We start from the raw sequence: 57671 nt of genomic DNA, 5'->3' as shown, positions 1-57671 counted from the left end.
CCTCGGCGCCGTCCACCAGATCCATCTTGTTGATGGCCAGAATGACGTGGCGGATGCCCATCAGGGAGGTGACGATGGTGTGGCGCCGCGTCTGCGGCAGCAGACCCTTGCGCGCATCCACCAGCAGCACGGCGAGCGACGCGCCCGACGCGGCGGTGGCCATGTTGCGGGTGTACTGCTCGTGCCCCGGCGCGTCGGCGACGATGAAGCTGCGGCGCGCGGTGGCGAAGTAGCGGTGCGCCACATCGATCGTTATGCCCTGCTCGCGCTCGGCCTCCAGCCCGTCCACCAGCAGGGAGAAGTCGATCCCTCCCTCCTGGTCCGGCCGGCCGCGGCTGTCGCGCCGAACCTGTTCCATCTGGTCGTCGGGGATAAGGCCGGCATCGTGCAGGAGCCGCCCGATCAGCGTGGATTTGCCGTCATCCACCGACCCGCAGGTGAGGAAGCGCAGCAGGCCCTGCCCGGAGCCGGCCGTCGGAGAGCCCGCCATCAGAAATATCCCTCCCGTTTCTTGCGCTCCATCGAGGCCGGCTCGTCGCCGTCGATCAGGCGGCCCTGCCGTTCGGAGGTCCGGGAGGCCCGCATCTCCGCGATGATGTCCTCCACAGTTGTGGCATCGGAGTCGATGGCCCCGCTCAGCGGGTAGCAGCCGAGCGTCCGGAAACGTACCCGGCGCATCTCCGGAACCTCGCCGGGATGCAGCGGCAGCCGCCCGTCGTCCACCATGATGAGCGCACCCGAGCGGCGGACCACCGGGCGCTCCGCCGCGAAATAGAGCGGCACCACGGGGATGGCCTCCGCGGCCACGTAGCGCCAGACGTCCATTTCGGTCCAGTTCGACAGCGGGAAGACGCGGACGGACTCTCCCGGCCGGATGCGGGTGTTCCACAGGCGCCACAACTCGGGCCGTTGATCCCTCGGGTCCCATGCGTGGGCAGCGTTGCGGATGGAGAAGACGCGCTCCTTGGCGCGGCTCTTCTCCTCGTCGCGCCGGGCGCCGCCTATGGCCGCGTCGAAGCCGTGCCGGTCGAGCGCCTGGCGCAGCGCCTCGGTCTTCATGACACGGGTGTGGACGGAGGAACCGGACCGGATCGGGTCGATGCCCCGGGCCAGCCCGTCCTGGTTCGTGTGGACGAGCAGGTTCAGTCTTAACCGCCGCGCCGTCTCGTCCCGGAAGGCGATCATGTCGCGGAACTTCCAGCCGGTGTCCACATGCAGCAGCGGGAAGGGTACCGGCGAGGGGTGGAACGCCTTGCGCGCCAGATGCAGCAGCACGCCGCTGTCCTTGCCGATCGAATAGAGGAGCACCGGCTTGCTGAAGCTGGCCGCGGTCTCGCGCAGGATGGCGATGGATTCCGCTTCGAGGAGCCTGAGATCGTCGGGCAGGGTTGGCATCGGTTCTCCGGTTGCGCGGCTTCGCCTTGTGAAGTGTATGCACTTTATCAACGGGCCGTTTGGGCTCCGCCGGCGGGATGGGGCGGTTCAGCCGGTGTAAGCCGGCCGGCCCTACTCAGCCCGCCGTGTCGGGAAACCCAGCAGGGACCGCCACAGAAGGACGCTGCCGCGCAGCACCGCGCGGGCGTCCGCCGGGGAGCGGGCGGCGAGCGCGTGGGCCAGCCGGGTCAGCGGCTCCACCATCAGGGTCGCCGCCGCCACCAAGGCGGCGGCGGGGGCGGAAAAATGCTTGGCGGCGAACTGCATCCGGCTGCGCAGGGCGTAGAACAGCCGTCGGTCGCGCACTTGCTCGGTGGTGCCGCCGCCGCGGTGGTAGGCTTCCGCCCCGGCGAAATGCACCACCTCCCAGCCGGCGCGGCGGGCGCGCAGGCACAAATCCACGTCGTCGAAATAGACGAAGAAGCGCTCGTCGAAGCCGCCCAGTCCTTCGAACAGGGAACGGCGGATCAGCAGGAAGGCGCCCATCACCTGATCGACGGGGCGGCTGTCCAAATGGTCCCACTCCGTCATGAAATGCGGCGGGAACAGGCTGGGCGCCAGCCGGTCCAGCCCCATCGCCTGGGCGAGGATGCGGCCCGGCGTCGGTGCCCGCGCACAGGACCGCTGGGTCCGTCCCGCCTCGTCCACAAGCCGGATGCCGAGGATCCCGGTGCGCGCTTGCGCCGGCTCCGCCAGGAAGGCGAGCGCCGGGGCGAGCGACCGGTCCGACAGCCGGGTGTCCGGGTTCAGGAACAGCAGCCAGTCGGCGTGCGACCCGGCGGCGCCCTGGTTGCAGGCGGCGGCGAAGCCGCGGTTTTCCGGGTTGCGCAGGACGGTCAGCGGCCCGCCACCTGCAACCAGGGCGCCGGTCTCCAGCCCGTCCGCCGACCCGTCGGTGGAGGCGTTGTCCACCACCACCATGGCTTCCAGCGTCATGCCTTTCAGTGGGGCGGCGCCGGTCAATGCCAACGGCACCGAGGCGGCGCAGGCGCGCAGCAGGTCCCCGGCATTCCAGTTCACGGTGATGATGCGGACGCTTGGGATCATGGCCGGTGGGGGGCGATTCGGCGTTCCAGCCGCCAGGGGAATGTGGTCTGTTACCGCGCTCCCCCCATCCTGGGCAACGCCTGTCCGGCGTGAAGGAAGAAAAAAGAGAGGATGCCCGGCCGCATGCGCACGATCTCCCGGCATGAGCCGACCCGCTCCGGTCCATCGCTGGCCGCCGCACTTCTCTACGCCGCCGCGGCGCTCTTCTACGTGCTGTTCAGCGCGCAGCTTCTGGTGAAGACCCCGCCCTACGCCGGGCTGGACGAGCCGTTCCACTGGCAGCGGGTGCTGCAGATCGCCCAAGGGCACTTCCTGGCGGAGGAGCTCGGCCCCAACTCCTGGGGCGGGCCGATCGATCGGGCCAGCTACCTCCACATGCTCCATTACATCGAGCTGATCCAGAAGCACGCCCCGGTCGACGCCGCGCAGGCCCGCGCGCTGTCCGACCATCTCGCCACCCTGCCGCCGCGGGACGAGGTGGTGCCCTTTCCCAGCTCGGCCAGCTTCGCGCCGCTCGCCTACCTGCCGCAGGCGGCCTTCACCGCCGCCGCGCGCGCCTGGGGGCTGGGTCCGCTCGACCAGATGCACGCGGGGCGGGTCGGCAACGCCGTGGCCTACGGGCTGATGGTGCTGGCGGTCCTGTGGGCGTTGCCCGGCGGCCGGCTGGTCTTCACGGCGCTCGCCCTGTCGCCCTTCGCCCTGCAAAGCGCCTGTTCGCTCAGCGCCGATCCCCTGAACCTGACGATTCCCGCCCTGCTGCTGGCTCTGGTCTGGCGGTTCCGCGCCCGCGGCGCACCGCTCGGGGCTTGGGAGGTGGCGGGGCTTCTGGCCCTGTCGGCGGCGCTCGGTTTCCTCAAGCTGACCATGGCGCCCTTCGCCGCCGCGGTGTTCTATCTGCCGGGCGCGGTGGCGGGCGGGACGCGGTGGCGGATCGCGTTGACCGCGTTGTGCCTCGGGCTCGCGTTGGGCATCGCGCTGTCGTGGAACATGGCCTATCCCTTCGTCCCCGGCCCCTATTGGGGCACCGCCGCCGACCCGGCAGCGCAGATCGCGGCCATGCGCGCCGACCCGCTGGAGGCGCTGCGGATCTTCGGCACCACCACGTGGGACTGGGCGATCATGTGGTGGCGCGACAGCTACGGGCGCTACGGCGGCCACCCGCCGCCCTGGAGCGGCTACGCCGACGACCGGCTGATCCTGGCTGCCTTGTGGGTCCTGCCGGCCCTGGCCCTGTGCGATGGCGCCCGCCGCCGCGATCCGGTGATCGGGGTGGGCTATCTGCTGCCGGCCCCGGCCTATGTGCTGCTCGTCATGGCAGCCTTCTGGGTCGGCTTCACCCCGGTCGGGTCGGACATGGTGCTGGGACTTCAGGGCCGCTACTTCCTGCCGGCGCAGGTTCTGGTCGTCCTGGCGCTCGCAGCGGCGGCGGGTCCCTGGACCCCGGCGCGCCTGCGCCACGGGCTGCGGCTCGGGCTGTTCGCCCTTTTCATGACGCTGAACGGCGCGGTTCTGCTGGACGTGCTGGCGGCCTGGAACAGGCTGTGGGTTCCGGTAGCCGGCGTGAATTGACAGCGGTCGCGCGCAACGCCTATCTGTTGCGGCCCGTTTCTCCTTCCCGCGCCGGTGGCGGTGCCGCCTGCGGAGCCTTCCAGGACAGTCGCATGGAACAGCGCCCTTCCGCCCTCCGCCTCGCCGCCAGGACTCTCCGCGCCGCCCTGACGAGGAGCGGCCTGTCCGCGCCGCCACCGCAGCGCAAGCCCTTCGTCTATGCCATCGAGGTCTTCTGGTGCGACCGCGACGGCGCCTATCTGGAAGGCTGGATCCACGCCTATGAGCGCAGGATCCTCACCTTGCGCGTGGTCGCGGGGGACGATGCCTATGAGATCGTCAGCTTTGCGCCCCGCCCGGACGTGCTGCCCCATTACGCGGAGTTTCCCAACAGCGCGGAGAGCGGCTTCAAGCTGTACCTTCCCTGGCGGGCCGGGACGCCGGTGACCTTCGAGGTCGTCACCGCCGACGACCGTTTCGTCGAGACGGTGGAGCTTCCCCGTTCTCCGGAGGCCAGCCGCAAGCCCTACTGCCTGACCGACGGCAGCGTCTGGCAGGACCCCAAGCCGGAGCACGGCGCGGCGGAGCGGGCGTTCGAGGATTTCCAGCGCGCGGTGAACGAGCGCAAGCTGGTCGTCGCCGAGGTCGGCGCCCGCGTGGTCAGTTCGCAGATGAGCCCGCTGCGCGCCGCCTTCGCCGGGGCGGAACGCTACATCGGCATGGATATCCACGCCGCTCCCAACGTCGATGTGGTCGGCGATGCCCATTATATCCACGAGCTGATCGGGAAGGGGGCCGCCGGGGCGGTCTTCTCACTGTCGGTGATGGAGCATCTGGCCCAGCCCTGGCTGTTCGCCTACGGCGTGAACCGGGCCTTGGAGGTGGGCGGCCTGACCTATCACCTGACGCATCAGTCCTGGCCCCTGCACGAGGAGCCGAACGATTTCTGGCGCTTCAGCGACGAAGGGCTGAAGGTGCTGTTCGGACCGGCGATGGGGTTCGAGGTGATCGCCGCGGGGCTGAGCAGCCGTGTGCGCATCTATCCGGACCAGCGCCAGCCGGCGCAGGCGCTGATGCCGTTGGTGTCCTCCTTCGGCGGCGCCTTCGTGCTGGCGCGCAAGGTGCGGGACCTGCCGGACGGCGCGGTGTCCTGGCCGACCGACCGCGACACGTCGGAAAGCCGCGCCAAGCATTATCCGCAGCGCGGCTGAACTCGGCATCAAGGGCGCGGCATCAAAGGCATTGCGCTTTGCCGAGTGTTTCCCTTAGGTCATCCCGCAGCGTTGCGGGCGGAGACCGCATGTCGAGGCACCGTTTTTCGAGGGCAGGGGACTGATGGATACGATCTCTTGGGATTCCGTGTCGTGGGAAGACGGCGGCGAGACGATGCCGGCGGTCTGTCCGGCCTGCGGCGACGCGGCGGCCAAGCCGGTACGCCTGAAGGTCCGTTCGCCCTGGCCGCCGAACCCGGTCCAGTCGCTGGTGGTGTGCAGCGCCTGCGGCACCGCCGCCTACCCGACTCTGACCCAGCCGCCCTACGAGGCCGTGTTCGACCCGCTGGTCGCCTGCTACCTGGAACAGAACGCCGGAATCGACAGCATGGCCCGCGTGCTGTCCTCGGTCGAGCCGTCGCAGGTGAAGCGCTATCTGGAACTGGGCTGCGGCTACGGGCTCCTGCTCGACTACGCGCGCACGGTGTTCGGCTGGCAGGTCCGCGGCTTCGACCCCGGCTTCAGCGCCCAGGAGGGCCGCGAGACGCTGGGCGTGGACATCGCGCACAGCTATCTGGAGAAGCCGGAGGACGCCGGGGAACCCCATGACCTCGTCTTCTGCTCCGAGGTCATCGAGCATGTCTTCGACCCGATCAGCCTGCTGGCGCTGCTGCGCGGCGTGCTGACCCCTGGCGGCACTCTGATGCTGACCACGCCGAGCGCCGGGGCGATCCACGCCGGCACCCGGCCCGGCACGCTGCTGTCGCTGCTCAGCCCCGGCTATCATTTCGTGCTGTTCAGCAAGGAGGGGATGGAGACGATCCTGCGCCGGGCCGGCTTCGCCGATGTGCGCGTGGTCGACCAGGGCCATTCGCTGCTGGCCGCCGCCTCGCCGGGGACGCTGTCGGTCGATTTAGACCGGCCCTATGACCGCCGCCTCTACCGCTCCTACCTGGAGACGCGCATCCCGACGCTGGACGCGGCGTCGCCGCTCGGCCTGGGCTACCGCTACCGCCTGCTGAAGGAGCTGACCCACGCCGGCGACTACGCGGCAGCCCGCGGTGCGGCCGATCAGGTCGCGGAGGCGCTGCGCCTGCGCTGGGACCATCTCGACCTGTCCGATCCCGCCGCCCTGCTGGCCCATTTGAAGGCCGCCCCGGTGCCGCAGGGGGTCGAGCCCTACCACGCGACGGCGCCCTTCAACCTGTGCGGCATCCTCTATTTCCACGGGATGCTGGCTTGGCAGCTCGACGGGCGCCGCGATCTGGCCGCCCTATGGTTCGAGGCGTCGGCGCTCGCCGGGGAGCGGATGCGCGCGGCCCTGCACGTCATCGGCGCCGACGACGGCGAGACGGAGGAGCTGTCCTGGCGCGCCTGCGCCAACATCCCGCATGTGCTGGCCTGGGACGCCCCGGACCGGGCGGCGGACGGCGCCGCCGCGCTCGGCACTCTCGAAAGCCCGCTGCTGCGCGAGCGCATTCCCGGCGACATCTTGGAGGACGCGCAGCGCAAGATCTTCGTGGATCTGGTCAATCTCGGCCAGTACAAGGCGGCGGACCGGCTGGCCGCGGCGGTGGAAGCCGCCCTGCCGGAAAGCGGCGCCGTTCTGGCCTCCACCGCCTTCGCGCTCGGTATCCTGACGCTGAACCACCGCAAGGCCCCGCGGAGCGCCGCGGCCTTGTTCGGGCGCGCCCACCGGGCCTGCCTGGACCTGCCCGACCGCGCCACCGCGCCGATCGTCCAGGCCCTGCTGTGGCCGTCGCTGTTCCACCAGGGGCAGGCTCTGGTCAACGCCGGAAGGAAGGATGAGGCGGGCGAGGCCCTGCGCGGCCTGCTGAAGCCCGAGGCCGGCCTGCCGTCCGTGCCGCTCGACCTGCGGGCGCGGACGGAGCTTCTGGTCCGCACCCAGCGCCTGCCGGTCTGACCACGCGTCCGAGGACGGAAACGCCCCCATGCTGAGCACCCTGATCCGTCTTCCCTTCCGCCTGCGTTTCCTGGTCGCCTGGGCGATCGTGCAATGCAAGATCATGGCGGGCTATGTGTCCTACGCGGCCAGCACCTTCCGCAAGGACAGCTACGTGCGGGAGCGCTGGGACGGGCGGGTGCCGCTCGCCGGGGCGCGCCGTGTGGTGGTGTTCGTGCATTACGACCGGCAGGGCATCGTCCACGATTTCGTGTGGCATTATCTGCGCCAGCTCCACGCGCTGGGCTTCGCCATCGTCTTCTCCAGCAATTCCCCGCGTCTGGCCGAATCCCAGGTCGAGCCGCTGCGGGACATCTGCGCGCTGATCCTCCGCCGCGACAACGTCGGATACGACTTCGGTGCTTACAAGGAGGGCATCGCCGCCGTTCCGGATCGGGCGGCGCTGGATATGCTGCTGCTCGCCAACGACAGCGTCTACGGCCCGCTGCACCACTTGGCGGGTTTGCTGGAGCGGATGGACCCGCAGGACGCCGACGTCTGGGGCGCGTCGGACAGTTGGGAGTTTTCCTTCCACCTGCAAAGCTATTTCCTGCTGTTCCACAAGGCGGCGCTCGCCTCTCCCGCCTTCACGGCCTTCTGGGACCGGCTGCGCTACGTGCAGTCCAAGACCTGGATCGTGCGCAAGTACGAGATCGGGCTGACCCGTGCGCTGCGTCGCGCCGGCCTGCGCTGCCGCGCCGCCTTCCCTTATCGTCAGGCGGCAACCGCCCTGATCGAGGCGGTGGTGGAGCGCAACATCGCCGGTGATGGCATGGACCCGGTGCGAAAGACGTTCATCCAACAGGTTTTCCGGACCATCAATGCCGGCGTGCCGCTGAACGGGACGCATTTCTTCTGGGATTATCTGATCGCCCAGATGGACTTCCCCTTCTTGAAACGCGACCTGTTGCAGAAGAACCCGGCGCGCATTCCGCTGCTCAATTATTGGGAGCGGGTGGTGAAGCAGTCGAGCGACTACGACACCGAGCTGATCCTGCGTCATCTTGAACTGTCCCTGAAGAACCGCAGCGTCTGACCGGATCCGCAAGCAAGAGGCGGAGGGGGGCTGGTCCGAAGGAAAACGACGCAAGGTGCGCGTCGCCTCTTCCCGCCGTGCAGGGTGCTGCCCTATGGTCGGACCGCAACGGTTGCCGTGCCGCGAACGAGATCGTCGATGGAAGAGCCACTGGTCAGCGTCGTCATACCGGCTTTCAACCGGGCTCATACGCTGCGCCGTGCCATTGAGAGCGTGCAGGTGCAGGACGTCACTTCCTGGGAACTGATCGTCGTGGACGACGGCTCCACCGACGGAAGTGCGGACATTCCCCAATCCTTCGGCGATGCGCGTATCCGTCCGATCCGGCACGCGATCAACCGCGGGGCGGCAGCGGCCCGCAACACGGGGGTGGCGGCGGCGCGCGGCCGCTACATCGCCTTTCTCGATTCCGACGACGAATGGCTTCCGGGAAAACTCCGCGCCCAGATCAATGCCTTGGAAAGCGGACCGGACGCGCCGCAGGCCTTGTGCACCGGCTTCCTTCTGCACCGTGAGGAGACCGGACGCTGCACCAAGCGATGGCCGAAGCCGGAAGGGACATGGTTCGAGACTCTTCTGGATGGCTGCTACGTCTCGCCTGGCTCCACCCTGATGGTGCGGCGCGATTGTTTCGTCGCCGTTGGGCCGCTCGACGAGACGCTGCCCCGGCTTGAGGACTGGGACTGGCTCCTGCGCTGCATGGAACGCTTCGCCTTCGATTGCCTGCCGGTGCTGGGGGCGGTCGTGCATGTGGGACGGCCCGCACGGTCCGGTCCGGTCGCCATCGCCATCGACCGCCTCGACCGGCAGCACACCGACCGCGTGCTGCGTGTCGCCGGTCCGGACGGGCTGCGGCGCTTCCGCGCCAGCCTCGCCATCGAACAGGCGGTCGCCGCGGTGCATGAGGACGCCCATGCGAAGGCGCTCAGCCACATCGGCCGCGCTTTCTCCTGGTCCCCGACGCGCACCGCGCGCTTCCTGGCCCGTTGCGCGGTCAGGGCTTTCTGACGGCGCGCCCGTCTTTGGCGGCGGGCGGTGAATGGATTAGTGGCGGGCAGGCAGGCGGCGGTAGAGGGCCAGCAGCCGGTCGGTCGCCGCCGGCCAAGTGAAGTCGCGGACGCGGCGGCGGCCGTCGGCGATCAGCCGGTGCCGCAGAGGGCTGTCGTCGAGCACCCGTTCCAGGGCCTCGGTCAGGCTCTCGGGCGTGGCGGGGTCGAAGTAGACGGCGGCATCGCCGGCGATCTCGGGGAAGCAACTCCGGTCGCTCAACACCGCCGGGCAGCCATTGGCGAAGCTTTCCAAAATCGGCAGCCCGAATCCTTCGTACAGCGATGGGAAGACGAAGGCGGCTGCGTGCGCGTAGGCGTAGGCGAGGTCGTTGGCCGGCAGCGTGCGCTGGTGCAGGCGGGTGGCGCAGCCGGCCTCCAGGAAGGGCTGGCGCTCCTCGTCCTGGAGATGACCACCGCCGACGCAGACCAGATGCAGGTCGGGTCGGCGCGCCAGCAGGGCGGCCAGACGCCGCGCCACGCCCGCGAAGTTCTTGTAGCCGTCGCGGCGCCCTACGATCAACAGGTAGCGGTCCGGCAGCGCGATCCCCGCACGGCGTCCCGGCACCCACACGGCGTCGCGCGACAGGCCGTGATGCACCACCTCCACCCGCGCCGGGTCGATTCCATAGAGCCGGACCAGATCGGCCTTGGTGTGCGCCGACACCGCGACGATGGCGGCGGCGGCGGCGCAGAGCGCCCGCTTGCCGGGGTGGATCTCCTCCGGCTTCGGGAAGATCTCCGGCATCAGTTCCGGCGCCATGTCGTGCACCGTCACCACCATGGGCCGCCCATGCAGGAGATCGATCAGGCCGGCATCGTAGAAGGTCTGGTGGAAGACGTCGAAGGCTCCATGGCCGAGCGCCCGGCGGACGAGCCTGCGATTGTGGGCGCGCAGCAGGCTGCGCTTGCCGGGAAAATGCCCGCCCCCCAAGAAGCCCCGGACGTCCAGGCCCGGCTGGTCCATCAGGTGGCTGTTGATGACCTGCCGGAAGGGCAGGACCACCTGCACGCCGGGACGGGCGCGCATTTCCGTGACGACCTCGGCAAAGCAGCGGGACACTCCGCCATGACGCTGGATGGAAAAGATATGGTCGTCGAAGAGGACACGCATGCCGCGGCTCAGCGCCGCCAATTCACGCCGAGTCGCACCAGGGTGCCCAGCGTGACCGCGCGCAGGCGCCAGAAGGGGCTGTTCTGCATACTGCTCAGCTCGTTCCGGACCGTGTGCAGATGCTGTTCACTGCGCTGCAGGCGGCGGCGCAGGACCCAGGGTGACTCGTCGTCCTCGTCGCCGGTGCCGGCGGCCATGCCCGCGGCCTGCGTCGCCCGCAGTTCCTGCCACACCGGCGCCGGCGGGGCGAGGCGCCCGTCCTTCAGCTTCGCCGCGCTGTCCAGCAGATGGGCGGCCATCGCCTCGGCCATGGCGCCGAAGGTGAAGCGGGCGGCCTGTGCCAGACCGCGGCGGACCAGTTCGGCGCGGCGTTCCGGGTCGCGGGCGGCGGCAAGGGCCGCCACCATGCCGGCGGCGTCATCCTCGCCCACGAACAGCGCGGCGTCGCCGGCCACCTCGATCAGCGAGGAGTTGGCGCAGGTGACGACCGGGCAGCCGCAGGCCATCGCCTCGACCACCGGCATGCCGAAGCCTTCGTAGCGCGAGGGGTAGGCGAGGGCCTCCGCTCCGGCGTAGGCCAGCCGCAGTTCCTCATCGGTCAGCGACAGGCGCAGCGTCCGGGTGTCGGGGGCCAGGGCGCGGAACATCGGCTCCACCTCCTTGCCGCCGCCCACGCACACGACCGTCAGGTCGCGGGTCGCCGGATCGCCCAGCCCGAGCGCACGGAACAGCAGAAGGCCGTTCTTGTAGCCCTGATAGCCGGATCGCTCGCCCACCATCAGCACATAGGGGCCGGTCAGCCCGTGCGCCTTGCGGAAGCCGTCCACCTCCGCCGCGTCCGCCGCGCGGAAAGCGTCTCCGACGCCGCAATAGGCCACCGCCGTGCTGCCAGCTGGGACCGAGGGAAACAGCCGTTCCAGGTCGCGGGCAGAGTTCCGCGAGATCATGATGTGGGCCGAGGCGTGCAGAATCGCCCGGTGCTTCTCCCGCCAGGTCTCGTCGGCGAGTGGGAAGCCCAGCGCCTCCGGGATCATGTCGTAGCCCATGAAGACCGAGGGCGTGGCGGTCGGCGCCGTGTAGTAGGTGGAGACGAAGAGATCCGCCCCCTCCTCCCGGCAGACCCTCTCCAGATGGAGGCTGTCGGCGCCCGGGGAGGCCTTGTTATGGGCACGGATGGTCCGGGTGTGCACGCCGGGAATCCGCGGCGCGGTGCCGGCGCGGTCGAGCAGGACGACATGTTCGGCGAAGCCGGATGCCGCCCAGGCCTGCAGCACCGCCGTCCAGACCCGCGCAATGCCGGAGCCGAGATGCTGGTAGAACACCCCATCCACCAGGATCTTCGGCCATGTCGGCGCCAGGGCCTTGCGCCGTTCGGCGACCTCCGCGGGATCGAGGAAGCGCCAGGCCCCGCTCCCCGCCGCCTCATCCGGCACGGCGATGGGCACCACGCCACGGGCGGCGGCTGTGTCGGCCAGCGTCTCGTCGCTCACCCAGGGCAGATAGTCGCGCAGCAGCGCCGACCCCGTCACCTCCTTCTGAAGGCGGCGCCAGTGGGCACGGGCGTCCTTGTAGCCGTAATAGCTTTCCTTGAAGGCGGCCTGCGCCTCGGTCGCGTAGGCGAAATGCTGGAAGACGACGCCGGCCTCCTCCATCTCGTCCTGGGTGAAGGGGTCGATCTGGGCACCGTCCTTGCCGTCGGCGCCGACAAGGGTCGGCGGCTCGTGGGCCGCCCAGGTCATGCCGGGCTCGAAGCGCCAGGTGCGCAGCCATTCCTGTTGCGGGTTCTGGGCGTAGTTGTGGCGCGTGCTGACGATCCGCTCCGGCCCGACGAAATAGTCGCACCAATAGAAGGCGGCGGTGCGCTTCGGGTTGGCCTGGAACATGGCGTGGACGGTGCGGATCTGCTCCGCCGTCCACAACTCGTCGGCGTCCACCTGCCAGAGCAGCCCGGCCTCGCGGATATGGGGCAGGGGAGCGTTGACCATCTCGCGCTTGCCGTCCCAGAAGGAATCCAGGGGCTTGCGGTGGATGGTGATGCGGTCCGGGTGACGGGCCGCCAGATCGTCCAGATAGGCGGAGGTGCCGTCGTTGCTGCGGCCCCGGTCGTGCACGCTGTCCAGCACCCGTCCGCCGGACGCCAGGCTCCAGCCGGTATCGTGGGACAGCGAGGCCACGCCCTCCACGATGTGCCAGTGCCACCGCAAGGGCAGCGAGGCGAAGACCGCCTCGTGGTAGCGGATGAAGGGCTCGCCGTTCAGGACGATGGTGAAGAAATGGATCGGCAGGTCGGACCCGGACTCCAGGGGGCGCCGCCGGAAGGCGACCCAGTCCTCGCCCTCAGCGATCGTCTCCCAGCCGGGCTCGTCGCGCAGGCGGCGGCGCATCAGCCAGCCGCTTCCGGTCTTGGAGGAAGCCCGGATCACGACGGTGGCGGTGTCGTCAGCCCGATCCAGCGCGCGCAGCCCGGTGAAGCCGGCGTCTTCGACCAGCACCAGGCCGAAGCCGCCGCGTGCCCGCCGTGCGCCGGTCTCGGGAGGGGCGGCGGGGTGGCGCTTCAGGTCCTCTTCGAGTTCGGCGAGCAGGCCGGCAAGCGGCGGCAGGTCGGCGTCGTTGCGGAAGCGCAGCCACGTTTCGCCGATCTCGTGCGCGTTGGGAAGCGCAAGGGCGGGACCGTCCCCGATTCCGGCCTCCGTCAGGGACGGGCGCAGCGGATTGCCTTCCAGCCCGCGCCGCAGGGAGGCCCGCCCCGGCCCCGAACCGACCGCCAGAATTCGGGCGACCGGCTCGGTGCTCGCAAGCCGTTCGACAAAATCGGCGAAGTCGGGCGCGGACTGGGACTGGGATAAGGACATGGACAAGGAACTCGGCTGGAAAGACGCGAAGGGTGTCAGGGTGTACCGGGGCGTTCCTTTGCCCGTTCATGGCGACGAAGGCAATAGTGGCGAAGGCAATAGCCGCTCGCCTGAAGCGCGAAGCGGGCCGGCCAGACGGGGTCCGTGGCGATGCCGCCGACGGCCAGCCGGGTGGCCTGCCCAGCGCCGCCCGTGGCCAGGGCGCGGGTGGCGGCCCGGCCCAGTTCGAAGGCATGCCAGTCCCGTGCTTCGCGGCACAGCGCCGGTGAACTGGCCGGATCGTTCATCACCCGGCGGGCGAGCCGCAGGTGTTCGTCGAGCCATGGGACCATGTGCCGCATGCCGCCGACGATGGTCATCGAGCCGGCGTGCTGGCGGTAGAGATAGACCCGCTCCGCCACCGGAACGGTCTTCATGCCGGCGGTCCAGGCGCGGATCAGAAACTCCCGGTCCCCGGCGTAGCGATAGGACGGATCGTAGACGCCGACCCGCTCGTACAGGCTGCGTCGGAAGAAGCGGGCGTTGATCATCGGCACGCCGCGGCACAGGTCGAAGGGGCGCAGCCCCTTCATCGCCGGATCGTCGTAGCCGCAGGTCTCCCGCGGCCCTCCGGCCCCATTGATGCCGGAGCCGCCTTCGACGACCGTGGCACCGCCACAGGCTGCATCGGCGTCCGGCGCCATGGCCAGGGCGCGGGCAATGGCGGTCAGTGCCCCCGGAAGCAGGAGGTCGTCGCTGTTGAGATGCCCAATGACCGAGCCGCGGGCGACGGCCAGCCCGCGGTTGATGGCGTCATAGACGCCCCGGTCCGGTCCGGTCAGGACGCGCAGGTGCGGATAGCGCGCCAGCACATCCAGCGTCCCGTCGGTGGACCCGCCGTCCACCACGATGTGCTCGACCGTCATCCCGTCCTGGGCCAGAACGCTCTCCACCGCCTCCGCCACGAGACCGGCGCGGTTCAGGCAGGGCGTGATGATCGTGAAGGCGGGCGCCGCGGCATCCTCCCGCTCTGCCGCGGATGGCTTCAGAGCTGTCGCGCCTTGCTCGGAGGATCGGTGTTCAGGCATGCCTATGATCGTCACTTTCTCGTAAGAAGCTCTGGCTTACGGATGTTACAGTCTTGAAACCGCGGGCATAAGGAAACAGACCAGAAGGCTGCGGGCCATCAATAGGCGATGGAGTGCATCAAGCCACTACGGGAATCGTGTGGCGGGAAGCTCCGAAGCATCGGATTTCGCTGTAGCATGTCTGTCCCAAAACCTCTACACAGGGAACCGGTTTCCTTTCCGATAGTGCAAGTTCCGGCTGCCATGACGATTTCCTTGCAGAACACGCGCATTCATCCCGTCATCCTTTCCGGCGGCGCCGGGGTCCGGCTTTGGCCGATGTCTCGGGAACAGTATCCCAAGCAGTTCCTGCCGCTCTGCTCGGAACGCTCGATGCTCCAGGATACCGCGCAGCGGGTGTCCGATGCAGCGCTGTTCGCCGCTCCCCTGATCGTCTGCAACCAGGAACACCGCTTCGTCATCGCCGAACAGATGCGGCATGCCGGATGCGGGAAGGCGCGGATCGTTCTGGAGCCGGTGGGGCGCAACACCGCCGCCGCCGCCGCCGTGGCGGCGCTGCTCATCGCGGAGGATGACCCCGACGGACAGCTCCTGCTGCTGCCGGCCGACCACGCGATCAAGGACGAGGGCGCGTTCCTCCAGGCCGTGGCCACGGCGTCCGCCGCCGCCGCCGCCGGCCATCTGACCACCTTCGGTATCGTGCCGACCGCTCCGGAAACCGGCTATGGCTACATCCGCCGCGGCGATGCGGTGGGTGGCCATGACGGCGCCTTCCGGGTCGCCGCCTTTGTCGAGAAGCCTCCACGCGAGCAGGCCGAGCGCTATCTGGCGGAAAAGAGCTTCTTCTGGAACAGCGGCATGTTCCTGCTGCCCGTGCGCCAATATCTGGCCGAGCTGGAGCGCTGGGAACCCGCGGTCCTGGACGCCTGCCGGAAGGCGCTCGCCCAGGGCCGGTCCGACCTTGATTTCTTCCGCCTCGACGAGGAGGCTTTCGCCGCTTCTCCCAACATCTCCATCGACTACGCGGTGATGGAGCGCACGGAGGCCGCCGCCGTGGTGCCGTGCAGCATCGGCTGGACCGACGTCGGCGCCTGGTCGGCGCTGTGGGACATCGGTGAGAAGGACCAGGGCGGCAACGTCTGCCACGGCGACGCCATCGCCTGGGACAGCCTCAACTGCTACGCCCGCAGTGAGGACGGCGCCCTCATCGCCTTGCTCGGCATGGAGGACACGGTGGTGGTCGCCACCGAGGACGCCATCCTGGTCGCCGCGAAAGACCGGGCGCAGGACATCAAGCCGCTGGTGGAGCATCTGAAGAAGCAGGGCCGCAGCGAGCCGCTCCTGCATCGCCGGGTGCACCGCCCCTGGGGCTTCTACCAGTCGCTGCACGCCGGCGACCGCTTCCAGGTGAAGCGGCTGACGGTGGCGCCCGGCGCCCGCCTGTCGCTCCAGAAGCACTATCATCGCGCCGAGCATTGGGTCGTGGTCAATGGGACCGCGCTCGTGACCCGCGGGGACGAGCAGATCCTGCTGCGCGAGAACGAGTCCGTCTACATTCCGCTGGGCACCCCGCATCGGCTGGAAAACCCGGGCAAGGTGCCGCTCAACCTGATCGAGGTGCAGTCCGGCTCCTATCTGGGCGAGGACGACATCGTCCGCTTCGACGACCATTACGGCCGCTCGTAACCGCACCGTTCGGCTGGGGTGCTCCGTCCACGGCGGCGGGTACCCCGGGACGGGAGCGGCCAGACTCCCGATGGAATTCTGCCCGGATGCGACCGACACCGATCAGCCTGCCCGATGACTCGGTCATTCTCACGCTCGCGTCGCCCGGTTTCGATGCCAGTTACCCCCGTGTCGTCAACAGCGAGCTGATTCCCCAACCCATTCTGCAAGCCATGGAATGGGCATGGAACACCTCGCGCTTCCCGGAGCGCGCGGTGCGTGTCGCGCGCCTCAAGGACGTGTGGGTTGCCAGGGAGGGGTTGGTCTTCGACCAGAAGGGCGATCTCTACCGCGAAACCATCACCCAGCATTCCGAGGCGGAGATCGACCAGGCCCACGCGGCCGTTCTGGCGGCGATCGGGCAGGGCGGACGGGCTGCCGAACCGGACACGGCTGGCCCCATCCTTCTGTGCAAGAAGCGTGGAATCGGCAATTACGGCCATTGGATGATGGAGATGCTGCCCAAGGCTCATCTCGTCCACACCCATCTGCCGGATCTCGGTGTCCGCTTCCTCGTTGGGCTTGCGCCGGGCCACCTCAACGACAGCATGGCCTTTTCGCTGTCCATGCTGGGCATCGACCTTGCCCGGACCCTGGTCGCCGACGACACGCCCCTGCGCTTCGCCGATCTTCTGCTGGTGGACGGGCTGAGCGAGCACGGCGGCTTCATGTCGCCGCTGGTCCTCGACGCTGCGGAAGCCGTGGCCCGAAGCGTGGCTCCGGGCGGTGCAGACCGGCTGTTCGTCTCCCGCCGGGCGACGGGGATCCGCCGGATCGTCGATGAGGATGACCTGATCGGCCTCGCCCTGGCGCACGGCTACCGTCTGGTCGAGCCGAATGCGCTTTCGCTGCCGGAGCAGGTGGCTTTGTTCAAGGGAGCGTCGCGGATCGTCGGAGTGATGGGGGCGGCGATGACCAACATCGTCTTCGCACCGCCCGGCGCGCGCGTCGTCAATCTGACGCCGGCGGGTATGCCCGACACGTTCTTCTGGTTCATCGCGACCCTGCGCGGTCTCGACTATACCGAGATCCGCTGCGCGCAGAGCGGCCCGGTCCGGGGGGTCATGCCCTGGGACACCGACCTGATCCTGTCCCTGGAAGACCGGGAGCGTGCCTTCGCCGGCTGACCGCCTGGCCGGGTGCGGCAAGAGAGGCATGAGACAATGACCACGGGTGGAGCGTTCGGCTACTTCATCGAGCGGATCGAGGTCGGGACCGAGTTGCGGATCGAAGGCTGGGCCTTTCACAGCCGGCATGGCGCCTGCGCTTTCGACGTGGTGATCGACCGTGGGAAACGGCCTCCCGCTGTCCACGTCCAGGCGGGGATCGACCGTCACGACGTCGGCCTTGCCCTCGGCGATCCCCTGGCGGACCATTCCGGGTTCGTGGTGATCGCGGCTTTGCCGCTCGACACGTCCGCCGTCGTTTTGCGACTGACCGCCGGGGACGAGGAGTGCCTCGTCCCGCTGATGCTGCGCGAAGGGCTGTCGTTGCGCAGTTGGCAGGTCGCCTGCGAGCGCGGTCCGGCGGCGGTGGACTACCGTTTCCTGACCGAGCGGGGGTTGCGCTACGCCACGGCCCTGCCGTCGTCCCTGAGAGGGGCGCGCCAGGCGCTCGGCCTGCTCGGTCCGGCTTCGGGGAATAAGGCCCCGCCCGCTCCTCCGCTCGCCGCACCCGTGTCCATCATCGTGCCGGTTTATGGCGGCAAGCGGTTCCTGACCCCGCTGGTGCATGCGCTGATCGAGACGGTGGAGCCCAGGCACAGGATCGTCTTCATCGACGACGGCAATCCCGACCGCGGCATAACCGCCTTCCTGATTGCTCTCGCCACGTCGCTGGACAACGTGACGGTCGTGTCCAAGCCGTCAAACGAGGGGTATCTGAAGGCCGTCATCACCGGATTGGAGGTTGCGACGCGCCTGAATCCCGATGGCCATGTCGTTCTTCTCAACACCGACGTGGAGGTGCCGCCTGGCTGGCTGGAGCGGTTGGTCGGGCCGGTCGAGAGGATGCCGTCCATTGCCAGCACCACCCCCTTCACCAACGCCGGGACCATCTGCGGCTTCCCCGCGATGCCCGAGGACAACGAGCCTTTTCTCGGCGCCACGGTGGAGCGCATCGACGCGGCGTTCGCGGCCTTGTCGGACCTGCCTCCGGTGGAGGTGCCGACCGGTGTCGGCTTCTGCATGGCGCTGAACCGGCGGGCGCTGCGGGAGATCGGCTTCTTCGATCTGGACGCCTTCGGACGCGGCTATGGCGAGGAGGTGGACTGGTGCCGGCGGGCCTTGCGGCGCGGTTTCGTCAACGTCGCGGTGCCCAATCTCTATGTCCACCACCGGCACGGCGGCAGCTTTTCCAGCGACGAGAAGAAGGCCCAGATTCAGGCGTCCGGCGACATCATCCGGCAGCGCTATCCCGAATTCGACGCGGAGGTCCAGGACTTCATCCGCGCCGACCCGCTGCGCCCCGTACGCGCGGCGGCGGCCGTCCGGATTTTGCAGGAAGACGCCCGGCCGCGGACGGTGCTGCTGTTCGACCACGCCGGGCACGGCGGGGCCGCCACCTTCCGGGCCAAGGAGATCGCGCGACTTCATGCGCAGGGGCAGGCGGTTCTGCTCGTCCGCCCCACCCGGCAGCCGGTGCTGGGGATGCCGGACGAAGCGGTGGACATCGAGTTGCTGCACAAGGAAGCCACCTTCCGTTTTCCGGCGAACGGCCTCGCCGATCTCGGCTCTCTGGTCTCCGCCCTGCCGCTGTCCGAGATTGTGGTCAGTTCGCTGGTCGATCATCCGAATGCCGTTGCGTTGATGGAGTTCATCCGGACGCTTCGGAGCGGGCAGCGGGTGCCGTTGCGCGTTTTGCATCATGATTACTTGCCGGTCTGCCCATCCCTGAACCTGATCGACGCCGAAGACCGCTTCTGCGGCGTGCCGTCGCCGGAACGCTGCCGGGAATGCGCCCCGGCCAACCGGCATTTCCGCCGGCGGGAGGGGGACAACGGTCCGGCCGCTGGGAGCTTCGACATCAAGGCGTACCGCCGGACCTGGCAGGATTTCTTCGACCTTGCCGACCGCCACGTTTTCTTTTCCAGAAGCGCGCTCGCCGTGGTGCGGCGGGCCTTCACACTGCGCGACGAGCGTGTCCGGATCATCCCGCATCTGGCCGATCATGTCATCGTCTCGCCGCTGCCGACACCGGCGGCGGCACCGCTGGCCCGCGTGGCGGTCATCGGGGGGATCAACGTGGCCAAGGGCTCCAAGATCCTGGACGCGATGGTGCGGCTGGCGGACACCCACCAACTTCCCTTGCGGTTCGAGCTGTTCGGGAACATCGACCGGCCCATCGACTCCCCGCGCTTCCACGACAACGGCCGCTACGAGCCGGACGATCTGGCGCGGCGTCTCGCCATGCGTGGCTGCCACGCGGTCTTCCTGCCGTCGGTCTGGCCGGAAACCTACTGCTATGTCCTGGACGAGGTGGCCGGGCTGGGCCTGCCGGTCGGCGTCTTCGACATCGGTGCCCCGGCGGAGCGGCTGCGCCACTGGTCCAACGGCTTCATCGTCTCGTCGCCGACGCCGGAGGCGGCGCTGTCGGCCCTGCTGACGGTAACCGCTGGCGTGGTGAGGGCGTCTGTGGATCAGCCTCCCTCATCGTCGCCGTCATACCCACGGGGCTGATAGCCAAGCGCCGCCGCCGGATGCAGACGGGGGCTGTACCACCGGCTCCGCCGCGGCACCGGGCCCGGTAGGCTGGCGAGCACGGCTTTGCTGGGAAGCGGCGGCTGGACATGGGTGCGTTCCGTCAGATGCCAAACGCTGAAGGGCGTGTAGAGCGTCCTCTTGTCTTCCGCATGGGCGTGCAGCGCGATGGCGCTCGCGATCTGAGCCGCCGGCGTGTCGGGCGGGAGCCGGCGCAGAAGATCGCGCAGGAAGCCGGCGCGGGCCAGCCAGTGGCTTGGCGACACGCCGTCCACGAACCGCTGGCAGAACAGCATGCCGTGATAGCCGGCGTCGCCGGCCGGGCGACCGTAGTCGGCGGTGGCCAGGAACCCTCCCAGGCCGAAGAAACCACCGGCCCAGGCGACCCGCTCGTCGGGATCGAGAATCCGGCCTCCGATGGCGACCGCCTCGCCAACTCCGTTCAACAACCCCGCGAGTTCGAGCAAGGAATCCGGGGTTCCGGGACGGCAATCCGTCCGCAGAAAAGCCACGGCGTCGCCATCCGCGCAGGCTTCGGCGAGCAGGATGGCGCACGAGTCCCTGTGCAGGGAGATGCGCGCCGGCCACCGCTGCACCCCGGCCCTCTCCAGGCCCGCCGCCAGGACCGCCGCGTCTGCCGGCGAGGACACCTGTATCCGGACCGACGCGATCGGGCAGTTCCGTTGCGCCAGAACCGCGGTGACCATGTCCACCGCCGCGTCGTCGTCCCTGTCGGCCGCGATCATGTCGGCCGCGATCACCAGCGCCATGCCGCACCCGGCCCCGTCCCTGGGCGCCAGCCGCCAGATCCCCGGCTTGGGGAACAGGTTGTTGATGGCGACGGTCAGCGTCCGGTCTTGGCCGGTCAGGGCCAGATGCCGTTCCAGAACATGCCGCTGGCTGTGCAACGCGTCCGGTTTCAGGCTGGTTTCGGCGGACGCGGTGGAGCCGGGATTGATCCGCCAAGCGTACAGGAGATGCGGCACATGCACGATGCCGTATCCGGCGCGTTCGACGCGGGTGAAGGTGTCCCAGTCGTGGCTCCAGGTCGCCTTCGGGTCCGTGTAGGCGCCGATCCGCACGGCCACGTCGCGGCGCAGGGCACAGAGATGGCAGGTGAAGCAGATGTTGGTGTGCAGAATCCGGTCGAAGCCCGGCTTGTGGAAGGGGGAGAAAAGCCGCGACTGCGGATCGCTCTTGAACTCGTCGGAATAGAGGATCGCCGGGAAGCCGTGGGCATGTATGTGCTCCGCCATCACCTGGAGCGCGTCGAGCGTCAGGAAATCGTCGGCATCGACCGGCAGGACATAGTCGCCGCGGGTGGCCTGGAAAGCCAGCCCATAGCCGGCCATGATGCCCTTGTTCTCCGGGCTCACGATCACCGTCACGTTGTCATGGACGGCCACGCCGCGCAGCCAGTCGAGCAGTTCAGGACGGTGGTCGCCGTCGCTCACGATCACCCATTCGAAGTTCCGGTAGAACTGGTTGAGGATCGTCCTCTCGATCTCGCGCAGAAACCGGAGCGGCTGTTTGTAGATGCTCATGAAGAAGGAGAAGCGGATCGTCTCGGCCATCTGTGGCCGGGTCCGCGCCGCCGCGATGCGGGCCAGGATCTGGGCCTCCACGTCCCGGACGGGGGTGGTGGCGGGGGTGCGTTCGATCTCGTAGAAGGGATTGGTCGTGGAGAAGTTGGGGTTGAGGTACGGGTCGGCTTCGATCCCCCAGCGCTTCACGAATTCCTGGAGTTCCCAGTTGAAGGTGCCTTCCTTCGACAGGGATTCGAAATGGTAGAGTTCGATGGCGGGGTCGATGACGATCCGCAGCCCCTTCGCGCGCACCTTGTTGCAGAAATCGACGTCGTTGTAGTTCAGGCTGAGGCCGGTGTCGAAGCCCCCGACCTCCTGGTAGAGAGCGCGCGACACCAGAAGGCAGGCGGCGGTCGTGGCGGCCGCGTTGTGCGTCAGTTGCGCGATTCCCTGCGGCCCGGAGGTCAGACGATGCTCGCCGATGACGGCGTGGGTCGGCACGCCGTTGGGAAGCAGGACGCCGACATGCTGGATCGTGCCGTTGGCGAACAGCAGGCGCGGACCGACGACACCGACGCCCGGCTGGCTGGCCAGCCCCACCATGTCGCGCAGGAAGTGCTTCGAGATGGCCTGGATGTCGTCGTTGAGCAGAAGGACATAGTCGCCGCGTGCCTGTTCCACCCCCAGGTTCACCCGCTCCGAGAAGTTGAAGGACGGGCGGTTGGCGTTGATTTCGCGCAGGTTCGGAAAGGCGCGTAGAAAGCCCAGCGCTGTGGCGTCCAACTCGCCGTTGTGCACGACGACGATCTCGAAGCGCTCATAGCATTCGCTGCCGAAAAGGCTGAGGATGCAGTTTCGCAGGATGTCGACCGACGCCCCTGAGACGGTGCCCTTGCGGCCCGCGGTGGGGATGACGATGCTGACGAGCGGGGCGGGCGAGGGTGGCGCGTAGACGACGCGCCAGTTGCCAGCCGACCAGTGCGGATGCACCTCGAAGGGGGTGGCCGCCTGCCGGGCCAGGGCCTCCTCGATGGCCGTCTTCTGCCGTTCGACCGCGTAGCTCTTGGCCGACAGGACCTCGGCGCTCGATCCCGGAATGGCCACCCAGTGGTACAGGATCTTCGGAACATGCACGAAGCGGTCGGTGATCCCGGCGACGCGGAGCGCCAGATCGTAATCCTGGGTCCCGTCGTACGCGCTGCGGAATCCTCCGGCCTCGTGGACGATGGACGCGCGGTAGCAGGTCAGGTGCCCAATGTACATGGTGCTGCGCAGCAGCTCGGGCGACCAGCCCGGCTTGTGGGTCGCATCGTAGAAACGACCGTCGACGCTCATCTTGTCCTCGTCGGAATAGACGGCGTCGGGGTCGTGGGCGACGATGGCGGCGGCGATTTCATAAAGCGCGTCCGCCGTCAGCAGGTCGTCATGGTCGAGCAGGGCCAGCCATTCGCCGCCGGCCATAGCGAGCGCGGCGTTCGACGCGGCGGCGATGCCGCCGTTGGACGGCCGGTGAGCCACGCGGATGCGGGGATCCCGCGCCGCGAACTCCCGCAACAGCTCCTGGATGTGCGGGCTGGGGGAGGCGTCGTCGACGATGCACAGCTCCCAAAAGGGATAGAGCTGTTCCAGGACGGACCCGACGGCAGCGCGCAGCCACCGCTCCGGCGTCTGGTAGACCGGCATCAGGATGGAGATCGTCGGCCAGCCGTCCCGTTCCGCGATCCGTCTCAGGATGCCGGCGGGAGAGAAGGTCCTCGGCGCGGGTTCTCCCGTGTCGAGTCCGCCCTTGCGGTTCTCCGCGAGCCCATAGCTGAGAAAATGATGATAGCCCGAGGGGGTGTCGCCGCCGGCGATCGCCTCCGACACGTCCGGGTTGTTCACGAGATAGCGGTGTTCGCAATAACCAGGCAGGCGCGGCGTGGTTCCGGCCAGATCCTCGCGCAGCCCGTAATGGCGCCAATGCTCGGCCCCGGATGGGAGTTCGTCCCTGGAAACCGCGCCGGCCACATCGGGGCGATGCGCCTGGTAGAGGCTTTCGGCAAAGCTGCCGAAGGTCGGATCCACGGCGGCGCCCGCGGCTTTCTCAGCCGCCCAGTTCCGGCCGGTCGCGGTGCTTTTGCCATGGGCGTCGGCGCCCTGGACAAGGTTTGCGAATTCCGGTGTCCCCAGGAGTTGTTGGGGAGGAAGCGTGGGCAGCGCGCTCCATGAGCCCGTGCCGCGGCCTTCGGCGGCCCCATGGAGCAGATAATGCTGGTATCCGCTTACAAAATGGCGCTCCTGCACCAGGGGGTGGATATCGTCGTTGCGGTCCAGATAGGTCTGTTCGTCGAAACCCGGAACGGCGTCGAAGCCGAAGAGGCTTCCGGCGATGTGATAATGGTCGGCGACGGTCCTGGCCTGGACGTCAGCCATGTTCCGGATGGCGCTGCCATAGCGTTCGATGTACCAGGACTCGTTCATGGGAACGTGAGGAAAGCGCCCCTGCGCAAGACCAATGGACAGATAGTGCAGGTAAGGCGACGCGGCATTTTCGTTGCACCAACCGGTCACGTCTGGATAGGCTCGCTCGTACCAGAGCGCGTCGAAGACCTTCCCGTTGGCGAGCAGGGCTACATGCCCGATCACGTCGACCGGCCAATGCTCCGGAGAAAGTCCTGTTTCGGCCAGACGGGGTGGAGTGCGGCCATGTCCATCAAGGCGGTGCCCCCTGAGGGAGACGCTGCCGATCAGCGTAGTATCGCCGAGAACGTGAACGACCGGCGCGTTCTGACTGGACACCCGTTCCGTGGGGATGAGGATGGAAAAGGCATGGAACCCGGCGCCCATCCCGCCTTCCAGGAGGTCGCGGCGAAAATAGCGTGCGGATGAGAGTGCTATAGGCTGTCCTTCGGAAACAACCGTGATTTTGACTTTTTTTGCCAAATCGCCATCATTTATAGACCACCCCTGCACAATGAAGCCAAAATTTTCATCAAATGTCACAGAGTCAAGAGACCCTGATACTATGCCTGTCTTTTTCACTTCATTTCTCTTTTAGTTTTTCTTGGTAGGGATTCAATTTCACGGAAATTTCCAATCCCCATAGGATATGCTTTAGGGCAAAGGTAGATAGTAAAAATATTGTCTTTGTGCATCAATATCCCTCTTCCTCTCCGTCCATCGCAAACAGGCTGCTGTCATTTCTCATGGTGCCCTCCGAAGGGCGGATGCCAGGCGCGGCGTGATGGCACAAACATGTGGAATGGCGTGCCCTCATCCAGCGTTCACTTGCGAGAGAGGTCCTGTAAGAAAAATTCATCATCCAAAACATTGATCCCTGTTCTGGAGGAGGCACGGTGAAGGATGTCCCGCGTTACATTTCTGAAATGGTCCAGCATGGCTTTGGCTCTCTCCAGGCGGCATGGTTTCGTTGTCCCGAAATGAACCATTGCCTGTACCTGACATTGCCTTCCTGCATTGCGCCGGCTGGAAAAACGCGTGTTTTTTTTAAGCCTTCCCCAATCTTGGCAGAGGTTTGTTAGTAACCTGTTAACTGGAAGTTCTTGTATATCGATGTGCGCTTGCCAAGCGTCGATAGGGCGGAGTACATGTGCGCTTCCGTGCTCCCATCTCTCTACAGTGCCGGGCGGGCTATCAGTCGCGGCGTATCAAGTCCAAGTAATGCACTAATTCGGAGTTGTGTGTGATGGCTGAATCGACTTTTGGCCTTGATTCGGTAGAGGCGATCAATTGGACGAACCGCCCCAGCAATAGGCAAGCGGGTGAAGTGAAAAAGAGTGCAGGTTTTCCTTTGAGCATCGTCGAAAGTCATGAATATTGTTCATTTGATTTGCAGAATTTTTCACAGGGCCCGCAGTTCCGTGGCTGTGTTGAGCGCATCGATCAAAGCTGCATTGGTGGATGGTGCATAGATACGCATGGGTTTTCTAATCAAATTTACCTTAAAGTGTTGTTTCATGGTATTGTGATCGGCGAAACGGCTGCTCTGCAATCTCGACCGGACGTCCAGGCTGTTGTTGGGCAACCCTGTATGCCAGGGTTCAATTTTCCTCTGCAAAACTGCCGCATCACGGTCCAGGAACTGGAGATCGTCCGGCCCTTTGCCGAGGTGAATCTGGAGGCGCCCGCGGTGCTGGACATTATGATCGCCGAGGATGGCGTCCTGCTGCCGCGGATTGGTCAGGGCAGTTATGGCCTGACGAACGGAGCGGTCCTCAAGATCCTCCATCATCTTGTTGTCAAGGATGGGGACGCTGCGGTCGAGAGAGGCGCAGGGAACGATCCGAGCCCGCAATGCTCGGCGTTGCTCGACGACATCGTTCTGGGTGTCGCGTCCCCCAACGGAAGCGTGCTGCGGGGTGCTCTGGAGCGGGTTGACGAGGAAGGGGTCGTCGGCTGGTGTTTCGACCCGTTTGCTCTGACGAAGCATGTTGCCCTGAAACTGGTCTTCCTGGGAATCGAACTTCGACAGTTCCTGGCCAACATGCCCAGGGGCGATGTCGAGAACGCTGTTGGCCATTCCTGCGCTCCCGGCTTCGCCGCGCAATGGTCGAGCGTCAGCCTGACCCCGGAGATTGCCCGCATCCTCTTCGCCCGCGTGATGCAGGACCCCCAGTCGCCCGCTGCCGTCGCCGTTCTGACGGTGGAGGAAGGCATCCGTGTCGAGCAGATCGTGGAATGCTCCATCCGCATGACGAACATCGAGCTTTTCTCGATGCTGATGGCGTCATCCCTGGCGACGGGAGGCGACACCACGTTCCTGGATGAATTCCTGGACGTCTTTATGCGCAACGAGGCTCTGTTCCATGAGGATTGGGCCATCTTCCGCCGTCTTTTCAGCACCGGTTCCCTGGTCTGGAAGGCGTCGGATGCCGCCGACGGTGAAGTCGGGGCGAGCAACGCGATCATCGATTACATCAAGGGGCGGTGTGTCCTGCATGGACCGCTGTTCGATGATCGCCATTACGTCTATCTGAACTCCGATGCGGCGGCTTCCTGCTTTCCGCCTCTTCTGCATTACATCCTCTATGGCCGGAAGCGGCAGCTTCAACCCCACCTTCTTTTCGTTCCGAAGTCGCTTGATCAGCAACCGGTCCCCCGTGCCGACTTGGCTTATCTCGACTTCTTGGAACGGCGGACAGCGGAGGACTGGTATCCGCTGATTGACATCGTCGCGTTGCGCGCGGAAGCCCGATACAATTCGGTCAAGAATGCCGATATTCTTGTTTCCCTTCACAAGGGAGAAATCTCTCCGATTTCGCTTTTCGATGTCGATTTTTACAAAAAATCCTGTGAGTTGAATGGAATTTCTTTGGATCAGGCGCCCGTCTATCATTACATGATGGAGGGGTGGAAGCTCGGCATTGATCCTCATCCGCTTTTCGACGCCAAATATTACCTTGTCGATCAGCGATCGGTCGACAAAATCTATAGTCAAACTGACCCCTTGACGATGTTTGTTCAGTCGAATGACCAGAGCCGGTTTTCGCCGTCTCCCTTCATCGACCTGATGCATCTGCGGCATTTGATGTGCATGGGAGGGTATGTTTACACCGGTGACGCCCGGCTCATCATCGATGCCCTGAAGAAGGATTGGATTTCGACCCACCCGCATTTGCAGGAGGCGATGATCGGCTTCCTGATGCAGGCCGACGAAGTCGCTGTGCTGAAAAAGCCACTGACGACCATGAACGACCTGCACACTCTGGTGGGAGCCATCCGTCTCGGCGAACTTCCGGATCATAAGGCCGGACCGGATGTCCCGAGCATCTCTGCTGCGGTGCAGCCGGCCATGGCGGAAGGCGAGACACTCCTCAGCATCATCATCCTCAACTACAACAAGCCGATCTACACGCTGCTGAGCGCCTATTCCGCCTGGGTCGCCGTTGCCGGCAGCAATTCGGAGGTGCTTGTGGTTGACAACGGCAGCTCGCCGTTCTTCGTTGAGCTGCTGTATCGGTATCTGGCACGCCTGCCCGGCGTCCGCGTGATCTCGAACCGGAAAAATCTGTTCTTTGGCGAAGGCAACAACGTTGCGCTCGACGTCGCCATCGGAAACTACATCCTGTTTCTAAACAACGACGCGGTGGTCCGTCGAGAGACTCTGGAGCGTCTTGTCGGCGCTATGGAACAGGACAAGGACATCGGTCTTCTGGCCCCGGTCTTGCTACTTCCCGACCGCCGGGTGCAGGAATCCGGCGGCATCATCTCGGGCTGCGGTCAGGTCATCCAGGAATCCAAGTTTGTCTCCTTCGAAGACTTTCACCGGATCTTCTCGAAGCGCGACCAGGTCCGCGTCTGCGATTACGCTTCGGCGGCCTGCTGCCTGCTGCGCAAGGAGGTCGCCCGCAAGGTGCTGGGCTTCGACATGCTGTTCGAGCCCTTCTACTTCGAGGACACCGATTTTTGCGTCCGCGTCCGTGCCCAGGGGTACCGGGTGGCGGTCCATCGCGGGGCGTTCGCCTTCCACTTCGAGAACGCGTCGACATCCGAGTTCCTCGGCCGCTCCATGCTCGAGGTGATCGACCGCCAGAAGACCAAGTTCCGCAAGCGCTGGTTCGGCGTGTTCGAGGAAGGGGGCTTGGCGCTGCCCGCGGAAGCGACGACTCGTTATGCCGCCGCCAGTCGCTACGAAGTCCTTACGCCGCTGGATGTCCGGCCCGGCTATTCGGGGAAACCAGTGGCGTGGGTTTATTCCCCCTATGAAATCCGCGTCGGTGGCGGCGAGCGTTACATCCTCAGCCTGACGCAGGTGCTGTCCAACATCTTCGAGGTCTGGTTCCTGACGCCCAACAACGTCAGCCGGGCCCGTCTGGCCATGACCATGGACGATCTGGCCATCCGGCCGGGCCGCTTCCACACCGCCACGCTGGAAGACACCGCCAACTGGCCGCGGCCGGAGCTGTACGTCTCGATGGGCAACGAGATCGAACCTCCGTCTCCCGGATTTGGCAGGCGCAACATCTTCCATTGCCAGTATCCGTTCCCGCTCCACCACACCGGTCCGTTCTCGATCAAGCGCATTCACGGCTATGACGCTGTTGTGGTGAACTCGCGCTACACGGCGGGGGCGGTCGAAAAGCTCCTGAAGGTCTACAACGTCGCGCCCCGGCCCGTTTACGTGCTCAGCCCGCCGGTTCCCGTTCCCAGCGAGGAGCAGCAGGCCCGGATTCTCTCCGAGAAGCCTTGGGACACGGAAAAGGCCCTGGCCGTCAACATCGGCCGCTTCATGGCCGGTGGTCACAACAAGCGCCAGGACATTGTCCTGCACCTTGCCGAACGCGCCCAGAACGAGAAGCTGCCTGTAAATTTCGAACTGTATGGCGGCTTGAACAGCAGCGCCGATGACCAAGCCTTCTTCGCCGGCCTTGTCGAGCAGGCGACGCGGATCAAGGCGCAGTTGCGCATGAACGCGGCGCGGTCGGAAATCGAAACCGCGCTCACCAACGCGCTGCTCTACGTGCATCCCTGCGGAATGGGATGCTACCCGGGTTTCAAGCCGGAACAGGTCGAGCATTTCGGCATCACGGTGGTTGAAGCCATGGGCTACGGCGCCTTCCCGCTGGTTTACAAATGGGGTGGGCCGGCGGAAATCGTGTCCGAGACAGGTGTCGGCGCCACCTTCGAAACGATGGAAGACGCTTATGGCAAGCTGAAGGAACAGCTCGCGCGTCCCGCCGAAGAACGCCGTTCCCGGATGGTGCAGGCCATGAAGCAGAGCCAGCGGTACAGCGAGGCGAACTTCCAAGCCACGATGCTGAAGATCGTGGAGGCGGTCGCCCTGGCGCGGTAACCGGTTCCCGTTCCAAGCGGGCAGACATGAAAACGGCATGACGGTGCGCAACGGCACCGTCATGCCGTTTTTCATTTCCGGTTTTTCCGGTGCGGGTGATGGTGTCCGGGTGCGGAGTAAGCGGCTGGGGAACGCCCTTCAGGAGGTTGCTGGTTCTGGTGGCATGGCCCAAGGCAGAAGAGCATCATGATCGGTGAGGTCGCGCTCACGCCCGATGGCCTCCAGGACATGGGTGAGCCAGAGGCGCGGGTTGTGGCCGTTGCTCTTGGCGGTTTCGATGAGGGTGTAGAACACCGCGGCGGCTTCGCCCCCGCCGTCCGAGCCGGCGAACAGCCAGTTCTTGCGGCCCAAGGGCCACGGCGCGCATGGCGCGCTCGGCGATGTTGTTGTCGATCTCCAACCGGCCATCGGCGAGGTAGCGCGTCAGCGCCGGCCAGCGGGACAGCGCGTAACGGATCGCCTCGGCCAGGGTGGACTTGCCTGGAACTTGGCGGAGCAACTGGTCCAGCTGCGTGCGCAATGCCGTGATCTCCAGCGCCGCCTCGGCCTGACGCGCGGTGGCACGCCGGGCCGCCGGCTGGCCGCGCACGCGCTCCTCCACGGCGTAGAGGCGGCCGATGCGCTCCAGCACCTCGTTGGCGGCGGCTCCCTTGTGGGCTTGATGGATATCGAAGAATTTCCGCCGCACATGCGCCCAGCAGGCCACCTCGATGATCTCCGGCGGATCGCCGCCCCTGGCCTCGTAAAGGGCGTTGAAGCCGGCGTAACCGTCGGCCTGCAGCGTGCCCCTCCAACCGGCGAGCTGGCGCTGGGGATGCTCGCCCTTGCGGTCGGGTGTGTAGCAGTAGAGCGCCGCGGGCGCGGCGTCGTCGCCACAGGCCCGGTCGTCGCGCGCGTAGACCCACAGCCGCCCGGTGCGGGTCTTGCCGGCCGTGTCCCGCCGAGTGGTGTCTGATACCGACGGCGTGTGAAGGCTTCCTTTGAGGCGAGCCCGATCCACCTGATTTGGCATGGGCAGCAAGGTTCACCTGGTTCATCACCTTGACGCCGATGAGCTGCATCGGCTGTACAAGGCCGCGACGGATGCGACGGAGCGGACGCATCTGCAAATCATCTGGCTGCTGACCAGTGGGCGCTCGGCCCAGTTCGTGGCCGAGGTGACGGGGTACACGCCGCGCTGGGTCAGCGTCATCGTGGGACGCTATAACGAGGCCGGGGTTGCGGGGCTGGGTGACCAGCGCCAGTTCAACCCCGGCGCCAGACCGCTGCTCGACGAAAACCAGCGACAAAGCCTGAGGACTAGCCTGGCCGATCCGCCGCCCGGCCGCGGTTTGTGGACGGGCCACTCGGTCGCCCAGTGGATCGCCGGCATGCTTGGCCGGCTCGTCTCACCCCGGCGCGGCACCGATTATCTGGGCCGGCTCGGCTTCACCCGCCAAATACCGCGCCCCCGCCATGCCGAAGCCGATCCCTTGGCCCAGGAGGTCTTCAAGGCCCGGTTCCGCCGCCGTGTGCAGGCCCTCCAGCAGGAAGACCCGGACACACCCTTGGAGGTGTGGGCGATGGATGAGCATCGCGTCGGGCTGAAGCCGGTGCTCCGCCGAGTGTGGGCGCCGCGCGGCCGCCGGCCGGTGGCGCGCGGCCACCAGCGCTTCGAGTGGATGTATCTCGCGGGCTTCGTACGGCCGAGCACCGGACAGGTGATCTGGTTTCTCGTCGATGGCCTCGATGCGCCCATGTTCGGTGCTATCCTGGACGCCTTTGCCCGCGAGGTCGGGGCCGGGCCCACCAAGCAGGTGCTCATCGTCCTCGATGGCGCGGGCTGGCATGTCGCCGGCTCGCTGGACATCCCGGAGAGCATCACGCTGGAGTTCTTACCCCCGTATTCCCCCGAATTGCAGCCCGCCGAGCATCTCTGGCCACTGACCAACGAGACGATCGCCAACACCTACTTCGAGGATCTCGATGCCCTCGATCAAGCACTCGCCGATCGCTGCTGCGGTCTCGCCGATGATCCCGACCGTATCCGCGCCGCCACATGGTTCCACTGGTGGCCGCAATTCGCATGAATTCCAAGCAATGGAAGCCTTCATGCGCCATCGGTATGAGACGTGAGGCTGGCCCGCCGGAGCGGTCCCCATAGCTGGCGCAGGCGGGCCAGCCGTCCGGGAGCGGGCGGCCACCGTGCTCTTCGGCTAAGTTGAGGTTGCTTGACGACCATCAACCGAGACGGAGTGACACGATGACCGGGGACAGGATCGCTCTTCACGAACTGATTGGAAAGAGCGCCGACGCCGACTTCCTGCGCGAGATGGTCGGCTTCGCCGCTCGGCGCCTGATGGAGTTGGAGGTCGAGGCGTTGACCGGCGCCGGTTACGGCGAGCGCTCGGACGAGCGGTTGACCAAGCGCAACGGCTACCGCGAGCGAACCTGGGAGACCCGCGCCGGCGCCATCGATCTGCGCATCCCCAAGCTGCGACGCGGCTCCTACTTCCCGGCTTTCCTGGAGCCGCGGCGCACAGCGGAGAAGGCGCTGATCGCCGTGATCCAGGAGGCGTACGTGCAGGGCATCTCCACGCGCAACGTCGATGACTTGGTCAAGGCGATGGGCATGACCGGTATCTCCAAGAGCCAGGTCAGCCGCCTGTGCGAGAAGATCGACGAGCGGGTCCACGCCTTCCTGACCCGCCCGCTGGAGGGCGACTGGCCGTTCGTGTGGCTGGACGCGACGTATGTGAAGGTGCGCCAGGACGGCCGCATCGTCTCGCTCGCCGCCATACTGGCGATCGGCGTCAACACCGACGGCCGGCGCGAGGTGCTGGGGCTCGGCCTTGGGCTGTCGGAGGCGGAGACCTTCTGGAGCGACTTCCTGCGCTCGCTCACCCGCCGGGGGCTGCGGGGTGTGAAGCTGATGATCGCCGACGCGCATCTCGGGCTGAAGGCCGCCGCCTCCAAGGTGCTGGGCGCGACCCTCCAGCGCTGTCGAGTTCATTGCATGCGGAATCTCTTGGCCTGCGTCGGCAAGGCGCACCAGACGATGGTCGCCGCCACCATCCGCACCGCCTTTGCCCAGGAGACCGCCGAGGCGGCGCACGAGCAGTGGCGCCGGGTCGCCGACAGCCTGCGGCCGCGCTTTTCCAAGCTGGCGGCGCTGATGGACGAGGCGGAGTTCGACGTGCTGGCCTACATGGCCTACCCGAAGGATCTGCGCACCAAGCTGCACAGCACGAACCCTCTGGAACGCCTGAATGGCGAGATCAAGCGGCGCACCAACGTCGTTGGTATCTTCCCTGGCGAGGGGGCGGTTCGCAGGCTGGTTGGCGCCTTGCTGCTGGAGCAACACGACGAGTGGGCGGTGTGCCGGCGCTACATGACCATGGAAAGCCTGACCGAGCTGTGCCACCCTCACGCCGCTGACCCGCTGCCGATTGCAGTGGAGTAGACCGGCGGCTTCAACTCGCCGAACAGCACCTACGCCCCCTCAGACACCACGCCTCGGGGCACGATCCAGCAGCGCGGCGTCATCACCCGGCCGCGGATCAACCATCCCGCCGACCAGCTGGCGGCGCCACGTGTACAGGCAGCTTTCCGCCACCCCATGCCGGCGGGCGACATGGACGACGATCGCACCCGGTTCCAGCGTCTCCGCCACCAGCCGCGCCTTCTCCGCCTCGCTCTACCGCCGGCGCCGCTCCTTGCCGGTGATCACCTCGACCCTCTGCATCAAGCGAGCCTCCTTCTGGACTCCAATGGAGCCTCCGTAGACCCGCTCTTCACCTACTTTCTCACCACCAACAAGGCGGCGTTCCACAGCTGCTTACGGTGCGGATGTCTCCATGTCCGGTGTGGCAGCAAACGAATAGGATTGACATCCTAGGATATTTTGCTGAATAAATTCCTTTTGCAGGGCGGTCAGAATCTGCCGCATCCCCTCCAACGCCAACCGGAAAGGGCCAGTTTTCTGATGACCACTCAAATTCCCAGCGATGCCGATGGTGTGCCGATTCCCGCGTTGCGGCTGAAGCCCAGCGGCAGTCATGCCCTAGCGGTGACGGCGACGAGCGGCCGCCTCGGTCCCTTCGATCCGGACACCCGCGTGGTGGCCCTGTTCGCCACCGGCCCTGTGTTCCTGAGATCGGGGAACGGCACAGTGCAGGCGTCCTCGGGCGATCATTACTTTCCCGATGGCATTTGGTGCACGCTGTCGTTGGGCGGCGGCAAGACGGACCGGCACACCCATTTCGCGGCGATCACCGCGGCGGCCAACTGCACTCTGTACCTTTCGGAGATGGAATGATGCTGGCCCGTTTTTCCCTGGGACTGATGACCATGATGCGGGCGCCGTGTCGCCCGGACAGCACGCTCATGACGAGCGAAAGCGCCCTTCTTCTCACGACCGAATCGGGTCTCTGTCTGATCCAGGAGTAGAGCTGCCATGTCTCAGACCGTTAGGATCTCCCAACTGCCCGGCGCAACGGCGCTTTCCGGCGAGGAGATCATGCCCGTGGTTCAATCCGGCCAGACCCGCCAAGCCAGTGTTGCCCAGTTGCGGGCGGGGTTGGCCCGTGCGGTGAACCCGGCTTTCTCGGGATTGGCCTGCTTCGGCTCACGCTCGGTGGCCATGGCCGGGGAGACGTTGCTGCTGTCGCCGGCCGCGGCGACCGCAACGGGCGCCTCCGTCAAGCTGGCCGTGTCGTCCAGCGGCCATGGCGACGGCAGCCCGAACATGGCTTATCTCGGCGTCGAAGGCCCGGCGCTTGGCGGCGTGGCCTTCCTGGACACCGGCTATTTCGGAGTCGCCGCGCGGACGCCGCTGGAACTCCGGGTGAGTGGCGTGGCGATCGCCAAGTTTCTGCCGGCCCAGGTCACGGTCGCCGGAAACATCCTTCCGATGGCCGATGGCGCTCACCACCTGGGCGCTCCGGCCGCGCGTTGGGATGACGTTTACGCAATCAACGCATCGATCCAGACCTCCGACGCGCGCAGCAAAAGCAACGTGGCGGACTGCACCCTGGGAATCGACTTCATCAAGGCGTTGCGGCCGGTTCAGTACCGTTTCGCCGACATCGACGATCCCGGCGAAGTCGCCCGCCGGACCATCGAGCGGGTGAAGACCGTTCGTCGCGTCAGGGTCGGCGAGGAGATCCGCATGGTCGAGGGCCAGTACCGGGTGTTTCCGGTGGAAGAGACGGTCGAGGAGGCTGTCCTCCGTTACGAGCCACTGTTCGATTCCGAAGGCCGTCCTCTTCTTGATGATGAAGGGAGGCAGCGCCTGCACCCGGTGCCGGAAACCGAGACGCTGGAGGTCGAGGAGGTCATGCGCCCGGCCTGCGTCAAGCAACACCGGCGTCCGCACTATGGCCTGATCGCCCAGGAGGTCAAGGCAGTGCTGGACCGGTTGGGGATGGACATGGCCGGTTACGTCTATGAGCCGGATGCCGACCGCCACGGGCTACGCTACGGCGAGTTCATTGCCCCGCTGATCCGGGCCCTCCAGGAACTGGCGGGACGGGTTGAAACGCTGGAGAACTCAACCGCCGGCAGCTGACGACGACCGCTGCGTCTCTGCGACGGGTGATGGGACGGGCGCACCCCATCACCGCCGCGGCGAACCGGGCATCGCGCTGTTGAAAACAAGCGGCCAGACTTTATCCCGATAGCGCTATGAACGCTCGTGGACAGAGTATTCCCGTTGGTGTATTCTCCCGAACACGCTTCTCGCAAAGGGCTGAAAGTAAGATTTTCTGAAGCCTCGGCTAAAGGCAAATGCCGTTTGGCTGTGGCGCCAGGATGGGAAGCGATGGAACAAGGCATCAACAGGATTCTCTGAATGACGAGCCCCCACCTGTTCAGTCGCGATGAGCTTATGGAGATGGGGCTCCGTTCGATTGGCCGCAATGTGCGAATCGATCGAAGTGTTCGGCTTTTCGGTGCAGAGAGAATGTCTTTCGGGGATCATGTCCGCATTGATCCTTTCTGCATTCTCAGCGCGGGGCCGGATGGAATCCGGGTGGGTCGCAATGTGCACATCGCCGCCTATTGCTCATTGGTTGGACAGGCAAAGATCGAGCTTGAGGATTTCGCGGGCCTGTCGGCGCGAGTATCGATTTTCTCATCCACCGATGATTATTCGGGTGGCGCGCTGACCAACCCGACGGTGCCAGCGGCCTTCCTGAATGTGCGCAGTGCGCCGGTCTTTCTGGGACGGCATGTCATCATCGGCGCTGGAAGCGTCATTCTGCCGGGCGTCACCATCGGCTTGGGCGCCAGCGTCGGCGCCTTGTCGCTGATCCGGAAGGATGTGGACGAATACGCCATCATGGCCGGCAACCCCGCCAAGCAGATCAGCACCCGTGCGGACAGCCTTCTGCAAAGGGAGGCCGAGTACCTTGCATGGGAAAAAGCCCAGGACGATCATCGATAGCGACGAAACTTGTTCACCGCATCCTGTTGATGATCCGGCATGTTGAGAATCCGACAATGTCATTTGCAGGCGGCAGTGTAACCGGGGGGTATCCGGTCCTATAATTGATCCGCCCAAACAAATCCTTTCCCTGCGATCTTGAATGCAATCCCGCATCCTGCCCAGCGGCGGGCCGCAAGAAGAGAAGCTCTCCATGATCCCTGTTTTTCGTCCCAAATTGCCGACCGCGTCGAAGCTTCTTCCGTATCTCGAGCGCATCGACGAGGCGCGCTGGTATGCGAATTTCGGCCCGCTGTACAAGGAATTCCAGGCCCGCATCGCCGCCCATTTCGGCCTGGGCGCCGATCAGGTCGTCCTGGTGTCGAACGCCACCATCGGCATCACGCTCGCCTTGCAGGCGATCGGGTTGCAGAGGCCGGACCGTCAAGCCATTTGCCCATCCTGGACCTTCGCCGCGACTCCTCACGCCATCGCGGCGGCCGGGCTGTCTCCGGTCTTCGCCGACGTCGATGCCGAGACCTGGACGCTCAACCTGGATCTTCTTGACGAGCAGGATGTGCGCAGCGCCTCGGGTATCGTGATGGTGTCGCCGTTCGGAAGCTTGGTGGACACCGACAAGTGGGAGCGTTTTTCGGAGCGCAAGGGCATTCCGGTGGTGTGCGACGCCGCCGCCAGCTTCGATGCGATCGGGCGGGACAGCTTCCGCGTCGGAACCATTCCCATCGTCATCAGCCTGCACGCGACCAAATCGCTGGCGGCGGCGGAAGGCGCCATTATTCTCTGCACCGACCCCGACGTCGTGGAGCGGATTCGCCAAATGTCGAATTTCGGCTTTTCCACCACCTCGGTTGCGCAGGTGCTGGGAACCAACGCCAAGATGAGCGAATACAACTGCGCGGTTGGGCTTGCGTCGCTCGATGCGTGGCAGGAGACTCGCTCGCGGTTGGCCCAGATCCGGAATTATTACTGGGAAAAACTTCGTAACGTCTCCGGAGTCACGCCGTTTGGAGTCGGGCAGGATTATGTGGCTAATTACATGGTCATTGAAACCGTGGGAGACGGTTATCAGCTTTCCAACCACTTGGCTCAGCGCGGAATCGAAACCCGGCGGTGGTGGCGCAGCGGGTGCCATCAGCATCCGGCCTTCGCCTCCTACAACGTGAAGCCGCTTCCTGAAACCCGTCGTCTTGGCATCCATACCCTCGGCCTTCCGTTCTTCACGGAACTGACGGAGGCGGATATCGATCATGTGGTCGGCTCCGTTGCCGAGTACCATTCCAAGGAACCGGCACTCTCTGCTCATTGACGGCTTGGTGTTCGTGCTATGAGGATGGGCTGCCTTCTGGGAAACCGGGACGTGGCCCATCTTTGTAATCTCTTGCTTTACCCACTCACGCCCGTTTTTTCAACGTGGCGTGAGGTCCGTAAGGCATATCAAGGCTATGATACAGGAAAAATCCAATAGATTTTCTTGTTGAGTAGCTGCGTATCGATTCTGGATTTTCCTGAATTCGAAATGATCGAGTTTAGAGTACCGGATCACAGGGGGTTAAAATGAGTGCTATTGAAGAAATGAATCGCTTTCTTCTGGAGGAAAATTCTATAGCAGCTCTCCACATTGCACTTTCATCTAATGAATTTGACGAGACAATCTGCAATTCATATTTTTCGATCATATCCCGTCGTTTGCAGGAAAACGATACTGAAGGGGCAAGTAAGCTTGCCGATAAAATTCACCGTATTAGCATGGGAAATGGCCGTTGGCTTGAGAGCATAGCGGATACTTTTATTCAATTTGATAAGTATGATCATGCATTGAAATATATGCAGCATGCTCTGACCATTAACTTTCAGGTATATCAGTGGCATATTAAAGCGGCATTTTGTTATGAGCACATTGGAGCAAATGATATTGCAATATATCATTTGCAGATGGCTCTTCATTTCTCAAATTTTGAAAAAAGCGTTTTCACCAAGCTTCTGTCCATGCTGCGACGTAGTGGAAGAAATCTGGAAGCGGACGGTTATAGTCTTCTCGCGACCGCTCGATTGAGCAAATTTGACTTGATGGATGTTGCAATTAATTTCGACTTTACGGAATTGCCCAAGCATGTCGGCCAAAATATAGTCAAGGCACGTCTAGAGCTTCCTGTTGAAAACAGCGGATACCGTACTGAAGACAATGCCGACATGTGGGGGAAGGTCATTGTTTCCATCGTTCGCACAACTGACGAAGACGCGCAGACACGAGCGCAAATGGTTCTTCGAGTTCTATCCTGGATCAAACACACTGAACACGCGCTTGAATTGGCCGTTGGGCAACTGTTTCGCACATTCGACTTGGATACGTTCCTTGTTTTTCAGAGTATGTCGGCTGCAAGCAAAGACTGGAGCATTCTCGACAGAGTGTGCCGGACCCTGATTGCGTCTGGAGCGGATTGCAATGTTCTTGCAACGGTGCATGCTGAGCTTTGTCAGTGGGAGTTCCAGCCGCAGGTTTGGGGCTTGGTCCATCCAGTAATTCTTACTGTGCGAGAAGTGCTTTCAAAACAGATTGAGGACCACGCTGCCTTTTCTGAACCAAATCTTGTTCTCGAATCTGTAGACCCTTCTAAGATTCTATTGATTCAGTCGACGCTTCGGGGCTTTGCGGAGCATTCGGTGCTGCGTCTTATTATTGATCATGCAATAGCAATTCTTCGTGTTAACAAGAATTCTGAAGTCATGATCCTCTCAACAGATGAGGTCGTTCCACAGAATTTCGACGGAAGCAATCATTTCAAGTGCTATCATGATCAAATAATTTCGGAATGTGTGAAAAATGGAGATGGCAACATTTGCGATCGCCTGAAGATAGTTTACTGCACCAAGCCAAGTCAGATGATCAATTACGTTGATCATGTTTTCAGCTGCATTGATGAGTTTTCTCCACATTGCATAATTAATTATCATGGCGTAGCCGACGATTCGTTTATCTTCTCTGGGGGCATATATAAAAAATATCCCTTTATATATCACCAGACTAATATTTTGCAAAGGCCTCGATATGATGCAGATTTGTTCCTCTCGAACGGACGTATTGTTGATCAAGGGGATATTCATCTGGAAAACCGTGAGCGTTGGGTTAATGGAAGGATTGGCTTTACTCCCTTCAAGAAGCTGAAGTCCTACCAGAGGTTAGAACTCCCGTTTGCCAACCATTCGATTATCATGGTTACGGTTGGCAACCGGCTGCCGCATGAGATTAGCGATAACTTCTGCCATATCGCCATGCGGGCCCTGGATCGGTATGAGGAGCTGGCTTGGACACTCGTTGGGCCGAACTCTGATTCAGTCGGCATGATCGATGAATGTGCGAAAGCCTATTCCAAGAATGTCCGGAAGCGAATCTATAGTATTCCGTTCGAGAAAGACCTCAGGGCACTTTACGAGCATTGCTCTATTTACCTCAATCCTTTCCGCGCCGGTGGCGGTACAAGCATCGCCCTGGCCATTTCTGAGGGAATGCCGATCGTTTGCATGCAAGGATGTGATATCGAAATGGCTTTGCCTCCGGAAGAGGTGAGGCGGGATTTGGAAGATTATGAAAAGGCTCTATCCAAATTTATCGAAGACCAAGCTTTGCGCGAGCGTGTTGGTTCCTATTGCAGGGATTGGTTCTCGGAAAAAATATCGATTGAAAGCGGCGCCCGGCACCTTCTCAACAATGCACTCTTGGCTTGCAAGCTGTTTTCAGAAAGAAAAAAAATTCCGATCTTTCAAGCCTAACCGAGAATTTAGCCCCCGCCGAGAAAAATTCGTCGGCGGGGATGTTATTACAGATTGAACTTGTTTTCGACAATATCGAAAGTGTAATCGTTCACGAAACAGGTTCCGTTGAACGGGCGAGAGAATTCTTCTTCTACTGAAGATACCCAGTCGCGTTCGCCTTTATGTCCCCAAGATATAACTTTCTTTAACATTTCGTCTTTACTTCTGACCCACGAAAAGTGATGTATCATTACCTGGCCTTCGTGAGTTACATTTCGCACTTGCCGTCCTTTTACATATTGATGAACCTGCTGGCGGTCTCCAGATTGATCCGCAGGGTCAATTCTCACAAATTCCCGTCGAATGAGGACGGCTGATGTCTCCAAGGTTTTTGCCCGAATTGTCGGATCACGGAAATACCAATAATTGCTTAGCGCAATGGTATCATAGTTTCTCCAATCGCCTTTCTCTAAGTACAAAGAAAATATATCTGTGTCTACGATTTCATCGCAGTCAAGAAAAAGAACCCAATCGATTTCTGAGCGTAATTTTGAAACGCCTAGCGCACGCGAATAAATACCTGGGCGTGGTTGATATTGATTTTGTGCATTATATACAGTGAATTCAGCATCAGAATTTGCGTTGGCAATTCGTTTTACTAGATCAAGGTCCTCGGGCTCTCCATCAAAAAAATGGTCACTTACCGGAACGACAATTTGCTTGGCAATTTTTGAAACGCTGTTGATACACGCATTGATGAAGCGCTTTTCATTTGTGCAGAAATTGATGACGACGCCAAGATTCATCGTTGATGCCTTTCACTTGAGGGATCGCGATAATTCCAGGATTTGACCGTTCTGCCGCTTAAGAGTGCCGATCAAAACCTCTTTCAAACCGAGCAGAATCAATGGCTTGGCTCCACTAAGGCTGGGTTTTGATCCGCGCTCTAAGTCGGATGTCCGGTCACTCCGGCAAGGGGCGCAGCAGGCGGTATGGTGGGCCCAGCGGTTCGAAATGCGGGTTGTAACAGGGATCGTTGGACAGGCGCTCGCCCCAGCGGTTTCGCAGATGGCGGGCTTCTCCGGCCAGGCGGGCCATCTTCTCTGGCGTATCGTCGGTGCCGCGCGTCTGGGTTTCGAGGTGATAGAGCCGCGCGTGCGGCGTCCACAGAACCCGTAGTCCTGCCTGTTGGAGCTTCAGGCAGTAATCGACGTCCGCATAGGCGACGGGCAGATGCACCATGTCAAACCCTCCGACCGCTTCGAAAGCGGCCCTCGAGGTCAGCAGGCAGGCGCCGGTGACCGCCGAGACGGTGCGGGGCAGCGCGGCTTGGCCAAGATGTCCCGGCTCGTCGGCGCCAAGTCCCACGAAGGCGTGCCCGGCCGCGCCATCGGCGCCGAGGACGACGCCGGCGTGCTGAACCGTGTTGTTGGGGTAGAGCAATTTCGCCCCTACCGCCCCGACTCCGGGCCGGGCGAGCAGGGCCACCATCTCGCTCAGCCAATCCGGGGTGATGGCGACGATGTCGTTGTTGAGGAAGCACAGCGCGTCGCTCTGGCTGGCGCCGGCTGCGGCGTTGTTGATGGCGGCCCAGTTGAAGGGACCGCGGAATCCGGCGACACGAAGCCGCGGATCACGCGCCAACGAGTCGAAGAAGGGGCGCGACCGAGGATCGGTGCTGTCGTGATCGACCAGGATGATCTCGTAGTTGGGGTAATCGGTCCTGCTCAGAAGGCTGGATACGCAGTCCCGAACCAGATCCACCGCATCCTTGGTCGGGATGACGATGGTTACCTTCGGGGCGGGCGAGGGGAGGGAGTAACGGACACGGGCACAGAACAGCCCGCCCGACCGGCTCCGCGTCTCGTGGTCGGCCGTGACGGTGGCGCGACTTCCGATGCGCCGCTGGTGCTCGCCCACCACGCGCTCAATTCCGGCCATGATGGCGGCTGGGTCACCGCCCCCCGACAGCGAAGTCGGGTTGATGCGCCAATGGTAGAGGATTCGGGGAATATGCCGGATGCCGCCGGCGCCGACCCGTTCCAGAAGGCGCAGCACCAGATCATGGTCCTGGACGCCCTCGGTCCCCTCGCGGAGTCCTCCGACCTCAAGCATCAGCCGCCGCTCGACCACCAGGAAATGGCAGACATAGTTGATGGATTGCAGCAGTTCGGGATCGAAATCCGGCTTGAAGGCGGGAGCGGTGTGCCGGCCGTCGGGGGCGATCCGGTCTTCGTCGCTGTAGAGAACGGGGGAGGGCGCCTTGGCCAGTTCCTCCGCCATGCAGAGCAGGGCATCGACGGCCAGCCGGTCGTCATGGTCGAGAAAGGCCACATGGCTTCCGGTCGCCAAGGACAGCGCCCGGTTGGTGTTGGCGCTGACACCGCTCCGGGTTCCGCTGAACACCGCGCGGATTCGGGCATCGCGGGCAGCTTCCCGCTGGATCAGCATGCGCACCGCGTCGTCGCGGGACGCATCGTCGGCGATGCAGAGCTCCCACTCCCCATAGGCTTGGGCGCGGACGGACTCGATCGCCTCCGCCAGCATCCACAGCGGCGGATCGCAGACCGGCATCAGCACCGAGAAGAGCGGGCGTTTCTCCAGCGCGGCGGCCCGCTTCGGCAGTTGGAGCCGGCGCATGGAGGTTTCGCTGTAATGGTCGTCGAAATAGGCGGCGTAGTCGGCAATGGACCGGGCGGAGGACACCCGCCGCCGAGGCACCTCGGCCCGGATTTCCCGCAGAATGCCGGCAAGCTCGTCCAGCCGATCCGACAGCGCGTCGGTCCGGTCGGCCTCGGCCTCGTTCAGCTCGATGGCGAGGGGGCCGAACACCACCGCGCCGCTGCGCCGGTCGCACAGTTGCAGGGTACGGCCCGACCGGACGGTGAGCAGAACCTCGAATCCATGGTCGCAGGTGGCGAAGCGGCTCAGGAGATCGCGGCGCTGCTGATTGGCGACCGCTCTGGCAACGATGCGGTCGTCGACCAGGACATCGAGTTCGACCGTTTCCCGCTCATCCTCGGCATTGACCGCCCAGCCAATGACCCGCGCCCCTTCCACGCTGTCGACATTCGCCTCCACCTTGCGGCTGGCGGACAGAGACAGGCCGTTCTCCAGGACATGGCCGGTCGCGGCGACACGTAGGGCGACGGGGGTGCGCGCCGGGTCGATCCCGGGGAACAGGGAGGCGATATCCAGGGCGAAGCCGCAGGGCACCGGGCGGCCCAGCAACTGCGAGAGGCTTCCGCTCTCGCGGTCGGGCGTGAAAACCGCCTCACCCGTGCCGGCCGAGACGATGAGCGGAACGGGCGTGTCGGGCGCCGTGACGGATAGCACCCAGCCGGTCACACGCGTCCCGTCCCATGCTTCCACCCGTCCATAAAAGGGGGCGGTTGCCGAGGGTCGTCCCAGATCGCCGGTGGTCGTGCCGCCGTTTTCCGGTTCGGAGGGGCGTGCAGGCAAATGGGTCATGGTGAGGGTATCCTGAAAAAGCTGCCGCACGGTCCCATCAGGAGGAGCGCCGACGCAGCGCCTCCGTGATCTCCCGGCGGAACTCTTTCATCTCATCGTCGCCACGCCAAGCCGGACGATGGATCTCGTCCTTGATCACCTCGTCCAGCACGCGCCCGTTGGCCGCCACATGGGCTTCGTTGTAGTAGGAGTGCCCGGTGTCGACCGAAAAGCCGTGAGAGAGATAGAAGAAGTCGGCCTCATGCGGGTTTTCGGTCGGAATGGGTCGGCCGCCGTACCCCGCCTTGACGATCCGGATGGTGTGATCGGCGTGTTCAAAACCATAATGCTTGAACCGCGTGTCGTAGTATCCGCAATAGGAAATCACCTCTTTCGTAAAGGCGGACACCTGCGCCGTCAGTGAGCGGCATATGTACGGATCCTGCGGTACGCCCGCCCCTCCGACGATTTTGTCCTGATACCAGGGAGGCAGAAGGTTGATGTGCCCCCAGAGGTTCAGGGCTTCAACCCATGGGGCCTCCCATTCCGGCTCGATCGGATACGAGTCGTCTTCAATGATAAAATATAAATCGGCTTGCGTAAAATTATTCAAGTAAAACAGGGCTCTATTTTTGTTCCATGATATTCCTTTGTTTTGTCCTGTTACGTAATTTATTTCATTTTCTTCAAGAAATAGCTTAGTGTCGTCAGATGATCCATCATCGGCGACGATTATTTCGTATGAATGATTTGTATTTTCTTTGATTTTTTTGATAGTTTTGGCAAGACAATCAACGCGATTGTAGGTAATGACGCCTATTCCAATGGTCTGGCTTTCAGTATTGTTTTTATCTTTCATAATTCTGTCCTGCATCGTATGCGATATGCCCCAGCGATGTTTGCGGAGATCATTGGAGCATATTTTAAAACTTCGGTTTGCACTTTTATTCGTAAAATTGCTTAAAGCCAATGTCTTGTCAACCGGCGTCAAGAGAAGGGGGCAGCTCGATGCCTGCTCCTAGACACGCTTTGGGGCTGCGACAAGCCTGTGGATATGGACTGGCCAGACAGCAAAGATGTTGACGCGCGTAATGGAACCGCGCACTCATGCACAGCCCTTGCGAGGGGTGCGATCACCGGTCTCCAGCTTGGGCTGGGTGGCTGGGCGGTATCGGGGAATGGCTTCGGTGCGCGACATACCGCCTGGAGCGTGGAAGATCACGATCTCTGAAACAGGAGCGAGCGTTGAGCAAGGTTGCTTTGATCACTGGTGTTACGGGACAGGACGGCGCCTATCTCGCGGAGCTTCTGCTTTCGAAGGGCTACACCGTCCACGGTGTCAAGCGGCGCTCGTCCTCGTTCAACACCGAGCGGGTGGAGCATCTGTACCATGACGTTCATGAGGGCAACGTCCGTTTCCGGATGCATTACGGCGATCTGACCGATGCGACCAACCTGATCCGCATCGTGCAGGAAGTCCAGCCCGACGAGATCTACAACCTCGCCGCCCAGAGCCATGTGCAGGTGAGTTTCGAGACTCCGGAATACACGGCGAACTCCGACGGGCTCGGCACGCTGCGCCTGCTGGAGGCGATCCGCATTCTTGGTCTGGAGCAGAAGACGCGCTTCTACCAGGCTTCCACCTCCGAGCTGTACGGCCTCGTGCAGGAGACGCCACAGAAGGAGACGACGCCCTTCTACCCGCGCAGCCCCTACGCGGCGGCAAAGCTCTACGCCTACTGGATCACGGTGAATTACCGTGAGGCCTATGGGATGCACGCCTCCAACGGCATCCTGTTCAATCATGAGGGTCCGACCCGCGGCGAGACCTTCGTCACCCGCAAGATCACCCGCGCCGTCGCGGCCATCCAGCTCGGCCTGCAGAAGGCGCTCTATCTCGGCAACCTGGACGCCAAGCGCGACTGGGGCCACGCCCGGGACTACGTCGAAGGCATGTGGCGCATCCTGCAGCAGGACAAGGCCGACGATTACGTCCTCGCCACCGGCGAGACCCATTCGATCCGCGAGTTCGTGGAGTTGGCCTTCGATTGCGTGGGCCGCAAGATCGAATGGCGCGGCACGGGCGTGGACGAGAAGGGCGTGGACGTGGCGACCGGCGACGTGCTGATCGAGGTCGATCCGCGCTATTTCCGCCCGACCGAGGTGGATCTGCTGCTGGGCGATCCGTCCAAGGCCCACTCCAAGCTGGGATGGAAGCACACCACCACCTTCCCGGAACTGGTGCGCGAGATGGTGTCGAGCGACCTCGCGCGTTTCGAGCGCGAGGCGGCGGGACGCCGGGCCTGATTCCGCCGGAGGAGCCGCCGTGGCGCGGACCGCACTGATCTTCGGGGTGTCCGGGCAGGATGGAAGCTATCTTGCCCGGCATCTGCTCGACCGCGGCTACACCGTCCATGGCACCTCGCGGGACTGCGAGATCGCGTCGTTCCGCAATCTGACAATCCTGGGCATCCGTGACCAGGTGAACGTCCATTCGGCGACCCTGCACGATTTCCGCAGCATCGTGCAGGTGATCCGGGCGGTGAAGCCCAACGAGATCTACAATCTCTCGGCCCAGTCGGCGGTGGGGCTGTCCTTCGAGCAGCCGGTCGAGACGATCGACAGCATCCTGAACGGCACGCTGAACATCCTGGAGGCCATCCGCTTCCTGGGGGTGGACGCGCGCTTCTACCACGCCTCCTCCAGCGAGAGCTTCGGCAACACCCTGGACGAGCCGGCCGGTGAGGCGACCGCCTTCCGCCCCTGCAGCCCTTATGGCGTCGCCAAGTCGGCGGCGCATTGGATGGTCGCCAACTACCGGCAGGCCTACGGGCTCTATGCCTGCTCCGGCATCCTGTTCAACCACGAGTCGCCGCTGCGTCCCGCGCGCTTCGTCACCCGTAAGATTGTCCGCGGAGCCATCGCGGTGGCGCAGGGCCGGGTGAAGACGCTGGAGCTGGGCAACCTCGCGGTGGCGCGCGACTGGGGCTGGGCGCCGGAATATGTGGACGCCATGTGGCGGATGCTCCAGCAGGAGGAACCGGATGATTTCGTCATCGCCACCGGCCGCATGCACGCGCTGGAGGACTTCGTCCGGACAGCCTTCGCGCATTTCGGCATAGACTGGCGGGAGCATGTGGTCCAGGGTGCCACGAACCTGCGGCCGATGGACATTCATCGCAGCGTCGGCAACCCGGCCAAGGCCGCGGCTCGTTTGGGGTGGAAGGCCGAAACCCTGATGCCGGATCTCGTCAGCCGGCTGATCGAAGCGGAGCTGGCCCTGGCGCCGCCGTAAGAGGGGCCCCGGAAAGGAGCCAAGAGAGGACTGTGACGGTGGCCGAGATCCAGGGTATAGAACCGGCCCGTTCCTGCCTGTGCCGTGGGGCTGCCGCCCATGGATTTCCCCACCCCGTCGGCCTGGCTTTGAGTGGATTGCGAGAGAAATGACCACCGAGAGCTTTCCCGGCTCCGTCAGCCAACAGAGGAACGGAGCCATCTACGACTCCGGAGACCGCAGCGAGGCGGCGCGGGCCTGGGAGGATCTCAGGGACGGCGCTCTGCGTTGGCGGCTGTGGAGCCGGCTCGGCTGGCACGACATCCGCAAGCGCTACCGCCGGTCGGTCCTGGGGCCCTTCTGGCTGACGCTCAGCATGGCCGTCATGGTGGGCAGCCTGGGGCTGATCTACGGCACGCTGTTCCGGTTGGACTTGGAGGGCTATCTGCCCTTCCTGGCGGTCGGGCTGGCCACCTGGACCCTTATCGCCTCATTCCTCAACGAGGGATGCATCAGCTTCATCGAGTTGGAGCCGCTCATCAAGAACGTCCGCATTCCGATGTCGGTGCACATCTTGCGGGCGCTGTGGCGCAATCTGATCATCTACGGCCACAACATCGTGATCTTCGCGGTGGTGGCGCTGATTTTCGGGATCTGGCCGGGAGCGGCGGGCCTCCTGGCGGTGGCCGGGTTGGCGCTGCTCCTGGTGAACGCCGGCTGGATCATGCTGCTGCTCGGCATGATCTGCACCCGTTTCCGCGATGTGCCCCCGATCATCGGCAGCGTGATCCAGCTCCTGTTCTTCGTGACGCCGGTCATGTGGAAGCCGGAACTGCTGGGCGACCGCCGCTACCTGATGGTCCTGAACCCCTTCTATCATCTGCTGGAGGTCATCCGGGCCCCGCTGCTGGGCCATGTGCCGGGCTGGGAAAGCTGGGTGGCTGGCCTGCTGTTCGCCGCCGCCGGCTGGGCTTTCACCTTTGCCTGCTTCGCCCGCTTCCGCAAACGCATCGCCTATTGGCTCTGACCCGCTGGATCTGGAATGGCTTCGATCCGCCTGAACGACGTCTCGGTCGATTTCGTGCTCTATCAGGGAAGCGCGCGCTCTCTGAAGAAGACGCTGCTTCGCACCTCCACCAGCGGTGCGCTGAAGCACGACGCGCACCACCGGATCACGGTGAAGGCGTTGAACAACCTGAACCTGACGCTGGAACACGGGGACCGGGTCGGGCTGGTTGGCGGCAACGGGGCCGGCAAGACGACCCTGCTGCGCGTCCTGGCCGGCGTGTATGAGCCGACCGCCGGGCGCATCCGCGTCGAGGGCAGCGTCACGCCGCTGTTCGACCTGGGGCTCGGCCTGGACATGGACGCGTCGGGCTACGACAACATCCGGATGCGGGCCGCCTATTTCGGCATCGACGGGGACGAGATCGAGTCCAAGATGGAGGACATCGCCGTCTTCACGGAACTCGGCGACTACCTCGACCTGCCGGTGCGCACCTATTCGGCGGGCATGACGCTGCGGCTGGCCTTCGCCGCGGCGACCGCGGTCGATCCGGAAATTTTGCTGATGGACGAATGGATCGCCGTCAGCGACACACAATTCCTGGAAAAGGCGCAGCGCCGGGCGGAAGGCTTCGTGAACCGGTCCAGCATCATGGTCGTGGCCTCCCATGTGGACGATGTCTTGAAACGGCTGTGCAACAAGGCCCTCTGGCTGGAACGCGGCGCGGTTGTGCGCATCGGTCCGGTTGACGAGGTGCTGGCGGCGTATCACAAACACAACGCGGGCGGCGAACCGCCGCCGCGAGACGGAGATGAGTGATCGGATGACGACGGGTACGGCAGCCTTTTCCCTGGACGGCAAGCGGGTGTGGGTCGCAGGGCATCGCGGCATGGCGGGGTCGGCGGTCGTGCGCCGGCTGGAGCGGGAGCCTTGCGAGATCCTGACCGTGGGCCGTGAGACGGTCGACCTGCGCCGCCAGGCCGAGGTCGAGGCGTGGATGGCCGAGGCGCGGCCCGACGTCGTCTTCCTCACCGCCGCCCTGGTCGGCGGCATTCACGCCAACAACACCCGTCCGGCCGAATTCCTCTACGAGAACTTGGCGATCGAAACCAACATCATCCACGCCGCCAAACAGGTTGGGGTGCAAAAGCTGGTCTTCCTCGGATCCTCCTGCATCTACCCGCGGATGGCGCCGCAACCCATCGTGGAGGACGCGCTGCTGACCGGCCCGCTGGAACCGACCAACGAGTGGTACGCGATCGCCAAGATCGCCGGCATCAAGATGTGCCAAGCCTATCGGCGGCAGTACGGCTGCGACTTCATCTCGGCCATGCCAACCAACCTCTACGGCTACGGCGACAACTTCGACATCCAGCAGGGCCATGTCGCTGCCGCTCTGATGATGAAGATCCACCGGGCCAAGACGGAGGGGGCAGGCAGCGTCGAGCTGTGGGGTGACGGCAGCCCGCTGCGCGAGTTCCTGTTCGTCGATGATCTGGCCGACGGGCTGGTCTTCCTGGCCAAGCATTATTCGGGCGAGCCGCATGTCAACCTCGGCTCCGGCCATGAGGTTTCCATCCGCGGCCTGGCCGAACTGCTGGCTGAGGTGATCGGCTTCCAAGGTGATTTCCGCTTCGACCCGTCCAAGCCGAACGGCACCCCGCGCAAGATCATGGATGGTCACCGGCTGGCCGGCATGGGCTGGACCGCCCCGACGTCCCTGCGCGAGGGGTTTGCGCGCACGTACCACTGGTATCTGGAAAAGCTCGATGCTGGCACCCTGCGCGGCATGACCACCGGCCGCTGAAGCGGCCGTCAGCCTTGACGGATGCGGCGCAGCAGCCGCCGCATCCGGTCGCGCCCGCGACGGGCGACGCCGCGGGCCAACCGACGCCAGGAGAGGTCGAGCCCGGCCCCGGTTTCGGCCAGCCGCCGCTTCAACTCGGCGTTCTCCAGCCGGGTGGCCAGGAAACCCTCCTGGTACAGCTCGATGCGCCGACGCAGCCAAGCTTCCGACTGATAGAGGGGCAGGGCGTTCTGGATGGCGTAGACCTCCGGCTGGCCCTTGGCGAGGTTGCTGGACGTGCCGCCCAGCCCGAAGGAGGCGATGATCACCGGCATGTGCATCAGCGTGACGGACGGGTCGGCGATGGCCTTCAGGAACCAGTCGTAATCGGCATGGACCCGCCACCGCGTGTCGAAGGGACCGGTGCGGTCGAACACCGCCCGCCGCGCGAAGGTCCCCTGGTGCGGCAGACAGCCGCACACCATCGTTTCCGCGGCCTTGTCGGCCTCCTGGGGCGTATGAATGACCGACCCGCCCTCCGGCAGGCGGACCTCGATGTCCCCATAGAAGAGGTCGCCGTCCGGGTGCCGTTCGATGAAGCGCACCGCGTTCTCGACCGAACGGGCGTCGTAGAACCAGTCTTCGGCATTCAGGAAGTGGATCAGGTCCCCGGTGGCCCGCGCCAGTCCTTTGTTCATCGCATCGTAGATTCCGGCGTCGGGTTCCGACACGAGAAGCGCCGGCCGGTGCCGGTGACCTTTTAGGATTTCCAGCGTTCCATCGGTCGAGGCGCCGTCAACGATGATATGCTCAACGTTCTGGTAAGTCTGTTGTGAGATGCTGTCCAGAGTACGGACTATGCCGTCACGGGCATTCCGGCAAATAGTAATAACCGAAACCTTCATCCACCTGCTCCTGTTGAGATCGCCCTGATTGAGCGTCCCGAGTGCAGAGCTTGTATCGGATGAGGGTGCTACAGTACAGTCGCGCCACCGGTGGACCACCGGAAGAGCGACCGGGACACAGGGGCCAGATGCAGAGCAAGACCGCCGCCGATCCGACAGACGCCTCTGCCGAGGCGGCACGGACCACCAGCCTTCATGCGCTTGCCGTTGTCGCACGTCATCATGGGCTGCACCTTTCGGTCGAGCAGCTCAGGCGCGATTATGCCATCGAAGCCGGTGAGCCACCGACGAAGCTGTTGCTGAAGATTGCCGAAGACAATGGCCTGACGGCCCGCGCCGTCAAGCTGCGCTGGAAGCAGCTGTCGCGTCTGGGCAAGGCCTTGCCCCTCCTCCTGCGGTTGCGGGATGGAAGCACGATGGTGCTGGTGTCCTTCCGGGAGGATGGCGGCGCGCCCGTGGCCATGCTTCAGGACCCGCTGAGCACCGATCAGGCCTGCATTGCCGTGGACGAGCTGCGATTGGCCTCCGTGTGGGATGGCGATGCCGTCTTCATCAAGCGCCGCTATCGCATGACCGACCAGGAGCAGCCGTTCGGCTTCGGTTGGCTGTTCGGGCAGATCCTGCGCGAAAAGCGGATTTTCCGCGACGTCGCCATCTCCGCGCTCGTGCTCAGCATGTTTGCGCTGGTCCCGCCACTCGTCTTCATGGTCATCCTGGATCGCGTGCTTGTCCACCAGCGCCTGTCCACCCTGTATGTTCTGGTGATGGGAATCGCCTTCATCCTGGTGTTCGACACCCTGTTCGGCTACCTGCGCCGCTATCTGGTCGCGATCGGGACGGCCAAGGTGGACGCGCGTATCAGCACTTACATCTTCGACCGGATGATCGGGTTGCCGATCGATTTCTTCGAGCGGACGCCGACCGGCGTCATTTCCTACAAGCTGAACGAGGTCTGGCGCATCCGAGGCTTCCTGACCGGCCAGATGTTCGGGACGGTGCTGGATTCCATGACCCTGCTCGTGCTGATCCCGGCAATGTTCGTTCTCAGCCCACCGCTCGCCTTCATGGTGCTGGGCGTAGCCGCCATCATGTTCTTTGTAGTGGCGGTCTACATCGGACCGCTCGCCCGCGCCTACGGTAAGGTCATCCAGGCGGAGCAGCGCAAGGGCTCTTTCATGATCGAGGTGCTGCATGGCATGCGCACGGTCAAGTCGCTGGCGCTGGAAGGCCGCAAGCGGCTTGACTGGGATGTGCGCGTGGCCGAGGCGGTGCGCGCCAACACTGCGATGCAGCTCCTGTCCAATCAGCCGCAGACCATTCTGCAGCCGCTGGAAAAGTCGATCTATGCGGGAACCCTGGCGATCGGCGCCTATCTTGCCATCGGCGAGGGAGCCATTGTGAACGGCGGTACGCTCGTCGCCTTCAGCATGATCGCGAGCCGTGCGACGAGCCCCTTCGTCCAGATGGCTTCCCTGATGCAGCAGTTTCAGGAAACCCGGGGTGCCGTCGGCCAAGTAGCCTCGGTCGTCAACCAAGCTCCGGAGCAAGCGCTCGGGCGCCAGGGCGTGCGACCGGCGATCAAGGGCGAAATCACGTTCTCCGATGTGCGGTTCCGTTATCCCGGCGCACAGAACCCGGCTCTCGACAACATCTCCTTCTCAATCGAATCCGGCCAGGTTATCGGCATCATGGGCCGCTCGGGGTCGGGCAAGACCACGGTCACGCGCCTGCTGCAGGGCCTGCATCAGAACTACGACGGCCTGATCAAGATCGACGGTGTGGACCTGCGGGAGATCGACCTCAGCCATCTGCGCTCGAACCTGGGCGTGGTGCTTCAGGACAACTTCCTGTTCAACGGTACGATCCGCGAGAACATCATGGCCGCCAACCGCAGCGCCTCGCTCGAGGACGTGATGCGGGCAGCCCGGCTTGCCGGTGCGGAGGAGTTCATCGAACGTCTGCCCCGCGGCTACGAGACGGTGATCGAGGAAGGGTCGGCCAACCTGTCGGGTGGCCAGCGTCAGCGCATCGCCATCGCCCGCGCTTTGCTCGTCGATCCCAGCGTCCTCATCATGGATGAGGCGACCAGCGCACTCGATCCCGACAGCGAGGCGATCATCAACAACAACCTGACCCGCATCGCGCAGGGTCGGACGATGATCGTCATCTCCCACCGTCTGGCCTCTTTGGTGAACTGTGATCAGATCATGGTGCTGGAGCGCGGCAGTCTGTACGACATGGGCAAGCACGACGAACTGCTTCAGCGTTGCGACGTCTACCGCCATCTCTGGTTCCAGCAGAACCGACATCTCTCTCCGGGAAATTCTCATGACCGCGCTCCTCTTACGTCAGCCGCAAGCACCTGACCGGGAGGCCGAACAGGCCATCATCGATTTCCAAGGCGAGACCGAGGAAATCACCGGTCAACCGGAACCGCTCGGCGCGCGTGCGGTCGTGTGGGCTTTGGCGGCGATGGCCGTCGTGCTGATTGTTCTGGCTTCGGTGACTGGGCTGGACCGTGTGGTCAGCGCGTCCGGGCGCATCGTGTCCCAGGCGCCGACCATTGTCGTCCAGCCCCTGGAAACCTCGATCATCCGCAACCTCAACGCGCGTGCGGGCCAGACCGTCCAGCGCGGACAGGTATTGGCGACGCTGGACCCGACCTTCTCGTCGGCCGACGTCGCCCAGCTCGAACGACAGGCCAGCAAGCTGTCGGCCGAGATCGCCCGGTTGAACGCCGAAGCCGAAGGCGCACCCTTCAAGCCCGGCAGCAAGGAGCAGGATCTGGTTCTGCAGGAGTCGATCTGGCAGTACCGGCAGGCCGAGTACGCGGCCAAGCTCGCCAACTTCGAACAGCGCATGGCCACCTTGCAGGCCACGATCAAGACCAGCCGGACCGATGCCGAGTATTACCGTTCCCGCCTGAAGATCGTCGGGGAGATCGAGGACATGCGCCGGACGCTGGAGAAAAACCAGACCGGCAGCCGCTTGAACTCGCTGATCGCCAGCGACACCCGCGTGGAAACGGAACGGACCCTCGGCCTCAGCGAGAACACCATCCGCACCTCGTCGCATGATCTGGAAGCGCTGCGCGCCGAACGGGATGTCTATATCCAGCAGTGGCGCAGCACCATTCTGACCGATCTGTCGACCCGCCAAGTTGATCTGGAGCGTGTTCGCGAAGAGCTCTCCAAGGCCCAGAAGCGCCGCGACCTGGTCGAGTTGCGTGCGGTTGAGGACGCCGTGGTGCTGGAGGTCGGGAAGTACTCCGTCGGTTCCGTGGTGGAAACGGCTCAGCCGATCTACACTCTGGTTCCTCTGAACGCGCCGCTTGAGGTGGAGGCGGAAATCGCCGGCATCGATCAAGGCTTCGTCAAGCCCGGTGACCATGTGCAGGTGAAGCTTGAAGCCTACCGCTACATGAAGCACGGAATGGCGAAGGGCATCGTCAAGACGATCAGCGAGGATGCTTTCACCCGTCGTGAGGACCAGAGCCAGGCGCCGCGGCCATTCTATCGTGCGCGGATCGAACTGACCGAGGTGAAGCTGCGCGACGTGCCGGAGGATTTCCGGCTGGTGCCCGGCATGCCTTTGACGGCGGACATCGTGGTCGGCGAACGGACGATCATGTCCTATCTTGTCGAAGGGGCATTGAGGAACACCTCGGAAGGGATGCGTGAGCCGTAAAACCGCGAGGGCTCCGGCCCTCGCGTGATCTATTGGGAAAAGGATGTTGAGGCCGATGCGCAAGCTCATCAAGGCCGCCGGGCGGCTGTTCGGCTCCACGTCGCCAGACAACGATCACGCCAGAGGTCTTAAAGCGCACGAGCGGGAGGACCACAAGGCGGCGCTTGAAGCGTGGCTGGCCGCAGCACGCGCGGGCCATGCCGACGCGCAGTATCGCCTTGGCCGTCTGTACGACTTGGGCAAGGGAGTCGTGCGCAACGCGGTGGATGCGGTCGGCTGGTACCGGCAGGCCGCCGAGCAGGGACACGGCGAAGCCCAGGCCCGGCTTGCCGAAATCTATTACTATGGATCCGGCCAGCCCAAGGGCGTCGTTCCGACCGACGAGGCGCTGTCACTCCTCTTTCCCAACGGTCTGAAGATCGAACAGGATTACAAGGAGGCGCTCCGTTGGGCGCGGGCCGCCGCTGAAGGCGGAGTCGTCGGCGCACAGGCCATGCTCGGCTACATGTACGCCTCCGGTTTCGGCATCACCCCTGACTACGCAATGGCGGAGCGCTGGTACCGTGCCGCCGCCGAACAAGGCAACGCAGCCGCTCAGCTTGGGCTTGGGACGTTGCTCGCCGGTGGTTACGGGGGGGCTTCCGATCCCGTCGCGGCCCACGAATGGTTCCGCAAGGCGGCGGATCAGAAGAACGTCATGGCTTGGTACTACCTCGGCACCCAGTACGCCTCGGGGCTGGGTGTCGAGAAGGACCATGGCGAAGCGGCCAGATGGTTCCGCAAGGCGGCGGAGGCCGGCGCCGCCGCCGCCCAGAGGGCGCTCGGCCTGCTGTACGCGCGGGGCATTGGCGTCGCGGCCGACCCGCACCATGCGGAAACCTGGCTGCGCAAGGCCGCTGTCCAAGGCGATGCCGAGGCGATGCTGCAACTCGGCCATTTGAACAGCCGTGGTGGCGGGATGCAGCCCAATCTGTTCGACGCCGCCTCCTGGTATCGTGCAGCGGGTGAGTTGGGCCATCGTGAAGCCCAGAAAATCATCGCTCAGATGTATCTGGCCGGATCCGGCGTGCCGCGTGACGAGATGGAGGCAGCCCGCTGGCTGGAGCGTGCCGCGGGACAGGGCGACCCGCAGGCGCAGTTGCGCATCGGCACCTTCTACGCGGAAGGGCGCGGGGTGACCCGCGACTATGACCGGGCGCTCGACTGGTTCCGACGGGCCGCCGACCAGGGAAACACCGACGCCGTCTACAACATCGGCATGCTGCACAGCCTGGGGCTGGGGGTGCCGCGCGACCCGGTGGGCGCCATCCAGTGGCTGGAACGGGCCGCCAGTCAGGGCAGCGTGTTGGCCCAGTTCCGTCTGGGGGCGGCGCTCGCGTCGGGGGACGGTGTGACGCAGGATTACGCCGCTGCGGCCGAATGGTCGCGCAAGGCGGCCGAGCAGGGCCATGTCGGTGCCATGGTCAATCTTGGCCGCTTCCGCATGCAGGGGTTGGGGGGAGACCGCGATATTTCGGAGGCAGTCCGTTGGCTGACCGCTGCCGCCAACCAGAAGGAGCCGGCGGCGATGACGGCGCTCGGCGAGTTGCACGGCCATTGGAGCGACCATAAGGACTTCGTGCAGGCCCATCTCTGGCTGGAGCGGGCGGCGGCGCTCGGTGACGAGCGTGCCAAGGTTCTGCTGGAGCGGATGCCGGTTCCCTCACCTTCCAACGCATCCGACAAGAACGATGGTGGTCGCTCCCGCGCCGCTGGGGAAGGCTGACCTCTGTCCTACAGGACTAGGGTAACGCCGTTCCAAAGGCGTCGTGGCGGCAGGGAAAGAGCCATATGGCGATGGATATCCCCCGTCACCGGATGCGCCACGGGGCCGAGGTCGGCGTAACCCAGCCTGTGGTACAAGGCTTGGGCGCGTGTGTTGTGGGGCAGGACGGCCAGTTCCAGCCGTGGGCAGCATCCGGCGGCCCAGCGCTCCGCCGCCCGCATCAGGGCATGCCCAAGCCCCCGACCACGGACGTCCGGGTGAAGCTCGATGCCCAGAGCAAGGCCGCGCGATTCCGGCATAACGGGCCAGTCCGGTCCGAGCCGGCATTGTCCGATGACGCGCCCGCCCCGTTCCGCCACCAGCCAGCACCGTCCGGCCGTCCCCTGCGCGGACGCGGCGAGCCAGGACCGGATGCTTTCCAAGTTTGGGACGCCGGTGGCGACGGTGCCGCCATTCCAATGAACCATCCCGGCCAGGAATGTCCACAAGCGTTCCGCATCGCCGTTTGCGGGATGCATGGCGCGCAGCGTGACAGGGCCGAGAGCAGGGATGGCGCGGCGGGGGGCACCGCGCAGACGCATGCCGGAAAAATCGGGCAGCCGCAAGTCCACGTCGTGCTCGTGATCCGCGAACGCAGCGGGGACCGCTAGGTCGAAACCGTAGCGCCCATCCCCTCTGCCGGCTGATTTGAGATCGTCGCGTGGAAGGTCGGCCGCCGTGTCCAGCCGCAGCGCATGCCCCGAACCGGAGTCCAGCAGGATCGAGAGGCGCAGCCGCCGGTCGGGATCGGCGGGCATCCACGCCCATCCCCTCACCCGGGGGCCGACACTTTCGAGAAAGCCTTCGATGCACGCCGTCATGGCGCGGCGATCCAGCGTCCGGGACGCGGCTATTCGGTCAGCAGGTTCAGCAGGTAGCTGCCGTAGCCGCTCTTGGCGAGCGGTCGGGCGATGCGGGCGAGCTGTTCACCGTCGATGAAGCCCTTGCGCCAAGCAATCTCCTCCGGCGCGGCGATCTTCAGGCCCTGGCGGGCCTCGATGGTCTGGACGAACTCGGCGGCCTGAAGCAGGGACTGGTGCGTACCGGTGTCGAACCAGGCATAGCCGCGGCCCAACTTCTCCACCGCCAGACGCCGCTGCTCGAGATAGACATTGTTCACGTCGGTGATCTCAAGCTCGCCGCGCGGCGACGGCTTGATCGTCGCGGCGATGTCCAGGACGCTGTTGTCGTAGAAATAGAGGCCGGTGACCGCGTAGTTGGACTTCGGCTGAACCGGCTTCTCCTCGATGGCGTTGGGGCGGCCCTCGGCGTCGAAGCTGACCACGCCGTAGCGTTCCGGGTCGCGCACATGGTAGCCGAAGACGGTCGCCCCGTGTGTCCGGCCGGCGGCGCGGACCAGGGCCGGCTCCAGGTCGTGACCGAAGAAGATGTTGTCGCCCAGGATCAGGCAGACCCCGTCCGTGCCGACAAAGTCCCGTCCGATGAGGAAGGCTTGGGCCAGCCCTTCGGGCTTCGGCTGCTCGGCGTAGGTGAGCGAAATGCCCCATTGGCTGCCGTCGCCCAGAAGGCGTTGGAACTGCTCCTGGTCCTGCGGCGTGGTGATGATCAGGATGTCGCGGATGCCGGCCAGCATCAGCGTCGACAGCGGATAATAGATCATCGGTTTGTCGAACACCGGCAGGAGCTGCTTGCTGGTCACCTGCGTCAGCGGATAAAGCCGCGTGCCGGACCCGCCGGCCAGAATGATGCCCTTCATGCCTTTGTTCCCACGCCCTGGGTTTCGTCGAGGATGTCGTCCAGCACCCGGTCGAGTCCGGTCATCCAGTCCGCTGGCGGAATGCCGTAGGCTTGGCCGAGACGCGTGGTGTCGAGGACGGAGTTGGCGGGCCGCCGGGCCGGTGTCGGGAAGTCGGCGGTCGTGATGGCGGTCACGGTCGGGCGGCGTCCGATGCGGGGGGCGGCGCGTTCGACGATGCGGTCGGCGAAGCCGTGCCAGGTGGTGGCCGGCGCCCCGCCGTAATGGAAGGTACCGGACGTCCAGCTTCCGCCGCCCAGCCGCGTCCGCGCGATGGCGGTGATGGCCGCGGCGATGGCCGCCGCCGGGGTCGGGCAACCGTGCTGGTCGGCGACGACCCGCAACTCGTCCCGCTCGCGGGCCAGCCGCAGCATGGTTTTGACAAAATTGTGCCCGTGAGCCCCGAACACCCAGGCGGTGCGCAGGATCACATGATCGGGCTGGGCGTCTCGCACGGCCTCCTCGCCGGCCAGCTTGCTGGCGGCGTAGACACCCTGCGGGGCGACGGGGTCGTCCTCGCTCCAGGGGGTGGACTTGCTGGTTCCGTCGAAGACGTAGTCGGTCGAGATATGGATCAGCGGCACCCCGGCGGCGGCGCAGGCGCGGGCCAGATTGGCCGGGCCGTCGCGGTTGACCGCGAAGGCCGCGTCCCGCTCGCTCTCGGCCCTGTCCACCGCGGTGTAAGCCGAGGCGTTGACGACCAGGGCCGGGCGATAGGCGGCGATGGCCGCAGCCACCGCCCGCGCGTCGGTGACGTCGCCGGACGCACG

General features: G+C 64.6%; 40 protein-coding genes and 2 pseudogenes (2 of these 42 running past the window's edge). 25 read left to right on the top strand and 17 right to left on the bottom strand.

The features are described 5' to 3' along the window. The 3 genes from cysC to ACWPXE_RS32370 all read right to left on the bottom strand — a co-directional run. A protein-coding gene (cysC, locus tag ACWPXE_RS32380; protein WP_454021129.1) for an adenylyl-sulfate kinase crosses the window boundary here: on the bottom strand, positions 1-490 show its 5' end (the start). 1385 nt of this gene lie to the left of the window's left edge; 490 of the gene's 1875 nt are visible here — the first part of the coding sequence; the start codon lies at positions 488-490; its stop codon lies off the left edge, out of view. After that, positions 490-1395: a sulfate adenylyltransferase subunit CysD gene (cysD, locus tag ACWPXE_RS32375; RefSeq protein WP_454021128.1), complete on the bottom strand. Its 906-nt coding sequence runs from the start codon at positions 1393-1395 to the stop codon at positions 490-492. The genes cysC and cysD overlap by 1 nt, the downstream gene beginning before the upstream one ends. 111 nt (positions 1396-1506) lie before the next feature. Further along, positions 1507-2481, bottom strand: coding sequence for a glycosyltransferase family 2 protein (locus ACWPXE_RS32370; protein ID WP_454021127.1), 975 nt, complete (start codon positions 2479-2481; stop codon positions 1507-1509). A gap of 123 nt (positions 2482-2604) precedes the next feature. Between ACWPXE_RS32370 and ACWPXE_RS32365 the strand changes: the two genes are divergently transcribed. The 5 genes from ACWPXE_RS32365 (at position 2605) to ACWPXE_RS32345 (ending at position 9247) form a co-directional block, all read left to right on the top strand. Beyond that, positions 2605-4050 (top strand): DUF2142 domain-containing protein, encoded by a 1446-nt coding sequence (locus ACWPXE_RS32365; protein ID WP_454021126.1) that lies wholly within the window; start codon positions 2605-2607, stop codon positions 4048-4050. Between the two features lie 92 nt (positions 4051-4142). Beyond that, a complete protein-coding gene (locus ACWPXE_RS32360; RefSeq protein WP_237908297.1) occupies positions 4143-5240 on the top strand; it encodes a hypothetical protein in 1098 nt (365 codons plus the stop codon). Between the two features lie 124 nt (positions 5241-5364). Next, on the top strand, positions 5365-7164 hold the full coding sequence (locus ACWPXE_RS32355; protein ID WP_454021125.1) for a class I SAM-dependent methyltransferase: 1800 nt from the start codon (positions 5365-5367) through the stop codon (positions 7162-7164). 28 nt (positions 7165-7192) lie between these two features. After that, on the top strand, positions 7193-8239 hold the full coding sequence (locus ACWPXE_RS32350) for a rhamnan synthesis F family protein (RefSeq protein WP_454021124.1): 1047 nt from the start codon (positions 7193-7195) through the stop codon (positions 8237-8239). A gap of 138 nt (positions 8240-8377) precedes the next feature. Further along, a complete protein-coding gene (locus ACWPXE_RS32345; protein WP_454021123.1) occupies positions 8378-9247 on the top strand; it encodes a glycosyltransferase family 2 protein in 870 nt (289 codons plus the stop codon). A gap of 36 nt (positions 9248-9283) precedes the next feature. Here the strand turns inward: ACWPXE_RS32345 and ACWPXE_RS32340 are convergent, their stop codons facing one another. Genes ACWPXE_RS32340 through ACWPXE_RS32330 form a run of 3 tightly spaced genes read right to left on the bottom strand, consistent with a single transcriptional unit; the run spans position 9284 to position 14318 of the window. Next, positions 9284-10399: a glycosyltransferase family 4 protein gene (locus ACWPXE_RS32340; protein ID WP_237908301.1), complete on the bottom strand. Its 1116-nt coding sequence runs from the start codon at positions 10397-10399 to the stop codon at positions 9284-9286. Positions 10400-10407: 8 nt separating this feature from the next. Beyond that, positions 10408-13251: a glycosyltransferase family 4 protein gene (locus ACWPXE_RS32335; RefSeq protein WP_454021122.1), complete on the bottom strand. Its 2844-nt coding sequence runs from the start codon at positions 13249-13251 to the stop codon at positions 10408-10410. Between the two features lie 35 nt (positions 13252-13286). After that, on the bottom strand, positions 13287-14318 hold the full coding sequence (locus tag ACWPXE_RS32330) for a glycosyltransferase family 2 protein (protein WP_454021121.1): 1032 nt from the start codon (positions 14316-14318) through the stop codon (positions 13287-13289). Between the two features lie 243 nt (positions 14319-14561). Here ACWPXE_RS32330 and ACWPXE_RS32325 point away from each other — a divergent pair, with 243 nt between their 5' ends. The 3 genes from ACWPXE_RS32325 to ACWPXE_RS32315 all read left to right on the top strand — a co-directional run bounded on the left by ACWPXE_RS32325 (position 14562) and on the right by ACWPXE_RS32315 (position 19720). Next, positions 14562-16004, top strand: a complete 1443-nt coding sequence (locus ACWPXE_RS32325) for a mannose-1-phosphate guanylyltransferase/mannose-6-phosphate isomerase (RefSeq protein WP_330874670.1) — start codon at positions 14562-14564, stop codon at positions 16002-16004. 86 nt (positions 16005-16090) lie between these two features. After that, a complete protein-coding gene (locus ACWPXE_RS32320) occupies positions 16091-17170 on the top strand; it encodes a glycosyltransferase family 61 protein (RefSeq protein ID WP_454021120.1) in 1080 nt (359 codons plus the stop codon). A 36-nt stretch (positions 17171-17206) separates the two neighbouring features. Further along, a complete protein-coding gene (locus ACWPXE_RS32315; protein ID WP_454021119.1) occupies positions 17207-19720 on the top strand; it encodes a glycosyltransferase in 2514 nt (837 codons plus the stop codon). On the opposite strand, the gene ACWPXE_RS32310 is transcribed toward ACWPXE_RS32315, so the two are convergent. After that, the gene (locus ACWPXE_RS32310; RefSeq protein WP_454021118.1) at positions 19681-24093 is read right to left on the bottom strand and encodes a glycosyltransferase family 2 protein; all 4413 of its coding nucleotides are present in this window, start codon (positions 24091-24093) and stop codon (positions 19681-19683) included. The genes ACWPXE_RS32315 and ACWPXE_RS32310 overlap by 40 nt on opposite strands. An 859-nt stretch (positions 24094-24952) precedes the next feature. Between ACWPXE_RS32310 and ACWPXE_RS32305 the strand changes: the two genes are divergently transcribed. Both ACWPXE_RS32305 and ACWPXE_RS32300 read left to right on the top strand, forming a co-directional pair. Continuing rightward, complete coding sequence (locus tag ACWPXE_RS32305) at positions 24953-29059, top strand: glycosyltransferase (protein WP_454021117.1); 4107 nt, start codon at positions 24953-24955, stop codon at positions 29057-29059. Positions 29060-29096: 37 nt separating this feature from the next. Then, positions 29097-29249, top strand: coding sequence for a hypothetical protein (locus ACWPXE_RS32300; protein WP_454021133.1), 153 nt, complete (start codon positions 29097-29099; stop codon positions 29247-29249). Here ACWPXE_RS32300 and ACWPXE_RS32295 read toward each other — a convergent pair. Both ACWPXE_RS32295 and tnpC read right to left on the bottom strand, forming a co-directional pair. Further along, entirely contained in the window at positions 29198-29467 is a 270-nt protein-coding gene (locus ACWPXE_RS32295) for a transposase domain-containing protein (RefSeq protein ID WP_454021116.1), read from the bottom strand. The two genes, ACWPXE_RS32300 and ACWPXE_RS32295, sit on opposite strands and share 52 nt — an antisense overlap. Next, positions 29418-30071, bottom strand: a pseudogene (gene tnpC, locus ACWPXE_RS32290) (IS66 family transposase); the annotation flags it as partial. The gene ACWPXE_RS32295 and the pseudogene tnpC, both read right to left, overlap by 50 nt. On the opposite strand from tnpC, the gene ACWPXE_RS32285 reads away from it, so the two are divergent. After that, positions 30070-31128, top strand: coding sequence for an IS630 family transposase (locus ACWPXE_RS32285; RefSeq protein ID WP_454017415.1), 1059 nt, complete (start codon positions 30070-30072; stop codon positions 31126-31128). The pseudogene tnpC and the gene ACWPXE_RS32285 overlap by 2 nt on opposite strands. Positions 31129-31301: 173 nt before the next feature. Next, positions 31302-32501: an IS256 family transposase gene (locus tag ACWPXE_RS32280; protein WP_454021115.1), complete on the top strand. Its 1200-nt coding sequence runs from the start codon at positions 31302-31304 to the stop codon at positions 32499-32501. Between the two features lie 39 nt (positions 32502-32540). Here ACWPXE_RS32280 and ACWPXE_RS32275 read toward each other — a convergent pair. Next, a pseudogene (locus tag ACWPXE_RS32275) lies at positions 32541-32723 on the bottom strand (transposase); the annotation flags it as partial. Positions 32724-32942: 219 nt separating this feature from the next. Between ACWPXE_RS32275 and ACWPXE_RS32270 the strand changes: the two are divergent. The 5 genes from ACWPXE_RS32270 (at position 32943) to ACWPXE_RS32250 (ending at position 39251) form a co-directional block, all read left to right on the top strand. Beyond that, on the top strand, positions 32943-33356 hold the full coding sequence (locus ACWPXE_RS32270) for a hypothetical protein (protein ID WP_454021114.1): 414 nt from the start codon (positions 32943-32945) through the stop codon (positions 33354-33356). A gap of 138 nt (positions 33357-33494) precedes the next feature. Next, entirely contained in the window at positions 33495-34607 is a 1113-nt protein-coding gene (locus ACWPXE_RS32265) for a tail fiber domain-containing protein (RefSeq protein ID WP_454021113.1), read from the top strand. Between the two features lie 282 nt (positions 34608-34889). Next, positions 34890-35483 (top strand): acyltransferase, encoded by a 594-nt coding sequence (locus tag ACWPXE_RS32260; protein ID WP_454021112.1) that lies wholly within the window; start codon positions 34890-34892, stop codon positions 35481-35483. Between the two features lie 142 nt (positions 35484-35625). Further along, positions 35626-36789, top strand: coding sequence for a DegT/DnrJ/EryC1/StrS family aminotransferase (locus ACWPXE_RS32255; protein ID WP_454021111.1), 1164 nt, complete (start codon positions 35626-35628; stop codon positions 36787-36789). A 248-nt stretch (positions 36790-37037) separates the two neighbouring features. Next, entirely contained in the window at positions 37038-39251 is a 2214-nt protein-coding gene (locus tag ACWPXE_RS32250; protein WP_454021110.1) for a hypothetical protein, read from the top strand. Between the two features lie 47 nt (positions 39252-39298). Here ACWPXE_RS32250 and ACWPXE_RS32245 read toward each other — a convergent pair whose 3' ends face one another. The 3 genes from ACWPXE_RS32245 to ACWPXE_RS32235 form a co-directional block, all read right to left on the bottom strand. Continuing rightward, positions 39299-40039 carry a hypothetical protein gene (locus ACWPXE_RS32245; protein WP_454021109.1) on the bottom strand — a complete coding sequence of 247 codons (741 nt, stop codon included), beginning with the start codon at positions 40037-40039 and terminating at the stop codon, positions 39299-39301. A 157-nt stretch (positions 40040-40196) separates the two neighbouring features. Next, positions 40197-42704: a glycosyltransferase gene (locus ACWPXE_RS32240; RefSeq protein ID WP_454021108.1), complete on the bottom strand. Its 2508-nt coding sequence runs from the start codon at positions 42702-42704 to the stop codon at positions 40197-40199. 37 nt (positions 42705-42741) lie between these two features. Further along, positions 42742-43542: a glycosyltransferase family 2 protein gene (locus ACWPXE_RS32235; RefSeq protein WP_454021107.1), complete on the bottom strand. Its 801-nt coding sequence runs from the start codon at positions 43540-43542 to the stop codon at positions 42742-42744. 386 nt (positions 43543-43928) lie between these two features. On the opposite strand from ACWPXE_RS32235, the gene gmd reads away from it, so the two are divergent. The 5 genes from gmd (at position 43929) to fcl (ending at position 48770) form a co-directional block, all read left to right on the top strand. Continuing rightward, complete coding sequence (gene gmd / locus ACWPXE_RS32230; RefSeq protein ID WP_454021106.1) at positions 43929-44990, top strand: GDP-mannose 4,6-dehydratase; 1062 nt, start codon at positions 43929-43931, stop codon at positions 44988-44990. 19 nt (positions 44991-45009) lie between these two features. Then, positions 45010-45978 carry a GDP-mannose 4,6-dehydratase gene (locus tag ACWPXE_RS32225; protein ID WP_237908207.1) on the top strand — a complete coding sequence of 323 codons (969 nt, stop codon included), beginning with the start codon at positions 45010-45012 and terminating at the stop codon, positions 45976-45978. A 148-nt stretch (positions 45979-46126) separates the two neighbouring features. Beyond that, a complete protein-coding gene (locus ACWPXE_RS32220) occupies positions 46127-46984 on the top strand; it encodes an ABC transporter permease (protein ID WP_237908208.1) in 858 nt (285 codons plus the stop codon). 15 nt (positions 46985-46999) lie between these two features. Next, positions 47000-47782, top strand: coding sequence for an ABC transporter ATP-binding protein (locus tag ACWPXE_RS32215; RefSeq protein WP_454021105.1), 783 nt, complete (start codon positions 47000-47002; stop codon positions 47780-47782). Between the two features lie 4 nt (positions 47783-47786). Further along, positions 47787-48770, top strand: a complete 984-nt coding sequence (fcl, locus tag ACWPXE_RS32210; protein WP_454021104.1) for a GDP-L-fucose synthase — start codon at positions 47787-47789, stop codon at positions 48768-48770. 8 nt (positions 48771-48778) lie between these two features. Here the strand turns inward: fcl and ACWPXE_RS32205 are convergent, their stop codons facing one another. Beyond that, on the bottom strand, positions 48779-49654 hold the full coding sequence (locus ACWPXE_RS32205; RefSeq protein ID WP_454021103.1) for a glycosyltransferase family 2 protein: 876 nt from the start codon (positions 49652-49654) through the stop codon (positions 48779-48781). A 128-nt stretch (positions 49655-49782) separates the two neighbouring features. On the opposite strand from ACWPXE_RS32205, the gene ACWPXE_RS32200 reads away from it, so the two are divergent. Genes ACWPXE_RS32200 through ACWPXE_RS32190 form a run of 3 tightly spaced genes read left to right on the top strand, consistent with a single transcriptional unit; the run spans position 49783 to position 55106 of the window. Continuing rightward, positions 49783-52020, top strand: a complete 2238-nt coding sequence (locus tag ACWPXE_RS32200; protein ID WP_454021102.1) for a peptidase domain-containing ABC transporter — start codon at positions 49783-49785, stop codon at positions 52018-52020. Continuing rightward, complete coding sequence (locus ACWPXE_RS32195) at positions 51983-53341, top strand: HlyD family type I secretion periplasmic adaptor subunit (protein ID WP_237908212.1); 1359 nt, start codon at positions 51983-51985, stop codon at positions 53339-53341. Before ACWPXE_RS32200 ends, ACWPXE_RS32195 begins: the two co-directional genes overlap by 38 nt. A gap of 55 nt (positions 53342-53396) precedes the next feature. Then, the gene (locus tag ACWPXE_RS32190; protein ID WP_454021101.1) at positions 53397-55106 is read left to right on the top strand and encodes an SEL1-like repeat protein; all 1710 of its coding nucleotides are present in this window, start codon (positions 53397-53399) and stop codon (positions 55104-55106) included. A gap of 8 nt (positions 55107-55114) precedes the next feature. Here the strand turns inward: ACWPXE_RS32190 and ACWPXE_RS32185 are convergent, their stop codons facing one another. From ACWPXE_RS32185 to rfbD, 3 genes are all read right to left on the bottom strand, one after another. Next, positions 55115-55903 (bottom strand): N-acetyltransferase family protein, encoded by a 789-nt coding sequence (locus ACWPXE_RS32185; protein WP_454021100.1) that lies wholly within the window; start codon positions 55901-55903, stop codon positions 55115-55117. A 92-nt stretch (positions 55904-55995) separates the two neighbouring features. Beyond that, positions 55996-56862 carry a glucose-1-phosphate thymidylyltransferase RfbA gene (rfbA, locus tag ACWPXE_RS32180; RefSeq protein WP_454021099.1) on the bottom strand — a complete coding sequence of 289 codons (867 nt, stop codon included), beginning with the start codon at positions 56860-56862 and terminating at the stop codon, positions 55996-55998. Continuing rightward, positions 56859-57671: the 3' portion of a dTDP-4-dehydrorhamnose reductase gene (gene rfbD / locus ACWPXE_RS32175; protein ID WP_454021098.1), read on the bottom strand. It continues 117 nt past the right edge of the window; only the last 813 of its 930 coding nucleotides appear in the window; its start codon lies beyond the right edge, outside the window — the gene reads right to left on this strand; its stop codon occupies positions 56859-56861. Before rfbD ends, rfbA begins: the two co-directional genes overlap by 4 nt.

This window comes from Azospirillum sp. Marseille-Q6669, from assembly GCF_965111635.1.
Note: the sequence above shows the minus strand (reverse complement) of the source record. Positions and strands in the feature narration are given on the sequence as shown.

Excerpts from the sequence above, each read along its gene's own strand:
- cysD (WP_454021128.1), bottom strand. The coding sequence starts at position 1,395 with ATGCCAACCCTGCCCGACGATCTCAGGCTCCTCGAAGCGGAATCCATC.
- ACWPXE_RS32370 (WP_454021127.1), bottom strand. The coding sequence starts at position 2,481 with ATGATCCCAAGCGTCCGCATCATCACCGTGAACTGGAATGCCGGGGAC.
- ACWPXE_RS32365 (WP_454021126.1), top strand. The coding sequence starts at position 2,605 with ATGCGCACGATCTCCCGGCATGAGCCGACCCGCTCCGGTCCATCGCTG.
- ACWPXE_RS32360 (WP_237908297.1), top strand. The coding sequence starts at position 4,143 with ATGGAACAGCGCCCTTCCGCCCTCCGCCTCGCCGCCAGGACTCTCCGC.
- ACWPXE_RS32355 (WP_454021125.1), top strand. The coding sequence starts at position 5,365 with ATGGATACGATCTCTTGGGATTCCGTGTCGTGGGAAGACGGCGGCGAG.
- ACWPXE_RS32350 (WP_454021124.1), top strand. The coding sequence starts at position 7,193 with ATGCTGAGCACCCTGATCCGTCTTCCCTTCCGCCTGCGTTTCCTGGTC.
- ACWPXE_RS32345 (WP_454021123.1), top strand. The coding sequence starts at position 8,378 with ATGGAAGAGCCACTGGTCAGCGTCGTCATACCGGCTTTCAACCGGGCT.
- ACWPXE_RS32340 (WP_237908301.1), bottom strand. The coding sequence starts at position 10,399 with ATGCGTGTCCTCTTCGACGACCATATCTTTTCCATCCAGCGTCATGGC.
- ACWPXE_RS32335 (WP_454021122.1), bottom strand. The coding sequence starts at position 13,251 with ATGTCCTTATCCCAGTCCCAGTCCGCGCCCGACTTCGCCGATTTTGTC.
- ACWPXE_RS32330 (WP_454021121.1), bottom strand. The coding sequence starts at position 14,318 with ATGCCTGAACACCGATCCTCCGAGCAAGGCGCGACAGCTCTGAAGCCA.
- ACWPXE_RS32325 (WP_330874670.1), top strand. The coding sequence starts at position 14,562 with ATGACGATTTCCTTGCAGAACACGCGCATTCATCCCGTCATCCTTTCC.
- ACWPXE_RS32320 (WP_454021120.1), top strand. The coding sequence starts at position 16,091 with ATGCGACCGACACCGATCAGCCTGCCCGATGACTCGGTCATTCTCACG.
- ACWPXE_RS32315 (WP_454021119.1), top strand. The coding sequence starts at position 17,207 with ATGACCACGGGTGGAGCGTTCGGCTACTTCATCGAGCGGATCGAGGTC.
- ACWPXE_RS32310 (WP_454021118.1), bottom strand. The coding sequence starts at position 24,093 with ATGGGCGCCGGGTTCCATGCCTTTTCCATCCTCATCCCCACGGAACGG.
- ACWPXE_RS32305 (WP_454021117.1), top strand. The coding sequence starts at position 24,953 with ATGGCTGAATCGACTTTTGGCCTTGATTCGGTAGAGGCGATCAATTGG.
- ACWPXE_RS32300 (WP_454021133.1), top strand. The coding sequence starts at position 29,097 with ATGACGGTGCGCAACGGCACCGTCATGCCGTTTTTCATTTCCGGTTTT.
- ACWPXE_RS32295 (WP_454021116.1), bottom strand. The coding sequence starts at position 29,467 with ATGGCCGGTTGGAGATCGACAACAACATCGCCGAGCGCGCCATGCGCG.
- ACWPXE_RS32285 (WP_454017415.1), top strand. The coding sequence starts at position 30,070 with ATGGGCAGCAAGGTTCACCTGGTTCATCACCTTGACGCCGATGAGCTG.
- ACWPXE_RS32280 (WP_454021115.1), top strand. The coding sequence starts at position 31,302 with ATGACCGGGGACAGGATCGCTCTTCACGAACTGATTGGAAAGAGCGCC.
- ACWPXE_RS32265 (WP_454021113.1), top strand. The coding sequence starts at position 33,495 with ATGTCTCAGACCGTTAGGATCTCCCAACTGCCCGGCGCAACGGCGCTT.
- ACWPXE_RS32260 (WP_454021112.1), top strand. The coding sequence starts at position 34,890 with ATGACGAGCCCCCACCTGTTCAGTCGCGATGAGCTTATGGAGATGGGG.
- ACWPXE_RS32255 (WP_454021111.1), top strand. The coding sequence starts at position 35,626 with ATGCAATCCCGCATCCTGCCCAGCGGCGGGCCGCAAGAAGAGAAGCTC.
- ACWPXE_RS32250 (WP_454021110.1), top strand. The coding sequence starts at position 37,038 with ATGAGTGCTATTGAAGAAATGAATCGCTTTCTTCTGGAGGAAAATTCT.
- ACWPXE_RS32245 (WP_454021109.1), bottom strand. The coding sequence starts at position 40,039 with ATGAATCTTGGCGTCGTCATCAATTTCTGCACAAATGAAAAGCGCTTC.
- ACWPXE_RS32240 (WP_454021108.1), bottom strand. The coding sequence starts at position 42,704 with ATGACCCATTTGCCTGCACGCCCCTCCGAACCGGAAAACGGCGGCACG.
- ACWPXE_RS32235 (WP_454021107.1), bottom strand. The coding sequence starts at position 43,542 with ATGAAAGATAAAAACAATACTGAAAGCCAGACCATTGGAATAGGCGTC.
- ACWPXE_RS32220 (WP_237908208.1), top strand. The coding sequence starts at position 46,127 with ATGACCACCGAGAGCTTTCCCGGCTCCGTCAGCCAACAGAGGAACGGA.
- ACWPXE_RS32215 (WP_454021105.1), top strand. The coding sequence starts at position 47,000 with ATGGCTTCGATCCGCCTGAACGACGTCTCGGTCGATTTCGTGCTCTAT.
- fcl (WP_454021104.1), top strand. The coding sequence starts at position 47,787 with ATGACGACGGGTACGGCAGCCTTTTCCCTGGACGGCAAGCGGGTGTGG.
- ACWPXE_RS32205 (WP_454021103.1), bottom strand. The coding sequence starts at position 49,654 with ATGAAGGTTTCGGTTATTACTATTTGCCGGAATGCCCGTGACGGCATA.
- ACWPXE_RS32200 (WP_454021102.1), top strand. The coding sequence starts at position 49,783 with ATGCAGAGCAAGACCGCCGCCGATCCGACAGACGCCTCTGCCGAGGCG.
- ACWPXE_RS32195 (WP_237908212.1), top strand. The coding sequence starts at position 51,983 with ATGACCGCGCTCCTCTTACGTCAGCCGCAAGCACCTGACCGGGAGGCC.
- ACWPXE_RS32190 (WP_454021101.1), top strand. The coding sequence starts at position 53,397 with ATGCGCAAGCTCATCAAGGCCGCCGGGCGGCTGTTCGGCTCCACGTCG.
- ACWPXE_RS32185 (WP_454021100.1), bottom strand. The coding sequence starts at position 55,903 with ATGCCCGCCGATCCCGACCGGCGGCTGCGCCTCTCGATCCTGCTGGAC.
- rfbA (WP_454021099.1), bottom strand. The coding sequence starts at position 56,862 with ATGAAGGGCATCATTCTGGCCGGCGGGTCCGGCACGCGGCTTTATCCG.